Source organism: Parasediminibacterium paludis (assembly GCF_042651445.1).
Taxonomy (GTDB): Bacteria; Bacteroidota; Bacteroidia; order Chitinophagales; family Chitinophagaceae; genus Parasediminibacterium; species Parasediminibacterium paludis.
The window spans coordinates 1-57,671 of record NZ_JBHSDC010000031.1 but is presented as its reverse complement, the minus strand read 5'-3'; the positions used below and the strand labels follow the sequence as shown (position 1 = coordinate 57,671).

The 57,671-nt window shown below is 36.4% G+C and carries 51 protein-coding genes (1 of these 51 running past the window's edge); 12 read left to right on the top strand and 39 right to left on the bottom strand.

All coding sequences use genetic code 11. The annotated features are described in order from the left end of the window. Together ACFOW1_RS16730 and ACFOW1_RS16725 are read right to left on the bottom strand one after the other, a co-directional pair. Nucleotides 1-50 carry the 5' portion of a hypothetical protein gene (locus ACFOW1_RS16730; protein ID WP_379015884.1) on the bottom strand. It extends 598 nt beyond the left edge of the window, so 50 of the gene's 648 nt are visible here — the first part of the coding sequence; its start codon is at nucleotides 48-50; its stop codon lies off the left edge, out of view. Between the two features lie 80 nt (nucleotides 51-130). Beyond that, on the bottom strand, nucleotides 131-622 hold the full coding sequence (locus ACFOW1_RS16725) for a hypothetical protein (RefSeq protein ID WP_379015882.1): 492 nt from the start codon (nucleotides 620-622) through the stop codon (nucleotides 131-133). Nucleotides 623-1,164: 542 nt separating this feature from the next. Here ACFOW1_RS16725 and ACFOW1_RS16720 point away from each other — a divergent pair. Further along, the gene (locus ACFOW1_RS16720) at nucleotides 1,165-3,216 is read left to right on the top strand and encodes a ComEC/Rec2 family competence protein (protein ID WP_379015880.1); all 2,052 of its coding nucleotides are present in this window, start codon (nucleotides 1,165-1,167) and stop codon (nucleotides 3,214-3,216) included. Nucleotides 3,217-3,260: 44 nt separating this feature from the next. Here the strand turns inward: ACFOW1_RS16720 and ACFOW1_RS16715 are convergent, their stop codons facing one another. The 4 genes from ACFOW1_RS16715 to ACFOW1_RS16700 form a co-directional block, all read right to left on the bottom strand. Further along, a complete protein-coding gene (locus tag ACFOW1_RS16715) occupies nucleotides 3,261-3,821 on the bottom strand; it encodes a hypothetical protein (RefSeq protein ID WP_379015878.1) in 561 nt (186 codons plus the stop codon). A gap of 257 nt (nucleotides 3,822-4,078) precedes the next feature. Beyond that, nucleotides 4,079-6,310 carry a PspC domain-containing protein gene (locus tag ACFOW1_RS16710; RefSeq protein WP_379015876.1) on the bottom strand — a complete coding sequence of 744 codons (2,232 nt, stop codon included), beginning with the start codon at nucleotides 6,308-6,310 and terminating at the stop codon, nucleotides 4,079-4,081. Between the two features lie 122 nt (nucleotides 6,311-6,432). Continuing rightward, nucleotides 6,433-6,786: a PadR family transcriptional regulator gene (locus tag ACFOW1_RS16705; protein WP_379015875.1), complete on the bottom strand. Its 354-nt coding sequence runs from the start codon at nucleotides 6,784-6,786 to the stop codon at nucleotides 6,433-6,435. Between the two features lie 171 nt (nucleotides 6,787-6,957). Next, the gene (locus ACFOW1_RS16700; RefSeq protein WP_379015874.1) at nucleotides 6,958-7,155 is read right to left on the bottom strand and encodes a hypothetical protein; all 198 of its coding nucleotides are present in this window, start codon (nucleotides 7,153-7,155) and stop codon (nucleotides 6,958-6,960) included. A gap of 416 nt (nucleotides 7,156-7,571) precedes the next feature. Here ACFOW1_RS16700 and ACFOW1_RS16695 point away from each other — a divergent pair, with 416 nt between their 5' ends. The 3 genes from ACFOW1_RS16695 (at nucleotide 7,572) to ACFOW1_RS16685 (ending at nucleotide 11,027) form a co-directional block, all read left to right on the top strand. Further along, on the top strand, nucleotides 7,572-9,227 hold the full coding sequence (locus tag ACFOW1_RS16695; protein WP_379015873.1) for a M20/M25/M40 family metallo-hydrolase: 1,656 nt from the start codon (nucleotides 7,572-7,574) through the stop codon (nucleotides 9,225-9,227). Nucleotides 9,228-9,588: 361 nt separating this feature from the next. Further along, on the top strand, nucleotides 9,589-10,134 hold the full coding sequence (locus ACFOW1_RS16690) for a hypothetical protein (protein WP_379015872.1): 546 nt from the start codon (nucleotides 9,589-9,591) through the stop codon (nucleotides 10,132-10,134). A gap of 62 nt (nucleotides 10,135-10,196) precedes the next feature. After that, complete coding sequence (locus tag ACFOW1_RS16685) at nucleotides 10,197-11,027, top strand: hypothetical protein (RefSeq protein WP_379015870.1); 831 nt, start codon at nucleotides 10,197-10,199, stop codon at nucleotides 11,025-11,027. A gap of 90 nt (nucleotides 11,028-11,117) precedes the next feature. Here ACFOW1_RS16685 and ACFOW1_RS16680 read toward each other — a convergent pair whose 3' ends face one another. Genes ACFOW1_RS16680 through ACFOW1_RS16660 form a run of 5 tightly spaced genes read right to left on the bottom strand, consistent with a single transcriptional unit; the run spans nucleotide 11,118 to nucleotide 14,974 of the window. Next, entirely contained in the window at nucleotides 11,118-11,834 is a 717-nt protein-coding gene (locus ACFOW1_RS16680; protein WP_379015869.1) for a DUF5131 family protein, read from the bottom strand. An 18-nt stretch (nucleotides 11,835-11,852) separates the two neighbouring features. After that, on the bottom strand, nucleotides 11,853-12,743 hold the full coding sequence (locus ACFOW1_RS16675) for a hypothetical protein (protein WP_379015867.1): 891 nt from the start codon (nucleotides 12,741-12,743) through the stop codon (nucleotides 11,853-11,855). Between the two features lie 49 nt (nucleotides 12,744-12,792). After that, nucleotides 12,793-13,953, bottom strand: a complete 1,161-nt coding sequence (locus ACFOW1_RS16670) for a PA0069 family radical SAM protein (protein WP_379015865.1) — start codon at nucleotides 13,951-13,953, stop codon at nucleotides 12,793-12,795. After that, a complete protein-coding gene (locus tag ACFOW1_RS16665; protein WP_379015864.1) occupies nucleotides 13,950-14,594 on the bottom strand; it encodes a 2'-5' RNA ligase family protein in 645 nt (214 codons plus the stop codon). The genes ACFOW1_RS16670 and ACFOW1_RS16665 overlap by 4 nt, the downstream gene beginning before the upstream one ends. 23 nt (nucleotides 14,595-14,617) lie before the next feature. Then, a complete protein-coding gene (locus ACFOW1_RS16660; protein WP_379015862.1) occupies nucleotides 14,618-14,974 on the bottom strand; it encodes a hypothetical protein in 357 nt (118 codons plus the stop codon). A 60-nt stretch (nucleotides 14,975-15,034) separates the two neighbouring features. Between ACFOW1_RS16660 and ACFOW1_RS16655 the strand changes: the two genes are divergently transcribed. Together ACFOW1_RS16655 and ACFOW1_RS16650 are read left to right on the top strand one after the other, a co-directional pair. Continuing rightward, nucleotides 15,035-15,517 carry a LexA family protein gene (locus ACFOW1_RS16655; RefSeq protein ID WP_379015861.1) on the top strand — a complete coding sequence of 161 codons (483 nt, stop codon included), beginning with the start codon at nucleotides 15,035-15,037 and terminating at the stop codon, nucleotides 15,515-15,517. A gap of 25 nt (nucleotides 15,518-15,542) precedes the next feature. Further along, on the top strand, nucleotides 15,543-16,823 hold the full coding sequence (locus ACFOW1_RS16650) for a Y-family DNA polymerase (protein WP_379015859.1): 1,281 nt from the start codon (nucleotides 15,543-15,545) through the stop codon (nucleotides 16,821-16,823). Nucleotides 16,824-16,853: 30 nt separating this feature from the next. On the opposite strand, the gene ACFOW1_RS16645 is transcribed toward ACFOW1_RS16650, so the two are convergent. Both ACFOW1_RS16645 and ACFOW1_RS16640 read right to left on the bottom strand, forming a co-directional pair. Beyond that, nucleotides 16,854-18,023, bottom strand: coding sequence for an ATP-binding protein (locus ACFOW1_RS16645; protein WP_379015857.1), 1,170 nt, complete (start codon nucleotides 18,021-18,023; stop codon nucleotides 16,854-16,856). A gap of 73 nt (nucleotides 18,024-18,096) precedes the next feature. Further along, entirely contained in the window at nucleotides 18,097-19,005 is a 909-nt protein-coding gene (locus tag ACFOW1_RS16640; RefSeq protein WP_379015856.1) for a DUF72 domain-containing protein, read from the bottom strand. Between the two features lie 506 nt (nucleotides 19,006-19,511). On the opposite strand from ACFOW1_RS16640, the gene ACFOW1_RS16635 reads away from it, so the two are divergent. Next, nucleotides 19,512-20,975, top strand: a complete 1,464-nt coding sequence (locus tag ACFOW1_RS16635) for a glycine--tRNA ligase (RefSeq protein WP_379015854.1) — start codon at nucleotides 19,512-19,514, stop codon at nucleotides 20,973-20,975. 212 nt (nucleotides 20,976-21,187) lie between these two features. Here ACFOW1_RS16635 and ACFOW1_RS16630 read toward each other — a convergent pair whose 3' ends face one another. From ACFOW1_RS16630 to ACFOW1_RS16565, 14 genes are all read right to left on the bottom strand, one after another. Then, nucleotides 21,188-21,538, bottom strand: coding sequence for a hypothetical protein (locus tag ACFOW1_RS16630; RefSeq protein ID WP_379015852.1), 351 nt, complete (start codon nucleotides 21,536-21,538; stop codon nucleotides 21,188-21,190). A 233-nt stretch (nucleotides 21,539-21,771) separates the two neighbouring features. Next, nucleotides 21,772-24,177: a type IX secretion system anionic LPS delivery protein PorZ gene (porZ, locus tag ACFOW1_RS16625; protein WP_379015850.1), complete on the bottom strand. Its 2,406-nt coding sequence runs from the start codon at nucleotides 24,175-24,177 to the stop codon at nucleotides 21,772-21,774. 214 nt (nucleotides 24,178-24,391) lie between these two features. Then, nucleotides 24,392-25,582: an alkaline phosphatase family protein gene (locus ACFOW1_RS16620; protein WP_379015848.1), complete on the bottom strand. Its 1,191-nt coding sequence runs from the start codon at nucleotides 25,580-25,582 to the stop codon at nucleotides 24,392-24,394. Nucleotides 25,583-25,935: 353 nt separating this feature from the next. Then, on the bottom strand, nucleotides 25,936-26,943 hold the full coding sequence (locus ACFOW1_RS16615; RefSeq protein WP_379015847.1) for a vWA domain-containing protein: 1,008 nt from the start codon (nucleotides 26,941-26,943) through the stop codon (nucleotides 25,936-25,938). Beyond that, nucleotides 26,933-27,892 carry a BatD family protein gene (locus tag ACFOW1_RS16610; RefSeq protein WP_379015845.1) on the bottom strand — a complete coding sequence of 320 codons (960 nt, stop codon included), beginning with the start codon at nucleotides 27,890-27,892 and terminating at the stop codon, nucleotides 26,933-26,935. Before ACFOW1_RS16610 ends, ACFOW1_RS16615 begins: the two co-directional genes overlap by 11 nt. Beyond that, nucleotides 27,889-28,824 (bottom strand): DUF58 domain-containing protein, encoded by a 936-nt coding sequence (locus ACFOW1_RS16605; RefSeq protein WP_379015844.1) that lies wholly within the window; start codon nucleotides 28,822-28,824, stop codon nucleotides 27,889-27,891. Before ACFOW1_RS16605 ends, ACFOW1_RS16610 begins: the two co-directional genes overlap by 4 nt. Nucleotides 28,825-28,899: 75 nt before the next feature. Beyond that, nucleotides 28,900-29,898, bottom strand: coding sequence for an AAA family ATPase (locus tag ACFOW1_RS16600; protein ID WP_379015842.1), 999 nt, complete (start codon nucleotides 29,896-29,898; stop codon nucleotides 28,900-28,902). Nucleotides 29,899-30,165: 267 nt separating this feature from the next. Next, the gene (locus ACFOW1_RS16595; RefSeq protein ID WP_379015841.1) at nucleotides 30,166-30,987 is read right to left on the bottom strand and encodes a segregation and condensation protein A; all 822 of its coding nucleotides are present in this window, start codon (nucleotides 30,985-30,987) and stop codon (nucleotides 30,166-30,168) included. A gap of 193 nt (nucleotides 30,988-31,180) precedes the next feature. Further along, nucleotides 31,181-31,561 carry a large conductance mechanosensitive channel protein MscL gene (gene mscL / locus ACFOW1_RS16590; RefSeq protein WP_379015840.1) on the bottom strand — a complete coding sequence of 127 codons (381 nt, stop codon included), beginning with the start codon at nucleotides 31,559-31,561 and terminating at the stop codon, nucleotides 31,181-31,183. A 70-nt stretch (nucleotides 31,562-31,631) separates the two neighbouring features. Then, entirely contained in the window at nucleotides 31,632-33,950 is a 2,319-nt protein-coding gene (locus tag ACFOW1_RS16585; RefSeq protein ID WP_379015839.1) for an efflux RND transporter permease subunit, read from the bottom strand. Nucleotides 33,951-34,104: 154 nt separating this feature from the next. Continuing rightward, nucleotides 34,105-34,761 (bottom strand): hypothetical protein, encoded by a 657-nt coding sequence (locus tag ACFOW1_RS16580; RefSeq protein WP_379015838.1) that lies wholly within the window; start codon nucleotides 34,759-34,761, stop codon nucleotides 34,105-34,107. Nucleotides 34,762-34,827: 66 nt separating this feature from the next. After that, nucleotides 34,828-36,318 carry an RNA polymerase factor sigma-54 gene (gene rpoN, locus ACFOW1_RS16575; protein WP_379015836.1) on the bottom strand — a complete coding sequence of 497 codons (1,491 nt, stop codon included), beginning with the start codon at nucleotides 36,316-36,318 and terminating at the stop codon, nucleotides 34,828-34,830. Between the two features lie 38 nt (nucleotides 36,319-36,356). Continuing rightward, nucleotides 36,357-37,220: a DMT family transporter gene (locus tag ACFOW1_RS16570; protein ID WP_379015834.1), complete on the bottom strand. Its 864-nt coding sequence runs from the start codon at nucleotides 37,218-37,220 to the stop codon at nucleotides 36,357-36,359. Between the two features lie 591 nt (nucleotides 37,221-37,811). Beyond that, nucleotides 37,812-38,258 carry a hypothetical protein gene (locus ACFOW1_RS16565; RefSeq protein WP_379015833.1) on the bottom strand — a complete coding sequence of 149 codons (447 nt, stop codon included), beginning with the start codon at nucleotides 38,256-38,258 and terminating at the stop codon, nucleotides 37,812-37,814. A gap of 336 nt (nucleotides 38,259-38,594) precedes the next feature. Between ACFOW1_RS16565 and ACFOW1_RS16560 the strand changes: the two genes are divergently transcribed. Further along, nucleotides 38,595-39,191, top strand: a complete 597-nt coding sequence (locus tag ACFOW1_RS16560) for an acyl carrier protein phosphodiesterase (protein ID WP_379015831.1) — start codon at nucleotides 38,595-38,597, stop codon at nucleotides 39,189-39,191. A 34-nt stretch (nucleotides 39,192-39,225) separates the two neighbouring features. Next, the gene (locus ACFOW1_RS16555) at nucleotides 39,226-39,783 is read left to right on the top strand and encodes a DUF2911 domain-containing protein (RefSeq protein ID WP_379015829.1); all 558 of its coding nucleotides are present in this window, start codon (nucleotides 39,226-39,228) and stop codon (nucleotides 39,781-39,783) included. A 78-nt stretch (nucleotides 39,784-39,861) separates the two neighbouring features. On the opposite strand, the gene ACFOW1_RS16550 is transcribed toward ACFOW1_RS16555, so the two are convergent. Both ACFOW1_RS16550 and ACFOW1_RS16545 read right to left on the bottom strand, forming a co-directional pair. Further along, on the bottom strand, nucleotides 39,862-40,875 hold the full coding sequence (locus ACFOW1_RS16550) for a hypothetical protein (protein ID WP_379015828.1): 1,014 nt from the start codon (nucleotides 40,873-40,875) through the stop codon (nucleotides 39,862-39,864). Between the two features lie 143 nt (nucleotides 40,876-41,018). Beyond that, nucleotides 41,019-41,921: a 2-hydroxyacid dehydrogenase gene (locus ACFOW1_RS16545; RefSeq protein WP_379015827.1), complete on the bottom strand. Its 903-nt coding sequence runs from the start codon at nucleotides 41,919-41,921 to the stop codon at nucleotides 41,019-41,021. A 233-nt stretch (nucleotides 41,922-42,154) separates the two neighbouring features. Between ACFOW1_RS16545 and ACFOW1_RS16540 the strand changes: the two genes are divergently transcribed. Continuing rightward, the gene (locus ACFOW1_RS16540) at nucleotides 42,155-42,649 is read left to right on the top strand and encodes a hypothetical protein (protein ID WP_379015825.1); all 495 of its coding nucleotides are present in this window, start codon (nucleotides 42,155-42,157) and stop codon (nucleotides 42,647-42,649) included. A 93-nt stretch (nucleotides 42,650-42,742) separates the two neighbouring features. Here ACFOW1_RS16540 and fumC read toward each other — a convergent pair whose 3' ends face one another. The 6 genes from fumC to gltX form a co-directional block, all read right to left on the bottom strand. Beyond that, on the bottom strand, nucleotides 42,743-44,146 hold the full coding sequence (fumC, locus tag ACFOW1_RS16535; RefSeq protein ID WP_379015823.1) for a class II fumarate hydratase: 1,404 nt from the start codon (nucleotides 44,144-44,146) through the stop codon (nucleotides 42,743-42,745). A gap of 149 nt (nucleotides 44,147-44,295) precedes the next feature. Continuing rightward, entirely contained in the window at nucleotides 44,296-45,072 is a 777-nt protein-coding gene (locus ACFOW1_RS16530; RefSeq protein ID WP_379015822.1) for an enoyl-CoA hydratase/isomerase family protein, read from the bottom strand. 5 nt (nucleotides 45,073-45,077) lie between these two features. Then, a complete protein-coding gene (locus ACFOW1_RS16525) occupies nucleotides 45,078-45,263 on the bottom strand; it encodes a hypothetical protein (protein WP_379015820.1) in 186 nt (61 codons plus the stop codon). 3 nt (nucleotides 45,264-45,266) lie between these two features. Continuing rightward, a complete protein-coding gene (locus ACFOW1_RS16520; RefSeq protein WP_379015818.1) occupies nucleotides 45,267-45,680 on the bottom strand; it encodes a cobalamin B12-binding domain-containing protein in 414 nt (137 codons plus the stop codon). 28 nt (nucleotides 45,681-45,708) lie between these two features. Beyond that, nucleotides 45,709-47,256 carry a glycosyltransferase family 39 protein gene (locus ACFOW1_RS16515; protein ID WP_379015816.1) on the bottom strand — a complete coding sequence of 516 codons (1,548 nt, stop codon included), beginning with the start codon at nucleotides 47,254-47,256 and terminating at the stop codon, nucleotides 45,709-45,711. Nucleotides 47,257-47,581: 325 nt separating this feature from the next. Then, nucleotides 47,582-49,105 carry a glutamate--tRNA ligase gene (gene gltX, locus ACFOW1_RS16510; RefSeq protein ID WP_379015814.1) on the bottom strand — a complete coding sequence of 508 codons (1,524 nt, stop codon included), beginning with the start codon at nucleotides 49,103-49,105 and terminating at the stop codon, nucleotides 47,582-47,584. Between the two features lie 73 nt (nucleotides 49,106-49,178). On the opposite strand from gltX, the gene ACFOW1_RS16505 reads away from it, so the two are divergent. Both ACFOW1_RS16505 and pelA read left to right on the top strand, forming a co-directional pair. Further along, nucleotides 49,179-49,961, top strand: a complete 783-nt coding sequence (locus ACFOW1_RS16505; RefSeq protein WP_379015813.1) for an NIPSNAP family protein — start codon at nucleotides 49,179-49,181, stop codon at nucleotides 49,959-49,961. Nucleotides 49,962-50,130: 169 nt separating this feature from the next. Then, nucleotides 50,131-51,306: a pectate lyase gene (gene pelA / locus ACFOW1_RS16500; protein ID WP_379015812.1), complete on the top strand. Its 1,176-nt coding sequence runs from the start codon at nucleotides 50,131-50,133 to the stop codon at nucleotides 51,304-51,306. Here pelA and ACFOW1_RS16495 read toward each other — a convergent pair. The 4 genes from ACFOW1_RS16495 to ACFOW1_RS16480 all read right to left on the bottom strand — a co-directional run. Then, the gene (locus tag ACFOW1_RS16495) at nucleotides 51,301-51,948 is read right to left on the bottom strand and encodes a Pr6Pr family membrane protein (RefSeq protein ID WP_379015811.1); all 648 of its coding nucleotides are present in this window, start codon (nucleotides 51,946-51,948) and stop codon (nucleotides 51,301-51,303) included. The genes pelA and ACFOW1_RS16495 overlap by 6 nt on opposite strands. Nucleotides 51,949-52,045: 97 nt before the next feature. Further along, nucleotides 52,046-55,249, bottom strand: a complete 3,204-nt coding sequence (locus ACFOW1_RS16490; protein WP_379015809.1) for a S41 family peptidase — start codon at nucleotides 55,247-55,249, stop codon at nucleotides 52,046-52,048. Between the two features lie 176 nt (nucleotides 55,250-55,425). After that, nucleotides 55,426-56,535, bottom strand: a complete 1,110-nt coding sequence (locus ACFOW1_RS16485; RefSeq protein ID WP_379015808.1) for an acyltransferase family protein — start codon at nucleotides 56,533-56,535, stop codon at nucleotides 55,426-55,428. A 153-nt stretch (nucleotides 56,536-56,688) separates the two neighbouring features. Beyond that, the coding region (locus ACFOW1_RS16480; protein WP_379015806.1) for a PKD domain-containing protein at nucleotides 56,689-57,671 on the bottom strand (983 nt) is incomplete at its 5' end.

The following is a 57,671-nucleotide window of genomic DNA, read 5'->3' as shown; positions in this document are numbered from 1 at the left end:
AAAAAACTTACTGATACAACTACTAAATATATGTATAACTGCAAACTCATTGGATACAAAGTAAAAGCATCCTATAAATAATATGCCCCCCTTAAATTAAGGGGGGCAGTTATCCAAGTCGTTCGTAAGACTAGATTATTACCATTCCAGCATCCCCCCTATCAATAATTGAAATACCAATTTCAGTAGCGTCAGTATCATCAAAAATAGTTTTTCCACACAATGGCGGGCATAATTGTGCCGCATTGTAACCAAGAATATTAGTTCCGTTTTCGCCATTTACATATACATCCTTATTTACAGTGGTACCATAAGCACCTTCTTTCTGCTTTGTAGCTACCATTGCTAAAGTTTGCAAACCAGCATATTCTGGCTTTTCTGCATAATCTTTTGCATAAGCACCAAAATAAAACTTCACGCCATCGGCACCATGCATTTTTGCAGTTTCTAAAAAGTTTTCCAACTCTTCAATGCTCCACCAAGCACTTAAACTGTCTTCTTTGCCTAAACGTTCACTATTTTGAATCCATCTTTCTTGTTTGTAATTTCTGATTACACTATCAACATGCTCGGTTGATACAAATTTGCCCACATTTAGCGATTTTTTTTCGATTGTTAACATAGTTTAGATATTTAGTTGGTGTATAGGTTTTTATTCTTCTGTAAACTTGCATTTAATTCTTTCATATTCATTTGCTTCGCAAATGAAAAGAACGTTGATAATCAATATGATTTATTTATAGAGCAGATGATTTTCAAAATAGTACCGTATTTTAACGGTAAAAAATACCGTAGAAATACGGTGAAAAAACCGTAGAAATACGGTATTAAAACTGCAGAAAACCCGCAGTCGAAAAGGTGTTTTTTTACGCAAAAAAAACCGTGAAAGAAAAAAACCGTTTTTTTTTGAAGTCTTGTACAGATAGAACATATTTGTACTCGTTCGTAAGCATCGTTTTTAGAATCCAATATCCCCGAGATCGCTTACTCTAATTGAAAAACCCCTTTAGGCTAATTACCAAGGGGGTTTTTGTTTATATATGATATTATGTAAATTGCATTTGTACAAGGCTTTAAAACGTTAATACAAAGCCATTATTGTTCCAACTTTACATTAAACCAAATATGACATTACATGGTATATCTCTATTAAAAAGAATACCGATGCTTAAGCTGCTATTACCTCTCGTATTTGGCATTCTTATTCAATATCGCTTTCATGTATCACCATCTACCTTAGCTACTGTGAGCGCTTTCGCGATTTTAGCTTTTGCAGTTTTTAGCGTATTTCCAATTTATTTAAAATTTGCATATGCTTGGATAAAAGTGGTAGCTATCCAAGTATTATTCATAGGTCTAGGTACATTCATTACCTACAACTATGATGGTATTGCCCAATCTAACAATGTTGTAAATAATTATGAGCAACAACCAATTATTGCTACCATACAAGCGCCTTTGGTACCTAAACCTAAATCTTACAAAGCTTTGGTAAGTATTGATGCCGTTTTTAAAAATGGGCATTGGCTACCCATAAATGGTAAAGCATTGTTATACTTTAAAAAAGATAGTAGTGCTTCTCATTTAACATACGGCAGTCAAATAGTAATTACCAAACCACTTTCGCTCATTACTAATCTTGGTAATCCTGGCGGCTTTAATTATCAAGAATACTGCAGTTTTCAGCATATTTATTACCAAGCATTTGTTAGTGGCAACCAATATCTATTACTTGCAAGTACCAATAGTCATCCATTTACTAAATGGCTATTTACTGTAAGAGATCAGGTACTAGCTACTCTAAGAACTTATATACATGCCGCGGATGAGCTTGCTGTAGCAGAAGCTTTGCTTATTGGCTATCGAGACGATTTAGACAGAGATTTAGTACAGCGCTACAGCAACACAGGCGTGGTACACATTATAGCAATCAGTGGCTTGCATTTAGGCATGATATACGGTATGCTTTCTGCGTTATTTGGCTTGTTTAAGCAATATCGTGCCACCAAGATTATAAAACCCATTGTTATTATTCTGGTGCTTTGGCTATTTACATTAATTGCTGGCGCAGCCCCTTCTATTTTGCGCAGCGCTATTATGTTTACCTTTATTGTATTGGGCGATGCTATGCGTAAGCGAAGCAATATTTACAACACTTTGGCACTATCGGCTTTTGTTATTTTAATTGTGAACCCTTATAGCCTTTGGGATGTTGGTTTTCAACTTAGCTACAGTGCTGTTTTAAGCATTATTTTATTTTACAAATACATATTGCAGTGGTTCTATTTTAAGAACAAGCTGCTAAAATGGTTTTGGGCATTAAATGCAGTGACACTATCTGCACAAATATTGACGTTACCAATTATCATTTATCATTTTCATCAATTACCTACCCTGTTTTTTATTACCAATTTGGTGGCTGTGCCTTTATCAGGGCTTATTCTATATGCAGAATTAGCTTTGCTGATTACCACTTGGTTTACGCCTTTGGCAAAAGCTATCGGCTGGCTTACTGAACATTTACTAGCCTTCATGAACGACTTTATAGCTCGCGTAGATGACTTACCTTTTTCGATTTTGAATGGCTTACAAATACATTTGGTACAAGTTGCTTTGTTGTATGCAATTATAACTGCCGCTACTATCTGGTTACTACAAAAGTCTTCAAAAGCCTTGCTTGCTTGTTTAAGTTTTGCTTGCTTCTTTTGCGCTTGGCGCTATTGGGATTTTATGGGTAAATACCGGCAGCATAAAATGATAGTATATAATGTACCAAACTATAAGGCCATAGACCTGATAGATGGCCGCTATTTTCAATTTGTTGGTGATAGTGTCTTACAGGAAGATGGCTTTTTAAGCAATTTTCATTTGCGACCGTCAAGAATATTGCACCGCATAGCCGAGAGCGAAACATTAAGTAATAGCAGTATCGATAGTAATATCATTACCGCTAATGGCAAAACCATTGTGGTTATTGACAAACCCTTACCTCAACATTTTGATTTGCCACAAAAAATAAACGCAGATGTGATAGTGCTATCGCACAATCCTAAAATTTACTTTTCTACACTAGCGCAAGCTTTTAACTGCAAACAATATGTGTTTGACGCAAGTAACCTTGCATGGAAAATAAAGTATTGGAAAAAAGATGCTGATAGCTTGGGCATAAGCTACCATGTAGTAGCAGAGAAAGGTGCTTTTGAGATGGATTTGTAATATTGAAAAGGCGAATAAAAGTTGTATTTCATTCGCCTTAATACCTAATTCACCTCTTTCGCATCTTGCGTTAGCTTCTTGGCTTCTTTTTCTTTTTTGGCAGCTCGCTTTTCTAAATTTTCTTTTTCTTTAGTTGCCTTGTCTGCTTTTTTGTTTAGTTCATCGATTGTACGCTGCTTGACAAAGTCTTTTACAATACCATCGAAGCTTTGTATATAAGCTGTTAGTAGCGCAAATATTTCTTGATGCGTTGAATCGCCTACAAACACGTCACTCGTTGGCTTTACCGCCATTACTACATCGCTTAGATTGTTTTTATCTCTGCCCAATTGATCCACTTTAATATATATATCTAGCTTGCTAGTGGATAATTGTGGTAGCGATACGTTTTTGGCTGTATACAAACCACTCGATTTTTTTAAATTACTGCCGAGTTTTGTAAAATAACTATCTAAGGCGTCTTTAATATCGTTTCTATTACCTTGAATTTGCGTAGCTACAGCTGGCTTTTCGGCCTTATCAACAATTAATCTTGCCTGTGCTGTAGTGGTGTTGGTGGATATTAATAAAAAAAGTGTGACTACACCAACTAAAATCTGTTTCATAAATGATTGTTTGTACCATTACTGTTAAAAATCATGCCAGTAAATGTTTACAATCATTTTATTATGTATACTAAGCCAACCATTTAGTAATCGACTAAAAGGGAAGGCCTCGGTTGTAAGACTACATCCAAGGCCATGAGGCTTCCCCACTTTAACCGTCTTTAACCAATGCGTATAATGATTTTCATACTTAAATGATAGCTTGTACCCTATTTTCAGCGTCATCATTTAAATCATTCAAACCATAATTTACTTTTCTATCCTGCAATTTTATAGCTACTCAAGATAGACGGACGCATGTTATCATCACCGATTATATCATCACTATTGTCTATGGCTTTTATATTTGGTTTAATTAATGATGCTGTTTTTTGGTAGCGATAACCTTTGGTACTGTCAATTGTTTTTTCCAGCTTGCGTTTATCTTCATCAATTTTTTTCAATTTATCCTGTACATCCTTATCCAATTGTTTTCTTTGTTCGTCTAGTTCATGTTGCTTTTCGTCTAATTCGCGCTTCAATTCTTCAGGGCTTTTATCGTCATCATTACTTTTATCATTATCGTAGTTATACTTGCTATTTGCAATATGCTTCAGGCCTTTATCAGTCATGATATATTCTTTACCCGTTTCCCAATCAAAATCTTCATCACTATAAAAATCTCTTGACCAATTATCATCATTATTAAAGCCTACATGTACATCATGCATCCAACCAATTTTATCATCAATTAGTATCCGCTTACCCACTGGTACTGCAATGGTGATGAGTATTTTTTGGTTGCGGAACTTGTCTGTATTGTTAATTGGTATACCCTTATATAATGATAATATACTATCTTTTTGTTCAATGCTATAGGTAATTTTTTCGGCCAATTCATTCGCCTGTGCTTTGGTACGCCCTTGGCTTAAACGCGTTACAGTTACTTGAAAACTATCAGTATTTGAACGGATTAACTTGATGCGTGTGTTAGGCACATAAGCCGTATCATCTAGCATTCCGTTAAATGGTTCAATTTCTAGCCAATGCTTGCGATTTTTATAATATTTATTATAGCCACTTAAACTTACTTCTAGCTTATTTACTTTGGCGTTAGATAGTTTTACAACTTCTTCATTAGCAGTGCTGGTATATTTAAAATCTCTACTTATAGATGCTAATAATGAGATAAAGCAGAACCAACCTACAATCCATAAAGCGATGAATGTACCACGTAATAAAGTGCTATTACGTTTTGCTTTCACAAGTTTTCTAATAATCCAAGTGATAATACCAATGACAGGTACCCAAATAAACAATAGCAAAGTGCCCCATGCAAATACATCTTGCCAGCCATCGTTAATGATAAAATCTTTCACTGGTAATAAACCAAAGCAAGCCACACCAATACCAAATAAGGTTGCAACAATGCTAAACAATACACAGCCCAAAATAAAATAGGCAAATATTTTAGCAATGAGCGCTATAAAACCACCCAAGCCACCACTACTTCTACGAGCAACATAAGCCGCTTCGTTGCTAAATTGTTTTGCTTTAGGGCTAAATTCTTTGCTTATTTCTTCCGCTCTTTCTTTAATTTCTTCACCAAACTTCTTAGCACGACCACCAAAGCCTTCCATGTCGGTTTGTATGGTTTGCTTAATACTGTTTAAATCTACTGGCTGCCCCTTCATTTCTAATTTATCGGCAGCCGTTACAGCTTCAGGTAATATTAACCATAGGATGATGTAAATAATCGTAGCGCCAGGGCTAAATGAAAAGCGTAAAAAGTCTGGGAAACCAAAGAAACCCCAATGACCCCATCTTGCAACGAAAGATAAAAATGGCAATAAAAATATCAGTCTCACAATCCAAGCTTTTACCCCAAAATAATGCCCCAAACCACTAGCTACACCTGCTAGTATTTTATCGTCCATATCTCTAAATAAGCGTTTACGCGTACTACCAATTACTTGTGTAGCACTACTTGGTACAGCTATCCAAAAAATGATGTACGGGATAAAAAATACACTTGATACAAATACCGCTATAATACGTATAATAACCCTATCAATACCAAAATAATTAGCTATACCGCTACACACACCGCCAAGTACTTTATGATTTTCATCTCTATACAATTTACGTGGTTCGCCGCTGTTAAAGCTTTGTTGGCTATTTGTTTGTTGATAGCTTTGTTCTTGCCTTTTTTGCTCGCTACCAAGCTGACTTTTTACATTTTCTTCTTCGCTTTCAAAATCTTCTGGGCGACCCATGCTAGCAATAATATTGTTAACATCAACATCTGTAATGCAAGTGCTACCTTTTTTAAGCGTTTCTGCAAATAATTCAGCAATTCTGCTTTCTATGTCGTTTATAATCTCTTCTTTACCTTCTTCATTGGCAAAAAAGCGTCTTAAAGCTTCTACGTATTGTTTTAAAATATCGTAAGCTGTTTCTTCAATAGGAACTACCCTACCTTGAAAATTTATATTAATTACCTTTTTCATGTGCTAGTTTTTAATTTTTTTAGCCACATGTTATTCGTAAAAAAAATTCGTCGGTGCTGTTTGAAATTACCTTGAAATTTCTTTTACTCATTTCATGATTGTGCGTGGTTAGTTGGTTAAAGTTATTGGTTGTTATTGTCAGAAGACGTAGCAGGCTGTGTTAATAAATGGACAGCATCTGCCAGTTCCTTCCAAGTTTTTTCTAGTTCAGCATAAAAGGCCAATCCTTTTTCTGTCATCACAAAATACTTCCGTGGCGGACCACTATTACTTTCTACCCAGCGGTAAGTTAAGTATTCCGCATTTTTAAGCCTTGTAAGCAAGGGGTAAAGTGTACCTTCGAAAATGTTCAAGTTGGCAGCTTTCATTTTATCTACAATGTCACTTGGGTAAACTTCACCCTGGCGAATCACTGATAAAATGCAAAACTCCAGAACGCCTTTTCGCATTTGACTTTGAGTGTTTTGGATATCCATTTTTTGGAGTTTTATTGGTGGTATAAGCCTGCCGTTAATGCCTTTTTTTAAGTGGTTAATGGCAGGCCGTTTTTAAATTAAATTTGTGATAGTTTTGATTTCAATGATGACTTGCCTACTCAATAATTTATCTAAATCTATCAAATCAACGTCATCTGTGTTGGTATCAAACTATCTTACAGAGATACCTGGGAACCTACCGCAAGTTCGTGATTTTTGAATACGTTGTAAGTTCCAAAAATCAATTGCCTTTAAAGAGCTTTTGTTGCTATCCATATTTGTAGCAAGCGTTTCTTTTACTTCGGTGGTTAATGTGTTTAATGCGTTCGCGTTTAAAGCATTAAAGAAGTTTGTTGTTTGCGTTTTCATAACGATTATGTTTTGTGTATCAGCGAGACTTATTTCACTGCTACTGTTTTTAAATTCTCAAATCAATTGTGTAACATGTTTTACATTGACAACACAAAGATGTAACTTATTTGGTACTATGCAAAACAAAGTACCAGTTATTTTTTAGTAATGACCTTTAACATAGAACTGTTTGTATTGATTATCAATATATTAGTACAAGAAAAAAATTAAAAAAAATTTTCTAAATTTCTTAGAAATCTTACGACCGAAGATGATAAAAAACTATTTTATAATTTGAAATGGTGCAAAACCATCTCCTTTTTATAAAAAATACTTATTGAAATATCGTTTTTTTGGAATTAGTACCAACATTTACCAAATAATTTAGACATACATCCTATTGCTATTATTACTTTGCACCATAATTAGACTGTATGAAGTACTTTGTTATGATTGCTTGCTTTTTGCCAATGCTAACTAGCGCTCAAAGCAAAAAGAAACAATTAAAAATGGCCGCCGCCGCCGAACAAAAAGCAAACGAAATGCTTATCAGCAATCTACAAACACATGTTCAATATTTGGCTGATGATAAACTAGAAGGTCGTAGAACTGGCACCGAAGGCGAAAAATTGGCCATGCAATATATCATTAACCAATATCAAGAAGCAGGCTTAGAACCTAAAGGCACCAATGGCTATATCCAAGCATTTACTATTAACGAAGGCAAACAAATAGATACAATTACTAAATTGGTGGTAAATAATAAGAGCCTTATCATACTAGACGATTTTTTTCCTTTAAGCTACAGCGCTACTACTAGCATTAAAGGTTCGGCTGCACTATCGCTTAACGAAACTGGTAATCCTTGGTTTAGAGATGTAAAGGAATGGCTAGAAGACAATGCCACTAATCCGCATTATGATATAGACGAAGCTATTAAAAAAGATGCTAATAAGGCCGCTGCAAAAGGCGCTACAGCCTTATTTATTTATAATAGTTCATCTGCCGTAGATAACATACAGTTTGATAAAAACGATAAATCTGCTGCTGCAAAAATTCCAGTTATTTATATTACTAAAGATGGTTTGGCGAAAGCTTTTGCCGACCATTCCGCAACGCAAAACATTACTGCCACTGTCAGTATGAGCGAGAAAGTACGCACAGCGCATAACATAGCTGCCTTTATCAATAATAGTGCTGCTACTACCGTTATTCTTGGTGCGCATTACGACCATCTTGGTTATAATGAAGATAAAAATGCACTCGATACAGGTCATATTATTCACAATGGCGCAGATGATAATGCGAGTGGTACGGCCGCTTTAATAGAGTTAGCAAAACAATTGCACGAATCATCACCTAAAAACAATAACTACTTAATTCTACATTTTAGTGGCGAAGAATTGGGCTTGTTTGGAAGTAAGTATTGGCTAGAACATCCTACCACCAACATCACTGCTAATTACATGATTAATATGGATATGGTAGGTCGTTACGATACAACTCGGAAACTTATAGTTGGTGGTTATGGTACATCCCCAGTTTGGAGCAATATTTTTGAAACCACCACTAACAATAATTTATTACTAAAATTTGATAGTACGGGTAGCGGTCCTAGCGACCATGCCAGTTTTTACCGCGCCAATATACCTGTGTTGTTCTTCTTCACAGGTAGCCATCCAGATTATCACAAAGCCACAGATGACTGGGATAAAATTAATTACGACGGTGAGCGACAAATAGTGCAATATATCTACCGCTTGATACAAACCACCGATTCTAAAGGCAAACTAACATTTACCAAGACCACCGAGCCACAAATGGGCCGAGCTACCTTTACCGTAAGCCTTGGTGTGCTGCCAGATTATGGCTACGGTGGCACTGGTGTGCGTATAGATGGTGTGAGCCCAGGCAAGTTAGCCGAGCGCATTGGCCTGCAAGCTGGGGATGTACTGCTACAACTTGGCGACTATAAATTTGTAGATATACAGAGTTATATGCAAACGCTTAGCAAGTTTAAAAAAGGCAATGCCACCAAGCTTACCATTAAACGTAAAGACGAAGAAAAAACCTTCGATATTGTATTTTAAATAGTTGGTGTGATAGGCGTTCGTTAACAATATGCAACGCCAATCATACATAATGATAGCTGTCGAAGCACTAGATGTATATGAAATATTCATTTATCTAAAAAAATCTTTAAAAATTTTTAAAGATTTTTTTTGCGTGTTTTCAAATAATACTTGTTAAAAATAAAGCTAAAATGATTGTTTTTATTAGCAAGCAAAATCCAAATGCTAGCTAGGTTCGTATATTGCCATTTTCTTTCTGTAACCCAGTGGTAGTAGGGGTTACATGGCATATGCACTAATTATACTTTTTTGTTTTGGCATGAAAGTTGAAAATCTACTAACGTTATCAAACTTCAAAATATCATTAAAAACAAAAATTATGAAAACATTCATTAGTAAAATTGCAGGTGTTATGGCTATCACATTTATTAGCGCTAACGTTCACGCACAATTAGGTATTTCTACTGCTGCAAGTGCAGCAACCAAAGCCACAGTGAATGCTACCAAAGTAAGTAATGTAGTAAGTAAAACCACCAATGCTGTTACAGCTTCAGTAAAGGCCACAACTAGTGCTTCAAAAGCCGCTACATCAAATGCTATTAACACTACAAAAAGTATATCAGAAAATACTAGTGTAAATGCAGATGCGAGTGCCAATGCAACTAGCAACACAGATGCTAAAAAGAAGGATAATACTGCATCTGCCAGCAATGAGTTACGGGCCAATTTAAACACATCAGCAAATGCTACATTGCCTACAAAGGAAATGAAAGATGAGGCCAAAGTGAAGTCATCAAAAATGAAAGCCGAAGCAAAAGTAAAAGCAGATAAAGTAAAAAAAGAAGCTAAATCTTTAAAAGATACTAAGGTATCTGCTACTACAGAAACATCGGTTAAAAGTAATATTTCTGCTATAAAAAACTAAGTATTTCAAGCTTTATACGGGGCACAATTGTGCCCCTTTTTAACTGTCTTAAAACAACTGTTATGAAAACAATATTACTTTACATATGGTTGCTATTGCCATTCATTTCATTGGCACAAAGCGATTCTACAAATACAAAAAGCAATCACTTTATTGCTTCTATTAATTATCAAACAAGGTTACATTATTTTGGCCGAACCGATAGCATACAAAGCAGTGGATTATTGCCATCTATGAGTTTAGAAAGTAAGTTAGGTATCTATGCAACTGGTAATTTTATTTTTGTTAATAACGCTACTACACCTACCAAATATGTAGGTACTACCGTTGAAATTGGCTATCAAATACCTGCTACTACACACTTTAATGGCAATGTGTTTTACACACAATTTATTTACAATGATAAGCGTTTATTAGTGCAATCTGCATTAAAATCTCAAGCAGGTATTAATACTGCTTTTACGAATAAGATTATAAATATCAATATTGGTGGAGATTTAAAATTTAGCGATAAAACAGATTATGGTGCCACTTTTGGTTTAGACCATTTGTTCCTTTATAAAAAAGGATTAAAAAATATGGCTTTCGCCTTCAACCCGTCGGTATATGTTTATGCTGGTACACAAAATTTCAGCAACACTTATCAAGAGCAAAAGCGAAACTTACTAGGGCTACCTTACACACAACAAACTACTGAAACAGTTACCAATTTCAATATTTTATCTTACGAAATTTCAATGCCAATAGTATTTGTATGTGGTAAGTTCAATGCATCTATTACACCTAGTTATGTGGCACCACAAAACCTAATACTTGTTGCTAATAATCCTTCGCAATCCGAGCGAGGTACTAATTTATTCTATGCTACCTTCGGTATTGGTTGTCGCTTATAACATTTTAGGTTCTTAGCATATAGCTTAACCATTGCTCTAGTTATTTTGCACGATGGGTTTTTTGAGTTCGGTTTAAAAGTACCATTGATATTAAATAAAATCTTTTGCAGGCATGGCATCGTAAGTTCTATCGCCTAATAACCTGCCAGCTTTTTTCTTATTTACACCGCCCCATTGTTTAAAAAAGAAAGCAACGCCTTGTTCATCACACTGTTGTTTAATATCCCAAACCCAAGATTCTTGCATAGATCTCGCTTTTCTACCACTCTCACCACCTACAATTACCCAATCAATATTGGTTAAGTTCAAGTTTGGTAACGCACCAATTAACGGTTCGCAGGATAAGAATTTCACCTTCGCATCGGTATCTCTCAAATAGTCAATTCTTTCAACTACTCTTGAATCTTCAACCGAAACGCCCATCCAAATATTGTTTGCCCAATTTAGCTTATGATGCAACTCGTATAAACGTTCAGCCCGCTTGGTTAACACTTGGTAAGTATGCTGCGGTGTATTATTCATTACGGTGAATACTTTCTCAATAAATTCAAAAGGTACATCTTTATGAAAAAGATCACTCATTGAGTTAACAAATACCACTTTAGGTTTCTTCCACTCGTAAGGCGTATTCAATGCATTTTCATGCGTTCTTACAGCAAAGCCGTCTTTATATTTTTCAATGCCCATTGCCTCTAATCTTCTCGTCATTACTTCTGCATAACAATACTTACAACCTGCTGAAATTTTATTGCAGCCAGTTGTAGGATTCCAGGTCATTTCTGTCCACTCTATTGATGATTGTGCCATGGTTATTCTAGTAAGGTTTTAATGCAATTGCTTAAAAATTAAGTTACCAAGTTTATCCGGATTTGCTTCTGCAAACGGTATAAACCAAATATCCTTAGGGTTATTGACATTTCTATTAATTTCATAAAGTACAACCAAATCGCACCATATATTTTTTTGGTCAATATAGTCTTTGGTCAATACAATATTCATTCCTTCCCCCATTGTATTCGCACTTGGATAAATTAATGCATCATAAAAGTTGTCAAAAGGTTTGAACTGTATCATTATTTTATTGTAATATGTAGCAGTGATTTTGTATGCCTTTTCTCTATTGGAATTTTTACAAAACAACTCACTCAAGTATTTTAATTTTTCAGTGAAATTCAGATAATCGTCATCTGATTGACACATTCCTTTTAAAGAATTATCAAAATGATTATACAAAAAATGGAAATTTTTATTGTTTGCAATTGAGTTTGAGTAATAAGGCAAAAACCAAAATATGGGTTGATTTATAATCTGCCATCTTGATACAGCAGCAACTCTTCCATTGAAAGAAGAGTCATCAAGTATCTTTTGCATAGTAGTCTCCATTAATGAAGGTTGAGCCCCATCACTAAAATTTGCCATCCCGCCAGCTATGCTTGCATAAAAAACTTGTTGCCCTTCAACATTGCATCGTTGCAAAGGAATCTTACTCTTTTTAGAATCAGGTACATATGAACAACGAGAAATATTTGTACATACCTCGTTTTTGTTAAGTAAAGAAGTTCTAATTAAAAAAGGGATTTGTACTGATTGAGCTCCTAAAGGAACTTGATGTATTAAGTCTTCAACCAAAGAATCAAATTCGAATTCTGAAATAGAATTATCATTAAGCAATTTTTCAAAAGTTTTTATATAAGTATCAGTAGAAATTAAAGACATACTTTTATTAATTGAGTAGGATTAAAATTACTTCAACAATAATAAATTTTCAAAACAACCTCCCCTGTTCACCAGGTCTTCTAAACTGTGTGGTATCAAGCCCCCAACGTTCTGCGTTTAGGTTATAGAGTTTGTTGTATTTAATAAATTGCTGTCGTACCAGTTCTGCTATTGGGCCTTCGCCTCTCATACGCTTGCCATAACGGCTATCATTTACTTGCCCACCGTGGCCGCTTTCTATCAAGTGCCATACCTTATCTGCCCTATCAGGAAAGTTCTTATACAGCCAATCATGAAACATCAATTTTATAGCACCATTGAGCCGTATAAATGTGTAGGCACTAAATGTTGCACCGTTTTCACTTGCTGCCTGCATGATGCGTTGCATTTCATGTTCATTCAAGCCAGGTATCATTGGCCCGAGCATAACACCCATGCGCACACCCATATCGCTCAGTTCTTTTATCAGTTTTAAGCGTTGTGTGGCTGTGGTAGTTCGTGGTTCCATCACACGGCGCAAATCTTCGTTAAAGCTTGTTATGCTTACCAATATGCTAATAAGATTTTTACTAGCCATCTTTTGCAGTAAATCTTTATCGCGCAACATGCCTGCGTTTTTGGTAATCATACCTACAGGCTGGTTAAACTCATTACACACTTCTAGCAATTGCCTTGTAATGCGAAACTTCTGCTCGGCAGGTTGGTAACAATCTGTATTGCCACTAAGGCTGATGGGCAAACATTCCCATTTTGGGTGCATCAAAAATTTGCGCAGCAATTCGGGTGCATTTTTCTTTACAATTATTTTACGTTCAAAATCTAGCCCAGCACTGTAGCCCCAGTATTCGTGTGCATTTCTAGCATAGCAATAAATACAGCCGTGCTCACAACCTTGGTATGGGTTCATGCTGTAAAACATACCCACATCGGGGCTATCTACTTTATTTACAATGCTCTTTGCATGGTCTTCGAAATACACCGTGGCTTCGTTGGATTCTGTCCAGTCATCGATAGCTTCTATATGTGCTTTTACAGTTTCATTTGCTAAAAAGCGGTTCTTCGTATTGATTTGCGCACCCCTGCCTTTTAGGTACGCGGCATTGCCTTCAACGGAAGGTTTTGGTTTAGCATTGGGATTATCATTGATATTACTCATATATTCATTTACAATCTCTTGTGAGGCTTTTTTCTTGTAATACCATTGGTTCATATAAATAGCGACGCCTGCATGACCTTCTCTTTTTCTTTGCCCAATAATGGAAAACTAGCCGCTACTGCATAGCTTTTATTGCCAAGTTTACGTTTTAGCAATATGGCATTGGTAGCCATAAAACTGGCTGTGAAAGGTGTGTTGCTGTATTCAAGCCAGCTTTTTTCATATTGCCAAGGCTGTAATCTTCTAGCAATGGTAATATGTGGCTCGGTTATAAAATGTGGCTTATGTTCTTGATCAAATTTTAGTAACGGTTGTATTGGTCGCAACTCTTTCACCAAGCGTACGATTGGCTTCTTCGTTTTAACATTAATAAAAATTGTGTGTGATGGAAAACCACCAAAGCCTTCTAAATCTATTTTACAAGGCGCATTGGTAGCCATTACTTGCTCAAACTTTTGAATAATTCTGGCTTCATGCATTTCAAACTGCATAAACTTCACCAGCGTAAGATGTGGCTTTAAAAAAGCCGCCATTGGGCAGTCGTAATTATCCGCAAATGCCCGTTTAAGATCCAATATTTTATTAAATAAATCTTCGTGTGGTTGCAGTATCAACAAGTATTCACTCACTGCAAGTTGTTTACTGCTAAATAGCGGCTGCTTAGTATAAGCATTACTTAAAAGTAGATGTGACATAGTAACAATATTGCTAATAGTTTTTATAGAAATATTCGGTTAATCAATTGTTCGCTTTCGCCGGCTTTGGTGCGATACAAACACAGGGCTTGTAGTTTATCATCACATACATCAAACGCTACATTACGTAGCATTTGTGCCGATGGAATGTTTAAAGCGGTTTGCCATTCGGCTAAGGTGCTACACAATAAGCCGTGCGTTTTGGTGAGGCTGCCATCGCTTAATAAACACATATTTCGCAGATACCTAAATAGTGTTGCTTCCGTTTGTTCGGCTGCGCAAAAACCCGCTAATGCAAGTTTGGCGCCATGGCTATCGCACTCAGCTACTATTTTATAGTCAATTTGTTGAGGCTTAGAAAATATTAGTGCTGGATTCATAAAAACTAAATTTTGTGGTATAAAAATACTAACTATTTTAGCATTTCAAAATTAATTTTTATGGACCATGAAATATTTAGCAAGGCAGCCTATACAGGCACTAAGCAATTTACCCAACAAGATGTACAAACAGCCAATGCTACAGGCTTTGGTGCTGCAGCCGATGATTATGCCGAACGTGGTATTGACTTAAACGAGCAGTTGATTATGAACAAACCTGCTACGTTCTTTTTTAGAATGAATAGCGATGCGATGGTAGGCGCTGGTATTAATGCAGGCGATATTTTAATTGTAGATAGAAGTATTAAAGCCATGAATAATAAAATTATTGTGGCTGCTGTAGATGGCGACTTGATGGTAAGGCGCTACCTACAATCGTTTAACAAAGCCACATTAAGCCCAGAAAACAAAAAGTATAAAGAGGTAGAAATCAATGAATTTACCGCTTTTCAAAGTTGGGGTGTTGTTACTTGCGTGATACATATTCTTGATGCTAACTTAATGGCATTTAATAAAAATGCCACACAACAAAAGCGTAAATAATGATTGAACGAAAGTATTAAGATTTATGAAAGCCATTATTGATTGTAACAGTTTTTATTGTTCTTGTGAAAAATTGTTTCGGCCCGATTTAGAGCACAAACCTGTTGTTGTGTTAAGCAATAACGATGGGTGTATTATTTCGCGTAGCGATGAAGCTAAAGCTTTTGGTGTAGAAATGGCAGGCCCTTATTTTAAAGCAAAGCCCTTAATAGAAGCACATGGTGTAGCGACGTTTTCATCTAATTACAATTTATATGGCAATCTTAGTTGGCGTGTGATGGAAACCTTACGTATGTTGATTGGTACAGACAATGTAGAAGTGTACAGTGTAGATGAAGCTTTCTTAAACTTAGATAAAGTACCCAAACAACAACTACACGAAACAGTGCGCAATATTAAGGACACTGTAGAAATGTGGACAGGTATCAAAGTATCTATTGGTGTAGCACCTACCAAGGTGTTAAGTAAGGTAGCTAATAGATTGGCCAAGAAGAATAAAGTAATAACCAACTGTATTTTAATACTCGATACACCACGAAAAATAGAACAAGCATTACAACGCACTGAGGTGGAAGATATTTGGGGTGTTGGCCGTCAGTATGCACAAAAGCTAAGGCATATGCAAATAGAAACTGCTTGGCAATTGAGCCTTAAAAATATAGAATGGGCGCATAAGCATTTAGGTGGTGTGGTAGGCGTAAGATTATTACGTGAACTTAAGGGCGTTGAAAGTATTGTGATGGAAGAAGAATTGGTAAATAAAAAAATGATTGCCACTACTAGAATGTTTGGTAAGCCTGTAAAAGATATTGCGAGTATAAAAGAAGCGGTAGCTACCTACACCTCTAGAGCTGCTGAAAAATTACGTAGACAATATAGTGCAGCCAATATTATTAGCGTGTTTGTAGTGCCTAAAGAACCATCTACTACAGGACGCTTTAGGCATGGACCCAGCATTAGCGCCTACACTACTTTAGACAATGCCACTTCTATTACCAACCAACTAATAAAGCCAGCGGTAAAACTGGTAGATAGTTTATTTGAAGAAGGTAGATTGTACAAAAAGGCTGGCGTAACCCTTAGCGGTATTGTACCAGACAGTTCTATTCAGGGCAACTTATTTGTGCCAGAAGCTACCAATAAAAGCCGCATGCTAATGAACATGATGGATAACATGAACTTTGCAATGCGTGATGATATTATCAAATTTGCCGCTAGTGGTACTACACGCAATTGGAAAATGCAGAAAAACTTTCATAGCCCAAGATATACCACAAGATGGGATGAATTATATGAAATAGGCTAATCCTGAAAATCTAGAATTAGATTTTCAGGATTATTTAATTAGAGGCAAATGCTCTTTCAGAAACTTGTAGAGGCTTGTTACAACAACGTTATCCTTACTAACGTACTCTTCGCTGCTAGGTGTAATTACAATCTTATTATTTACTTTTAAGTCTACTGCACTAGTGTAAAATCCTTTAGAAATCGATGGTGCGTTTGTAAGTTTAATTTCAATACACGCTAATGGCTGAACACCTCTTACTAACACCACGTCACACTCAGCACCATCATGGGTGCGATAAAAATACATATCAATACTGCGATCTTTAAATTGATAAATCTGCTCAACGACATAGCCTTCCCACGATGCGCCAGCCGCTGGATGACTAAGAATATCATCAATAGATGAGAGACGTAAGAGACTATGCAAAATACCACTATCGCGAATGTATACTTTTGGTGATTTTACCAAGCGCTTACTAGCATTTATATACCAAGGCTGTAAGCGCCTAATTAAGTAGGCGCCTTCTAAATAATCTACATACCGCAATACGGTAGGCGCTGTAACACCCAAAGATCTAGCAAATACTTCGGCATTCCAGATACCACCATTCACATGTGCCAGCATATTCCATAGTTTTTGTATAATAGATGATGATAGATTTACACCAAATAAAAATTCTAAATCACGCTCTATGTAGCTGCGTATAAAACTATCTGTCCAGGCCCATGTTTGCGTATCCTGTTTAGCCAATAATGCATCAGGAAATCCACCATATAGCCAATGCTTTTGCCTAGCTATATTTCTAGGAATTTCTAATAAACCAAAGGGCGTAAGTTCTGTGTAAGAAATTCTACCAGCCAATGTTTCCGACACGCCTTTTACCAAACTAGGTGATGCTGAACCCAGTAAAATAAAGCGACCAGGATTTTTATATTCATCTATTAAAGGGCGTAATTCAGAAAATAAGTTAGGTAATAGTTGTACTTCATCTAAAATAACACATCGGTCTTTATAGGTTTCTAAGTAACTGTGTGCATCCTTTAATTTATTTCGATCGGCTGTTTTTCCCATATCTAAATACAAAGCCACATTCTTTTTAGTACTAGCTATTTGTTTTGCTAAGGTGGTTTTGCCTACTTGCCTTGGGCCAAGAATTGCAACCGCTGGAAAAAATTCTAAAGCATCGGTTATATTGCTTTCTAGTATGCGCTTTATCATGGCACAAAGCTAACGTACTAACCCCGAAAATCCAAAATTGAATTTTGGATTTTCGGGGTTGATAATCATTCATTTAAAACAATGAGCCATTACTACTTCTAAACTTGGGTTTGGGTAATTGCAAGCCACAAGCTTTGTTCAGTTTATCTACGAGATATACTGTGAGTTCTGGTGAAGTTGCTTCATCGTGCATGTGCATGAAAAAGTATACTTCTTGTATGTTGCAAGAAAGCCAATATTTCATACGTTCAATCCATGCATCAATACGTGTATAATCTGTTGCGTGTAAACTATTACCCACATAGCGAATAAATACTTTAGGTACTGTAATATGCATGTGGCAACACTCTCTTCTACCAGCAGTATCGGTAATTACTGCACCTATGTTTAAGGCTTTCAATGTGGCAAACAATTCTTCACGTACGGCAGCTTTGTTAAACCAATCTGGATGACGCACTTCGAGAAAAAAATGCATATCGGTTGGTAGCGATTTTAGAAACGTAAACAACTCTTCTTTTCTATTAGGCGTAAATGTATCGCTCACCTGTACAAAAGTTGGCCCAAGATGCTTACCAAAAGCGAGAATACCTTTTAAGAACTCAGTGGTTACAAAATCTTTATTGGTTAAGCTGCCTCGATGTGTAACACCTTGGTACATTTTGGGACAAAAAAGAAAGTCCTTACCAGCGGCTTTTTCAGCCCATTTTGCAATGCCTTCAGTACCGTAAATTTTGTAATGCGTTGCATTTAATTCTATACTATTATAATGCTGCACATAATGTTGTAAAAAATCTTTTTCCTTGGTTTTTTCTGGATAAATTTTACCTACCCATTCTGTACGCCCCCATTTGGCGCAGCCAATGTACACTTTAGGTGTAGTGGCAGGCAAGCCTTTAAGAATTGCCTGATTGAACATTGGCTCATCAGGCAACGTAAAATTAATATTATCTAATTCTCTTTCGGGTACACGACCAAATTCCATAAACTAACATATTTACAACGTGAAGGTAACTTTAAGCAAAATATGACCTTTAACTTGTTGCTTATTTCTGCAACGGTAATTCTCACTGATGTTTGACAAAATAATTTATTCCATCTTCTTTACAAGCATATTTACAGGATTACCGCTTTTAGCTTTATACTTTATTATTAGGCAAGTAGGCAAGTTTGAACATACTTTTTATCTAAAACTATGCTTTTGGACAATTTATGTTATCTGTGTTGGCGTTTTCGCTTATGCTATTTCAAGTATTACTTGTTAATGCTTCGCTTCGTTACAAGCTGAAGCAGGTTATAAGCGTACATACCGATAGCTATCGGTAGTGCGACCTTTAGATTTGTTTTAAGTTCTTTGATAAAATAGTTACTATTATTAGTAGGTTATTCGCAACAGCAGCTACACAGGTAATCAACAGCCGGTAACATAAAAAAACGCAGTTTTTTGGTAGACTTCTAAATGCGCTGTGAGACAATTATATTTGCATCCTTATGAGCACACAATCTGATAATATTTTTCAAGCGATTATTTCTCATGCCAAAGAATATGGCTTTGTATTTCCATCTAGCGAAATTTATGATGGCCTTAGTGCTGTATATGATTATGGCCCAAATGGTAGCGAACTAAAAAAGAATATTCGTGACTATTGGTGGAAAAGTATGACCCAAATGCACGATAATATTGTGGGTATAGATGCAGCTATTTTTATGCATCCAACTACTTGGAAAGCGAGTGGCCACGTTGATAATTTTAGCGACCCGATGATTGATAACAAGGATAGCAAAAAGCGCTACCGTGTAGATCATTTGATAGAAGCGTATGCTGATACCTTGCCTGAAGCCGACAAGAACGCCTTGATAGATGACATGCAACAGCTAGAAGCGGCAACAGACTACGCTGGCTTAAAGAAATTGATAGACGACCACAAAATTAAATGCTCGGTAAGTGGCACTACTAACTGGACAGAGATTCGCCAGTTTAACCTCATGTTTAAAACAGAGTTTGGTGCCGTAGCATCAGACAACCCTGATGACAATATTGTGTACCTAAGACCAGAAACGGCGCAAGGTATTTTTGTAAACTTTTTAAACGTGCAAAAAACAGCACGTTTGAAAGTACCATTTGGTATTGCACAAACTGGTAAGGCTTTTAGAAACGAGATTGTGGCTAGGCAATTTATTTTCCGTATGCGTGAGTTTGAGCAAATGGAAATGCAGTTTTTTGTACGCCCTGGCACAGAAGGCGAATGGTATAAATATTGGAAAGAAGCCCGCTTGCAATGGCATTTAAGCTTGGGTATCAACCCAGCAAAATATCGCTACCACGACCATATTAAACTAGCGCATTATGCTAAAGAAGCCTGCGATATTGAGTTTGAATTTCCAATAGGTTTTAAAGAGGTTGAAGGTATTCACAGCCGTAGCGACTTCGATTTAACGCAGCACCAACTGTATAGTAAAAAGAAGCAGAATTATTTTGACAACGATATAGACCCTGCTACTGGTAAGCCTTACGGTAATTATATACCCTATGTAATAGAAACCTCTATTGGTTTAGATAGAATGTTTTTGTTGATACTTTCTAACTCGTACGAAGAAGAAATAATACCAAAAGAAGATGGCACCAACGATAGCCGTGTGGTATTGCGTATACCAGCTAAGCTTGCGCCTAACAAATTGGCCATTTTGCCATTAACCAAAAAAGATGGTTTGCCAGAAATAGCTACCAAATTAATGGACGAATGCAAGCCTTACTTTAAATGCTTCTACGAAGAAAAAGATGCCATTGGCAAGCGTTACCGCCGTCAAGATGCTATTGGTACACCATTCTGTGTAACAATCGATAACCAAACGCCAATAGACCAAACTGTAACCATTCGCTATAGAGATACCATGCAGCAAGAACGTATACCAATTAGTGAAGTAAAAAATTTAGTATTGGGCAAAGTGATGTAAGCGTTGAGATAGGAACGCAAATGACGCTGATTGAATGGATTTTCACAGATTTTTTCTTTTGGTAACCAGCTTCGGTTTTTCATCCGATAGCTATCGGATTTAGCATCGTTACGTCGCACACTGCGGCGGTTTGATACGCTATTAAGCAGGGGTACCATAAACAAACTGAGCCACTCTTGAAGAGTGGCTCAGTTTGTTTATGGTACAATTTTTTATTTACCATTAATCTTTAAAACTTCCTGATACACCGCCAATTTCTTTTCTAAATCTGCCAATTGCTGTTGTAATTGCGCTTCTTTATTAGACAAGGTTTCTATGGGAAAAGCCGTTGATAAATCGGCTAAAAAATTGTGGTTGATTGCCAAGCCAATTTTCCAAAGCAAGGCTGCATGTAATGTGTGCTGCTTTATATAGTGCGTAATGCCTATAGGATGAATATCTAGCCGCCTTGCCAGTTCAGCCTTTGAAACACCTTTTTCTTCTAATACTTTTTCTAACAACTTACCTGCGTGAGGCATCTTCTGCTCACTATTTACGTGGCTCATTTTGGTTAAAGTACCCATAATCTCGAATTTTAATAGCTAAATTATAGCAATTAATGCTATTTTACTAGCAATCTATGCTAATTTTATAGGTAATCATCCTAATTTATTAGGTTACAGTTCTATTTTGTTAGGTGATATATCTAATTTTATAGTTTGTTATGCTATTTGCTTAGGCAAACAACTTAATCTTATAGCATTTTACGCTAAACAAGTAGCTTGTTAAACTAGCGGCATTTGTGTTGTAGCTTCCTCTATTTTACCAATACAATTTTGGTTACAATTTTTTCTAGGCCAGTATCGTCTCTTACTATTACCAAATACACACCACTTGCTATTTGCTCGCCTTTATAATTTTTACCATTCCAAATGGCTTGCCCGCCCAAAGCCCTAGTTTGGTATACTAATCTGCCATCTAGTTCGGCAATTTTTACCAAAGCATTATCTACCAAACCTTTTATGGCAATAGTACCATTATAATTTGGCGGTACAGGATTTGGAAACACCAACACATTGCTATTGGTTTCGCCGCCTTCTGTGGCGGTACTTCTAAAACTACAAATACCTGCCGCAGTAGCAATATATACTTCACCAGATTGAGGATCAATGGCGATGCGCTTGATGTCGTTGTTTAGCAAAGGGCTATTATCAGCCGTAAAGCGGTAAATAATATTATCGCCTTCGGGCGAAATGAGCCATACCCCATTTTTAGTACCTACCCATTTTCTATTAGCCCCATCAACGGCAATGGTATGTACTTCTTCATCTTGAAATAAATAGCCTGCAAAGCTATCTTGCTGTACCACAGGCAAAATGGCTTCGCAGTTTTGGGTAAATACTTCGGTAGGGCATTGTACTACAGCAATACCCTTGGCAGTACCAATCCATATAAAACCATTTTTATCTTTTGCGGTACAATACACTGTATTAATTGGCAGGTTACCACTACCTACACCAGTTTTAAAAAACTTCCATTGGTCATCATTTACTGCATCGATACTGCTACCATAATTATAAACAAATAAGCCATTACCAAGTGGACTTACAATCCATAGTTGATTGGCATCGTCAATAGTTATTTGTGCCACCGCATTACCTGTATGAATAAACGGTATTGCAAAAGATTTATAGCTACCATCGGCTTTGCGCACGCTGATATTTTGCGCAGCACCATAATTACTAATCCAAAGATTATTGGTATTGTCAAATGCTAGCCCACTTACCCGTATATCTTTATTAGTACCAATAGTGGGCTGTAATGATGAATTATTGGCTTTATAAATTTTAGTAGTTGCCCCATCTATATTTACCAAACCACCGCCATAGCTGCCGGCCCAAATAGATTGATTGGCTGGGTCTATAGCCAGTGTTACAATATCAAGCACCGAATCGAAAATAGGTTTGCTATAATAGCCAATGGTATTCCATGCATCGCCATTAAAAGTGTATAAGCCATTGCGGTTTTGTAGTGCTTGCCAATTCGCATCAACACTACCAGCAGCAGCGTACAGCGTGTTATTTGCCACAAGCATGTCGCCATCGGCTGTACCCAAAGGCCCATCGGGTATATAGCTGCTAAAACTAGTGTTGTATTTAGATAAGCCTTCACTGCTATCAGCAATCCATAAGCTGTTATTATCTACCATTGCCTGCCTAGGCAGTACAATATAGGTGCTATTTGTAAGCGTAGTTTCTATGGCGCCATTTGCATGTATTTGTAGCACCCTACCAATACCAGTTTGCTTATTTTGCTGACACAGCAACAACTTACCATTGCTACTATTCAAGTTGGTTATTTGCCAATTACTATCAGTATACAAAATAGCAAAGCCGCTACTATTTTGTACTAGCAGCGTATCATTTTTTTGCACGAGTAATTTACCACTAGCAAGCACTGCATTTTGGGTAACGCCATCGCTTAAACCATTGCTACCACTCAGGTTTTGCCAGTTATTATAGTTAGCCAAATTAGCTGCATTTACACTCGCTTGCTTTAAACCTTCGTTGGTTGCAGCATACCAAAAGTTACCATCGGTAGTAATAGCATTCACTACCACTTCGCCACCACCATTACCTATGTACCAAGCATCATTAACCTCGTATTTAGTCAAGTTCAACACTATTACTCCTAGGCCACTACACAGGTACGCAAAGCCACCATTGCAATAAATACTATTAATGGTTTTATTACCTACAACAGCACTACGTTGAATATCGCCAATATTATTTACCACATCACCTTTTACTACATCTATATTGCAGTTGGTATAAGTTATTACTAGTTGTTGGGTGGTTTCATCCCAGCCAATAGCGCTCACACCTATATCGTTCAGACCATTTATTTTGCTATAGCGTTGTTCATTATTATTGGCATCTACACTAAATACATTATTGGCGGTAGCGCAGTAAATTTTATCACCTTTTACCACTGCCTGTGCCGAGTTGTAATTTAAATGCTCGCGCCAGTAGCCAATAGGTACTTGGGCGTTTTGGGCTTTTAGTGAGATGTGAAAAAGGAAAAATGAAATAAGGAGAAGTAATATTTGGTAGCCAGCTTTGGTAGTACTGTTTAACATTTGTTGCCTCGCACTACCGATAGCTATCGGTATGTACGCTTTGTACTTTATTGAGCTTTGTTTATGTAGTAAAAACTGCTGCATGATAGTACAATAATACTAAGTTTATGGATGGTTTAAGAGCAAACCATCGCAAGAATACAAACAAATATTATGGCTAAAGTCTTCGCTTTACAATCGCTCTTATTTCTACACAAGAACGCCATCAACTCACCTTTTTAAATAATAAAGTAAAGCCTGTTGCAAATTATTAGTAGTAACCAATGGTTAAAGTGACATTTTAAATAGCTTGTGAATACTACCGAAACAACCAACTTGCTAATTGGTAATTATATTTAAAATAGTCTGCCGTAGGCGCCCCTTTAGCATTGTACACAAATAAAGGAACTCTAGCATCGTATAAAGAACCATGACTTCTATACGTGTTTGGTAGCATTTCCGATTCTGTATCTAAATCGCCAAATACCGTTTCTTTACTACCAAGTACTACCAAATCGCCAATTCTATTGCCCATCAAATGAAACCTTTTTACAGCTTCTTCCTTCGTAAGTACTTCATCTACACCTTGTAATGCTGCAATAGCTGCTTTAGCCTTGTCTCTTTCTTTTGTATTAGTCACGTACACATAGGCCGTACCACCAAAGCCTCTATGATGCTTAAAATATTTGTCACGCTCTGGCGAAATAGCAATTGTAATTGGAATATTTTTTTTCGCACAAACTTTATTCAAATCCCAACAAAGTGATTTATGTGTAACAGTATGGTCGGCAGTTATTAAAATAGCAGCATCTGGTGCAGCTTCTTTTATTTGTTGAATATAGCTATCCATTTTAGCAAGATATTCTTTCGATTCATTGCTTTCTGGAGCCCAAGTATGCATCGGATAATCTGTAGGATGGATGTACACAATACCCATCGTACTATCATGTTGCAGGGTATATAAGGCCGACTGCATTAACCAATAGTTTACTTCTCTACTATAGATTGAAGGTGGTGTACCTATTCTTTTTACCCATATAGGCGAAGCAGTTTCAGGCGAAATAGTATCGGAAGTGCCTTTATATAATAGACTAATGGTTTTCTTTTTGCTGGCAAATAAAATAGATTTTATGCCTTTGGTGCTGGCTCTTTCAAATAAGGTAGGCGACAGTAAAAGCGCAGCATCTTCCATAAAGTCTTCTGTATGTGTTTTTTCATTCCAAAATGAGTTGCCTGTAATGCCATTGACTGCTGGCCATTCACCTGTACAAATAGCGGCATTATTTAAGTTGGTTACCGACGGCATAAGCGACGGAACTACTTTATATAGCCCCTTTCTCTCCATCTCATTTAAGGTGGGCATGTTACTATTACGATAATATTCTTCTCCAAAACCATCAAACATGATAATTACAATGCGTTGTGGATGGTTAGTAATTTGCGCAAATACAGACGAATGACAACTTAAAAAAGAGACAAGAGTTAACAACGAACCAATAATCGATTTCATACAATGGGTTGGTTAAAAAACTTATAATAGGTATTGTTCTATAAAACAGGAACTAAAATTTAAAATGCTGAAATTACAAGCTAAAGTAAAACCTACTTACCAAATGCAACACGGTTATGTGTTGTAGTTGTGTTATCAAATCAACGCTGTTTTGGTAAATTAATCTTAAAACTTTAGTAATAGCGATGCTTTTAATAGACATCTGAGTTTACATTAAAACGCTCTTTTACTACCACAACAATAGCTAATATGGTAAACCTATAATATCACAAGCACCTTTATTAGAGCTTAGAAATGCTATCAACTAGCTTACGACTTGCGCAACCAAAAGCATCTACCTGCATAGAAGCCCTTTAAGGAAACTTCCTAAGTATTGTAAGCCTTATTACTAGCTCAAGTATTACCACAGCTAGTCCTGAAAGTAGTAAAGGCAAGTATTCATCGGTATATCGGTCGTAGGTAGTAATCTCAATTTTACTCTTCTCCAACTGATTGATACTTGCATAAATATTTTTTAATGCTGCTTTATTAGATGCTTGAAAATATTGCCCACCAGTTTCTGCACTAATTTGTTTGAGTAAGTTTTCATCAAAACTCATTTTACGTTTTTCCATAACAGTACCAAGCGCTGAATTAACCGGTACGTCCATTTCAACCTCGCTACCAATACCAATACAATACACTTTAATGCCATAAGTAATGGCTAGCTTTTTAGCTATATCGGGCGGTATTAAACCACCATGGTCTACACCATCTGTTAGTAGAATAATAACCTTGCTTTTAGCCGTGCTATTGCGCAGTCTATCTACACTAGTGGCAAGCCCGGAGCCGATAGCCGTGCCATCTTCAGGGAGATAACCATTGACAATATTATTAATCTGCGCAAGTACCGTTTTGTGGTCGGGCGTTATTGGGCAAAGTGTAAAGCTTTGGCTACTAAAAATCACGACGCCTATTCTATCGCCTGGTCTATTTTGAACAAAATTGGCGGCTACATCTTTGGCGGCTTCTAGTCTATTTGGCGTAAAATCTTGCTCCGTCATACTGCCACTTATATCAAAGCATAATACAATATCTATCCCCTCGCCACTGGTTTGATTTTCAGTAAAATGTTGTTGTGGCCTTGCCAATGCAATAATTAGCAGCACTAATGCAATACAACGCAAAGCAATGGGTAAATGCCTTAGTCTTGTTTTCCAGTTTTGCGTATACTGTAAAAAGAAAGTAGTGGTAATAGTAAGCGAAGCAGTCTGCTTGCGATGGCTTCTTACATACCAAAATATAATGCATGGTACTACCAATAGTAAAGGCAGCACCCAAGGGTAAGCAAAGCTGATATGTTGGTACCAATTATACAGCATTTGCCTTAGGTTGATAATTGAATGAATGAATGGTGGTTACAAATGTTTTAGCAGCTTGTATGGCTTGCTCGCATTCAGTGGTAGCGGGTTGATACTTTGCAAACTTTACTGCATCAGCTAAGCGCAACAATTGATAATACTGAACTTGCGTAGGTGCATTACCTACTTTGCCTTTCAACAATACCATATATTCATCGGTAGTTTTAGAAAGACTAGTAATTCCTAGTTGCACATCAGAAAAGTTGCGTGTTATAGTAATTAAACTCGTAAAGAAAAGCTTGTATTGCTGGCTTGTTATTAGCGGTTGAAGTGCTTCTATCTGTTGCAATACATCATTTACAGAGATGGCTATTTTCTTGATGGGCTTACTAGGTCTTTTGCCTAAGTAATATTTTACAACAAATATTACTACAACTATCAGTAGTAGAATTCCAAATCCAATTTTACCCCACAGCCACCAATCTGTTTCAGGCGCTACTTCTATAATTTCTTTGATGTCGTTATAATCTTGCATGTTGCTAATATTAACAGGCAACACTTTTATTGGTAAAGGCAAGGATGTTAGCATTTTATTGCCTATCAACTTTACAGCAAACTCAGGCAACTTAAACGTGCCTGTATCGTAGCTAGTAATTAATATTTTCTGGGCAAATGATTGAGCGCCGCCTACTTCAATCGTATCTATTGGTAAGCGTTGTAGTACTTCAAAATGGTTAAAACTATCTGGTAAATTAAACCAAGTATCTAGCAATACGGTGCTATTTGCAGCGGGTTCAATAGTGAGTTTTAGTTCAAATTGTTCGCCAATGCGAATGGTAGATTTATTAGTAGTGGTAGTAACTTTTTGAGCGACAGTTTGCAAAGAAAATAAGCTACAAACAACAAGGCACATGTATTCTACGTACACCTTGTGTCTTGAAACTTGAAACCTGAAACTTAATTTTCTCATGCTCTTTTTATAAAAAAATGTTGTAAGGCTTTTACATAGTCTTGCCCAGTTTCTATTTGTAATAAATCTGCCCCAGCTTTACGAAATATCGTTGCCGCATCATCCATTATTTGATGGTATTGTCTATTGTAAGCCACTTGTACAGCCGCATCATTTGTATCTAACCAAAGTGTTTCGCCTGTTTCAGGATCGGCAACTTGTAGCAAGCCTATTTTGGGTAAATATTTATCTGCCTTATCAAATACTTGCACACCAATAACATCGTGCTTTCTCGCTGCTACACGTAGTGCTTCGTGATAACCAGCATCAGCAAAATCACTTAAAATAAACACAATGCTTTTGTGCTTAGCGATATTATTGAGGTATTGCAAGCCTTTCACCAAATCTGTTTTAGTAGCTGCGGGCTTAAACGCTACCAACTCACGTACCAAATACAATACATGTTCTCTACCTTTAGAAGAAGGAATGTATTTTTCTACTTTATCTGTACAAAATAATAGGCCTGTTTTATCATTATTATTAAGTGCACTAAATGCTAAAACTGCACATATCTCAGCAATTAGTTCTTGTTTATTCTGTTGATTTGTGCCAAACAAATTACTAGCACTTGCATCTACTAATAAGTATACACTCAACTCTCTTTCTTCCTCAAAAACTTTGCTATAAGTGCTACCCATTCTAGCACTCACGTTCCAATCTATAAATCGTATATCATCGCCAGCAGCATATTCTTTTACTTCTTTAAAAGCCATACCTCTACCTTTAAACGCTGTGTGATATTCACCTGTAAATAAATGATTGGTGAGCTTTTTACTTTTTATTTCAAGGTCACGAACCTTACGCAGCAAATCAGCAGCATCACCCCCAACACTTAAAGGAGAGTTTGAAAGAGGCTCAGTATTTTGTGTTTTATTTTTATTAAACAACCACATGCTGCTTTGCTTTTTTATCTAATTGATTACTTTAGGGCTGGGTATAATTATAACTATCTATGGGTTGAAGCTACTCTATGGCACCAAAATGGTTCTCAAAATATCGTCTACAATCATTTCACTGGTTATATTTTCAGCTTCTGCTTCGTATGTAAGACCTATCCTATGACGCAATACATCTTTAGCAATGGCTTTCACATCATCAGGAATAATGTAGGCTCGTTTACGTAAAAAAGCCTGTGCTTTAGCCGCTAAAGCCAAGTTAATACTTGCCCTTGGCGAGCCGCCATAACTTATCATCGCCTTTAACTTACCTAAGCCATATTGTTCTGGAAAACGTGTTGCAAATACGATATCAATAATATAGTGCTCTATTTTTTCATCCATGTAAATCTGCTTCACTAAATGTCTTGCATGTAGTATCTCACTAATGCTTGCTACGGGCTGAATACTTGGCAGTTCAAGGCTTTGCACTTGTTGTCTAATAATTAGTTGCTCCTCTTTTTTATCAGGGTAGCCTACAACTACTTTTAGCATAAACCGATCTACTTGCGCTTCTGGTAATGGATAAGTACCTTCTTGCTCAAGAGGGTTTTGCGTTGCCAATACCAAAAATGGCTCTTGCAGTTTGTAGGATTGATCACCAATGGTTACTTGTTTTTCTTGCATGGCTTCAAGCAAGGCACTTTGCACTTTGGCTGGTGCGCGGTTTATTTCGTCGGCTAAAATGAAATTACTAAAAATTGGACCTTTGCGCACCACAAATTCACCACGTTGTTGGTTGTAAATCATGGTACCAATAACGTCAGCAGGCAATAAGTCGGGCGTAAACTGTATACGACTAAATGGTGCTTGTATGGCTTGTGCTAATGACTTAATCGTAAGCGTTTTTGCCAAACCTGGCACACCCTCGAGCAATACGTGACCATTACTAAGTAAGCCAATCAATAAGCGCTCTACCATGTAATACTGGCCTACAATTACTTTTTTTAATTCGGTTTGTAGCCTTTCTATCACTGTATGTTGCTGTGCTATTTGCAAGCCTAGTTGCTGAATATCTTCTGGTGTTTGCATAACAATTAACCGCTGATTTATTTGATTGAAATGATAACCATGACATATTCATTTTTCGCATGGTTGTATGAGATAACGTTGTTTGTACCATTGATGTAAGCGCTTCTCATTTGCACGAATTAAAGCCAATAACGTGAATAAAACGCATTGACTTATAATTATTAACAAGTTTTATGCTCAAAAGAAATTGGTCTACGAAAATCGAATAGCCATATTCGTTTATAATCACTAAAGCTAATCATTCAAATCATTTAATCAGTAGCATGATTATTCTTCTACAATGGGCGATTCTTCCTCAAAAGTCATCTCATTTATTTCGGGGTGGATAGCCAGTTCTTCGTTACGTTTATCGTTCCATTCAACAATAAAATTGTTACGCCCTTCACCTACTAACAATGTCATATAGCGTTGTTGCGATAGTTCTAAAAGGGATAAGAATAAGAACAAGGCATGAATTCTATCTTGACATAGTTCAAATACTTTTTCAAAAGGCACGTTTTTTTCTGTTTGCACAAAATTCAGCATATGTTCACGGCTGCCTTCCATCGTGTAATTGTAGCGTACTACCGTGTGTACAGGCTTATTTTGGCGGTCGTGTACACGTTGCATTACCTTTTCAAAGGCTTTCATTAGCTTAAACATGGTAATGGTTTGTATTTCGGTGCCTTCCCCACTTTCTTCGCCAATTGAAGCCAATTCTTTCTGCAAGTTGCCCCGTTTTACCATCATCATACGAATGGCTTCCATATCAGCCATTTGTACCGACGCTTCTTTGAAGCGCTTGTATTCAAGTATTTTATCTATCAGTTCTTGTCTAGGGTCTATCTCATTGCCCTGTGCGTCTATTTCTTTGCGAGGCAATAATAGCTTGGCTTTTATGCGCATGAGGGTAGATACAAACAAGATAAACTCGCTACTCAACTCAATGTTTAACTTCTCTTGTTGGCGTATAAAATCTAAAAAATCTTTGATAATTTTAGTAATAGGAATATTATAAATATCCAACTCGTCTCGTTCTATGAAAAACAATAATAAATCGAACGGTCCTTCAAAATGCTCCAGCTTAATTTGATAATTGGTGGTATTCACGCTACAGAGGTTTAGTTACAAATGTAATCATGCTAAAAAGAAAATAGAAACAGATAAACGAATAAACACGTTTTACTATATTTTTCGTATCCATGATAACATATTTAAATCACGACAACCTACTAACTACCAAATAAAAACCCGCCTACACCAAAAAGCATAGACGGGAAAAAAGAAAATGAAGATAAGGAATTTATTTTTTCAAAGCATCTCTTATCTCCATTAATAATTTATCTGTACTGGAAGGTTCTGCGGGAGGTGCTGGCGCAACTACTTCCTTTCTCTTAGATGCGTTTATTGCTTTAATAATCAAGAATAACACAATTGCCACAATTAAAAAATTGATAACTGCAGCTAAAAAATTACCATATTTTACAGTTCCCCAAATGGTTAAATCGGCTAATTTAGAAAGATGCGCTGCATCTAAAGCGGGTTTTAGCAGCAAAGGCGTGATCACATCTTCAATAAATGAACTAACAATTTTGCCAAAAGCCGCACCAATGATAACACCTACTGCTAGGTCTACTACATTGCCTTTCATGGCAAAGTCTTTGAATTCTTTAATCATACCCATAATCGTGACGTTTTGTTTTTTTATTAAGGTTTGTAAAGCAATTTAAACAATTGTTGAACTGAATTGAAAATTATTTTGCTCGTGTCATACTACGAATAAGAACTGGTAATAAAATTAAATTGGTTAGTGTTCCCACCACCAATGTTAATGATGTAAGCCAACCAAGCGCAATGGTGCCACCAAAACTGCTAAAACAAAAGATAATAAAACCAGCAATTAATACTAACGAAGTGTAAATAATACTAATACCTGTATGGTGTATTGTTAAAATTAAAGTAGGCGCAACTTGGTTATGATTGTCAGGTAGTTCTTGCTTGTAATTGATTAAAAATCGGATGGTTACATCTATGGCTATACCAAGTGCAATACTAAATACCAATACTGTTGATGGTTTTAATGGTACGCCTACCCAACCCATAATACCAGCGGTAATCAGCAATGGAATGATATTTGGAATAAGTGAACACACCAAAATTCTAAACGACCTAAACAGGTATAACATACACAGTGTGATTAATAAAAACGCCCAGAAAATACTATCACGCAAGCCTTTAATAATAAAGCTTGAGCCTTCTAAAAAGGTGACGCTGCTACCTGTAAATGTTACTTTATAGGCTGCTGTATCAAAAATCTCATTGCTCTTCTTTTCAAAATCTGCTAATAATAACGGCAGTTTTTGGCTACCAATATCTTTCATGTTTACGGTAATGCGTGCCACTTGCTTATTGCTATCTAAAAACTTATTGAGCAGCTTAATAGCGCCACCATTTTGTGAATTATTAGCAGATTTTGGTGTTAAGTACGTACCAATAAAGGCAAGATCGCCCATACTAGGCACCGCATAGCTATTGGTATCACCATCAAAATAGGCTTGCTTGGCGAATTTTAAGCCTTCCACAAAAGATAGAGGCCTGCCTGTTTCTGGCTTTGCGTTAATGTAAGCAGATAATTCGTCAATTTTTTCAAGTGGCTTTGTACTCCTGAATAAGCCTTTTTTCTTTTTAGTATCAACCATTATCTCTAATGGCATTACACCTTCAAAATTGCTTTCAAACCATTTAAGGTCGGTATAAATTTTATCTTTCTTTGGCAAATCATCTACTATAAATCCTTCGCTGCGCAGTTTAAACAAGCCAATAATTGCAAATGCAGTAATAGCAATAGTTACAGCGTACACTAGTTTGGCTTTTTTAAAGGCTAAATGTTCAATTTTAGTCAATAAAGATTCTAAGAAACGATTGTCTAAATACTTAATTTCTTTGGGTTTTGGTGCAGGCAAATAACTTAATACGGCAGGTATAAATATGAGCGAAATAAAAAACAACAACATAATATTGATGCCGCTTACCATACCAAATTCTTTTAGCAAAGCACTACGCGTTAAGGCAAATACCGCAAAGCCAATTGCAGCAGCGATATTGCAAAATAGTGTCACAATGCCCATACGACCCACCATCGTACGTAAGGCTTCCTCTTTGTTACCCGTATCTTTAAATGCAGTGTGGTATTTATTTAAAAAGTAAATACAGTTAGGTACACCAATTACCACAATGAGTGGTGGAATAATGGCAGTTAGCAAAGTAATATTGTAGCCAAAAAGTTGCATAGTAGCAAGACTCCATACGACACCCATACCAACTACTAATAAACTCATAATGGTAGTACTAATACTGCGGAAAAATAGGTAAAGCGTTAAAGCTGATAGCAAGAAAGAAGCAATTAAAAAGTAGTTCATTTCGTGCTTAATTCTATCGCCTATTACGGTACGTAAATAAGGCAAGCCACTAATTTGTACCGTAATACCTGACTCTTTTTCAAATTGCTTTATAGGCTCTAATACAGTAGCAATCAACCTTGTACGGCTTTTACTGTTTAAGGTATCTTTATTAACACCTACTGCTACTAAATAGGCTTTGGTATCCGCATTGTATAGTAAGCCTCTGTAAAAGGGCAAACTTTCAAAAACCATTCTATCACTATCTAGCTGGGCTTGCGATGTATAATTACTTTGAAATAAACGCTTTGATTGAAAGCTTTTACTGGCAGTATCGTTAATTAAATTCAACGCTTCTGGTACACTTAATACATCTGTTACATCGGGTACCTTTTTTAAACTTTGATGCAGCTTACTTACCGCATTAAATACTTTGGGAGTAAAGAATTCTTTACTTTGAATACCTACTACCAATGTGCCTGCATCGTCACCAAACTTGGCTTTAAATGCTTGCATATCTAAGTACTTAGGATTATCCGTAGGGATGGCTCTTGAAAAATCGTAGCCAATTTTTACTTTTAGTGCCAATGTAACAGCAACAACGTTAATAGCTAATAAAGCTAATAATAACGGTAATCTGTACTTTAAAATCAACTTACCTAAACTGTACCACATAGTGAATAGTGAATGGTGAAAAATATATTAAACCAAAGCTGCCATAGTGCGTGGTAAAAGATTGGCTTTGTAATGAACGATTCTTCCGATAGCTATTGGAAGTGCGACGCAACTACAGCTTAGCTTTGTACTACAGCTTGCTCAATAAAAAAAACTATACAAACCAATAGCCAAATAGCTGACAACAGATACCTACAAGCAAGCCGCTATACACTTCAACAGCAGTGTGGTTACTTACTAAAAAACGACTGGTACATACCAAGCCTGTTAAAAATGCTGTAATGCTAATAGCAATGCCCAAAGGTGTTTGGTAAAAAAATGAGGTGAGTATAACTGCTGCTAGCAAGCCACCCATACCTATACCATGTAAACTGATTTTGATAAAATTATTGAATACCACACCCACGGCTGTAGCGATGAAAATACCGAAATAAAAGAACTTTAAAGGGGCTGGCTGGTCAGTGAAATTGCGGCTTAGATAATACATCCACCAGTAAAAAAACATAGAAATAAAATAAGGTACAATGCGTTCTTTTTGGGTGCGGAGAAAAATGCTTTCGCTAAATTTTACTTTCCATAACAAGAACACTGCAAATGTGGGAAAGAAAGCTGTCATCCAAAAAACACTGAAGATTCTGAGCTTTAATTGCCAATCGGTTATGCCTGAAAACTCTAATCGAAATTGATAAACCAAAAACAAGAAAAAGTACGTAGGTACAAATACAGGATGCAGTATATACGAGATGATTTTGGCGGGTACTTTTAGCCAATTGCTTGGTTGATATGGTATAGAAAGTTCTGGTTGTTGCATGTTTTTAGTTCTGTGTTTTATTGTTTTAGAGCAGATTGCTTCGTGCCTCGCAGTAACAATATAGCACTACAATTCTTTACGCAATCTTGCTACTGGAATATTGAGTTGTTCACGATATTTAGCCACCGTTCTACGGGCAATATTGTAGCCTTTTTCGTTCAACATATCGGTTAAAAATTCGTCACTCAAAGGTTTTTGTTTGTCTTCGGCATCTATTAAATTATTCAATATTTCTTTTACTTCACGGGTGCTCACTTCTTCCCCACTATCGGTACTTAAACTTTCGCTAAAGAAATATTTAAGGCGATACGTACCAAATTCTGTTTGTACAAATTTGCTATTTGCCACACGACTCACAGTGCTTATATCTAAGCCTGTCTTTTCAGCAATGTCTTTTAATATCATGGGGCGCATATTGGTAACATCACCAGTTAAAAAAAACTCTTCTTGGTGACGCATTATAGCACCCATGGTAGAAATTAGGGTTTGTTGGCGCTGCTGAATCATTTCTATAAACCACTTAGCGCTATCAATTTTTTGCTTGATAAAAAGTACTGCTTCTTTTTGGCGCTTATCCTTTTTGCTACCCTTGTCGTACTCTTTCATCATGTCTTTATAACCTTCACTTATTTTAAGGTCAGGCGCATTACGAGAGTTTAAAGTAAGCTCAAGAATACCATTATTATTAATGATATAAAAGTCTGGTACAATATAGCTTTCGGCTTTATTGATTTCGCCTACATTACCACCAGGCTTAGGATTTAATTTAATAATTTGATGGATAACCTCTTTTAAATCGTCGTCAGATAAGTTAAGACCACGTTGAATTTTATCGTAATGTTTTTTGATAAACTCATCGTAATATTTGCTCATTACTTGTATGGCCAATTGCACACCAATACCTTCTGAGCTTTTGCGTTTTAATTGCAGTAGTAAACATTCTTGCAAGTCTCGTGCCCCTACTCCTGCAGGATCAAACTGTTGAATTTGTTTGATGATGTCTTCAATCTCCTTATCGTCTGCAATAATGTTTTGCCGAAAGGCCAAATCATCCGCAATAGAACTTAATTCTCTGCGCAAATAGCCATCATCGTCCAAGCTGCCCACTATTTGCTCAGCTATTTTAAACCTGCGCTCATCTAAATCTAACATGCCAAGCTGGTCTAGTACTAGATCAAAAAAACTTTGCTCAAGCTTGATTGGGATGGTTTGCTTATCATCCATTTCTGGATAATTATCATCCTTCATTTTATAATCCGCAATTTCGCCATCATCATCTACCACATATTCACTGATATCTACATCTTCATAATCTTCTTCGCTACCATCCTTCTCAAAATCTTCATCAGGCGATGTTTCAAATTCGTCTACCATCTCTTCATTGGCATCTGCACCTTCTTCCCCCTCACCAAGTTCTAATGCTGGGTTTTCTTCCAATTCTTCTTTTATGCGTTCCTCTAAATTAGCAGTAGGTACTTGCAACAACTTCATTAATTGAATTTGCTGAGGCGATAATTTCTGTAATAATTTCTGCTGTAACGATTGTCCTAATGCCATGTTTTTATTGCCTAATTTGACATTTAAATTTCAAAACCTTATTTGTTAGATATATACACACCACACAAAATTACTCCTAAACAACCTACCTGAAAAATACTGATGGATTCGCCATAGTAATAACCCCAAGCCACTGCAATAAATGGGATACCATAAGTCACCATCGCCGCAAATAAAGCGCCTGCTCTTTTTACCAATCTATAAAATAATATAGAGGCAAATGCTGTACCCACCATGCCTAGCACACAAGCCGCCGCTGTAGAACCAATGACTTTTGTACTAGTAAATGGTTGTGCAAAATAACCTGTAACGGCCAATATAATAACACAAGGAATGATTAAAAATACAAATGCTATGGCAGCAATATTAATAGAAGCAATGCCATGCATATGCCTACTTACGATATTAACATTAACGGCATAAAAAACAGTTGCCAATAGCACTAATAATACATAGTAAATATTCCCTAAATCAAGTCTACCATTAGGTGCAACCAAAAAGTATAAACCAACCAAGCCCACCACTATGCCAATTATTTTTTGTCGTTGTGGTATTTGTTGGAAAAAAAATACACCTATTAGCACAGCACAAAGAGGCGTTAATGAGTTAAGCATACCAGTTAGTGCGCTGCTTAATTGTGTTTCGGCAATGCAAAACAAAAACGCTGGGAAAAAACTACCTAGCAACCCAGATAGGATTACCACACCTAATTTTGCCTTTGGTATTTGTGCAAATGCTTTGGCTGCGAATGGTGTCAACACGATACCTGCACTTAATATGCGTAATGCCGGTACTTGATAGGCACTTAATGCTTGCAAACCAATTTTCATTAACAAAAACGAGCTGCCCCAAATAAGCGACAATACAATGAATAATATCCAATTAACAACTTTCTCTCTCAAGTAACTATGTATTTTGCTACAAAGGTTATAGATTTATACAACCAAATGTTTTTTTACTGAATATTGTTGTGATGTCTAAAATTTCGCTTGCCAAAATTGATACTAAAGCATCTCAAAGCTTAGATAGAGAACAAATCAATGTTAAAACTGCTTAACTTTTTATAATCAATAGTTAGTCCTAAAAACTCACTGAACACATAACGAAACGAAGAATTTTAATATTCTAAACATAGTGTATGTATGACAGACATGATACAACCATTTAATCCTCGTCTTCAGTAAGTTGTTTATTTACGCTTGCTGAATATGCAATTGAAAATAAAATCGAATAGCCGTTAAAATAATAAGGGCTCATATATTCTTAAATCTTGTTCATAAGATTTAAGAGTGCTTGCAAGACTCAATTAAAGTGCAGAAACACTATGAAAAGGATTTAAAGAAAGCAGACCTTGTGATAATTAAATGAAAATATATACTAATTGGATTGTACCAACTTATTAAGTGTGTAAAAGGTAATTTCTGGCATAAAAAAATGATGTGACATTTATTAAACATCACATCATCATCATCATTAAAAGCAAAGGGGTACTACTATATTTTAGAAGTACTAAATACACTAGTATTTCCAAGTTCATCTATTTCTAAAATGGTTCTAGATGTTTTAGTATCTAGACTTACATAGTACATAGTATTATTATCTACGTTTAAAAACGCAATACAGCTTTTAACAGTATACTTTGGCGCTAGATAATATTTACTAATTGTTTTAATCGCTTTTATCGGTAATTTATCGTAGGCTATATTTTTGCTTGCGCCAATAAAATCGCCCTCGCTATTGTAAAACATTTCTTGTTTTTCATCTGCTTCTGAAATAGTTGCTTTGATAAAATCTGCTTTACTAGTTATTGTAACATTTTTAAAATTTTCCACTACACAGTTTAAATCTTTGCAATCGTTGGTGTTGATAAAAATGTTACCAGCAAAAGCACTTGTAGTTACGCTTACAGCAATGATAGCTGCGAAAAATAATTGTTTCATTTGTTTAATTTTTTTGGTTAATCCGATATATCCGGTGTTATTTTTTTGATTTGACAGGTCAAAAGTATCTATGCAAAAAAGTGGTAAGCAATACATTTTGATTAGTTACTGCGATATCGGTAAAAAGCAATAAAAACATGGTAAAATAGATATACTGATAATGAGAATATTCGCTACAACTCAATAATATCAATAATTTCAAGCCATTTCTTAATAAAATCACAAAGCTTGTTTTTGTTTCGTTAAAAGGGAAAAGTGGTTTGCTTGTCGGTGAAAATGGCAATGCTTTTTGTAAAAAATAAACCCTATGAGCTACCATAAGCGTATATTTAAAATATGAACTACTTAGCCCACGCATATTTATCTTTCAATATTCCAGAAATACTGGCTGGCAATATGATAAGCGATTTTGTGAAGGGCAAAAAGCAGTACGATTATCCTTTAGCCATTCAAGTAGGTATTAGATTACATAGAGCGATTGATACATTTACCGATAGCCACCCCTTCACCAAGCAAGCCAAAACTTTTTTTCAGCCAGCAGTAGGCGCCTACTCGGGTGCGTTTGTGGATGTTGCATATGATCATTTTTTGGCCAAAGACGCAAAAGAATTTATAGATGATACAAGTTTGCAGGCTTTTGCTACCAGTACTTATGTATCACTGAATGGTCTAGCGCCTATATTACCTGAAAGGTTTGTAGCATTATTACCATCCATGCAGCAACATAATTGGTTATATAATTACCAGTTTATGGATGGTATAGAAAGTAGCTTTAAAAATGTAGCTCGCAAGGCAACATATTTAGATAATTTTGATGCTTGTTTTCAATTATTTCAAGCACACTATATTTCTTTAGAATGGTGTTACGCTAATTTTTTTAAAGACGTTAAAAAAATGGCAATTAGCTTTTTAAGGGTAGAAGGGTATTTCTAAGCGCATATATATATTTGCTGACAAACTAGTCAAGATGAAACCATTATTTTTAGCCATTTGTATTAGTATTACTACATTATCCCAAGCACAGCAAAAGCCTACGGAACTTGATAAAAGTCCGTTAGATATGAGTTATTGGCCTGCCAATTACCCTATTTTAAAAATGACTGGCAAGGCAAATGATTTACCCATTGCAAGAGTTTTATATAGCAGACCTCAAAAAAACAACAGATCTATTTTTGGTGGTATTATTAAGTATAATGAAATATGGCGTCTTGGCGCTAATGAGGCAACAGAAATTGAATTTTTTAAACCCGTGCAGATAGACGGCAAAAAAGTACCAAAAGGACGATATACTTTATATTGTATTCCTAGCGAGAGCAAATGGATTATGATTATTAATAAAGACAATTATTGTTGGGGAAATTTTATGTATGATGTAAAGAAAGATTTGCTTCGTACCACGATTTCTACAGACAAAACCAGCGAAGCTGTAGAAGCAATGACAATATACTTTGAAGAAACAAAAACTGGTGCAAATCTAATCATCATGTGGGACGATATAAAAGGTATATTACCTATTAACTTATAAATTTTTACTAAGTTATTAATAACAAAAACGCACTCAAAATTGGGTGCGTTTTTGTTATTAATTTTATTTCAAAGAAGATTAATAAATCATCCAACGCTTAATTTTTAAGGCTTGTGCAGGTGTATAATTTGGAGAATCTAACCAAACCAACCCTATTTTTTTAGCATAATATGAATAAGTGGTACCTGATGGTATAATAGTGAACAAACCAGGCGATTGCTGCAATAATACCTCTTGTCTCACTTTGATAACACTATCTAAAACATTACCGTTAATGGTATATTGCGTATTTTTAGCATCTATCGTAAACCGTATTTTATAGGTTGCAGGCACGCCAAAAGAACTTGTAGACAGAGTATCTGTTTCCCAAAAACTATTTAAGGCTACCTTATCATCTAAAAACTTGTATTCAATTAAGCGAGAATCACTTGCAAATGTGCCATAAGCATAATAATTACCTTGTAAACTGTCTTTTCGGTAGACAGAGGTATCGCCGTGGTCAGATATAAATACTTTATAAGTTTTACTACCCACTGTGGCTATATAATTGCTACAAAGAACTTTCAACGAATCACCTGTTAAATCGGTATACATCCAATTACTTCCAGTAGTAGTTGGAAAATAATCACCAGATGGCGAGGTAGCAGTTGTACCACCACCGCTTGACGGCGTGCCAGTTGCTGTTACGTTTATTAGACAATAAGAAGTATTAAAATAAATAGTAAACACAGAAGTTAACGGTAATATTGGCTTGCCATAGCCTTTTAGTTTAAAGGTTTGCGTACCCGTAGTCAAGATGTATGAACTATCCTTAAACCAGTAACCATTAGCCGTATCTGAATAAATTTTATAAATCCCACCATTAGTAATAGTGGCCGTTACCACTAAATAATTACTATCTGTAAGTGTAGAATCTACCACATAACTACCCATCACGCTAATACCTTGGCAGTTACCAGCACTATCTTTCAACGTACCAGCAGCAGCTCCTAGCCCTGCGCCAGACTCAAAACTAGTCTCTTTAGAACAGGCAATTATTAGCATCGCACCGCAAAAAAGAAGAAAAATAGATTTATTAAGATTCTTGCTCATAAATGTTTACTTACACGAATATATGATAAAGACTACACTAACATTGCTGCCTTGTGCGTTAATATTTTCTCAGCATTTAGTTCAAAGATATTTGTTAAGGTAATTTCGGCAATTTGGGTAAGGGCTTCTTGGGTGAAAAAAGCTTAGTGAGCGGTTACTAGTACATTTGGAAAACTCATCAACCTTTGTATGGTATCATCGGCAATTATCTGCGCACTCAAATCTCGAAAAAACAATTTTTCTTCTTGCTCGTACACGTCTATGCCTAGATAACCAATTTTGGCACTTTTCAAGGCATCTATTACATCATTTGTATCTATCAATGCACCACGACTCGTATTTATCAGCATCATCCCTTGTTTAAAAAATGGTAATACCTCTGCATTAATCAAATGTCGCGTTTGCTCGGTTAAAGGACAATGCAACGAAATGATATCTGCCACTTTGTAAATGTCTATCAAAGGATGGTATGTAACACCTTCAGCTTCTAAGTCTTTATTGGCGATAATATCAAATGCCATCACTTTACAGCCAAAGCCAAGCATGATTTTACAAAATGCTTTGCCAATATTGCCAGTACCTATTACGCCAATTGTTTTGCCGTGTAAGTCAAAACCAAGTAGTCCATTGAGCGAAAAGTTTTGCTCTCTTACCCGATTGTAAGCCTTGTGCGTTTTGCGATTCAGGGTCAAAATCATAGCCAAAGCGTGTTCGGCCACAGCTTCGGGCGAGTAAGCGGGTACCCGACACACGTTAATTTGATGTTGCCTACAAGCTTCAATATCTATGTTGTTAAACCCCGCGCAACGCAAGGCAATAATGCGTACTTTTTTAACAGCAAGTTGCTTTACAACTGCAGCATCTACTTTGTCATTTACAAAAACACAAACTACCGACCCTTCTTTAACTAAACTTGCCGTACTTGCATTAAGTTGTGTTTCAAAATAGGTAAGTTGGTAGCCAAATTGCTCGTTGCATTTGGTAAAAAACTGTTTGTCGTATGGTTGTGTAGAAAAGAAAGTAATATTGGTATTTAGAGATTGCATTATAGTATTTATTTAGTTGTGAAGTCAATTACATAAAAGGCCAATTGAAAATAATTGATTATAATTTAATGTATGTCCTATCTGCTAAACTAATCTTTCTCGTTGCTTTTATATGACTCAAGCACATTTAATTGTACACAACACGTAGAAAAAATTAAATAGCCCATAAATAAATGCGGCTGACATTTGATTGCAAAAATTAACCCAAACTATCGCTTAGCTACTTCGTATTTATGAAAGAATTAGTATTATCTACACACCAAATCTTAAAAAACAAAGTCTTTAATTGCGACTTTGACGAAAGCTGGGTAGATTGGGCAATTGATATGATAGAAGCTGGCTTTAACTCTGAAAATCTTTATACGCTAGCGGCAACATCTAAACCCTATAACCAACAAGCTTTACAAGTACTTACTGATAAAGTACTGCAAGATTTTAACCTATCATACACCAATAAGGCTCTAGTCATCAAAAAGTATGTGTACTTTATTGTTACCAATGCTATTTACAAAACCAATAGCTATTTTAAGGCACTACGTGAACTAAAAGACATCTGTATCAGTATGCAATATGATGAATTGTATATGCCTTTTTATTTATTATATTTTGCAAAAGTTGACTTGGCCGAATGCGATCATCAGTTGTATTGGGATGGTGCAGACAAAACCAATATTGACCAAATTATTACCACACAATTTGCCGATTGGATTGCTAAATACGAAAAGTGATTATTTGCTACTAACACCAACCAAATTTTTCAAAAATTGCAATAAAAAACCGTTCTTTTCGGAACGGCTTTTAGTATTGATAACTTTTAAAGATTAGTCTTTTAACTCACCCACCATTTCTACTGGAACTACCCAAGCATCAAATTCTTCGGGGGTTAAGTAGCCTAGCGCCACTGCTGTTTCTTTTAATGTACTATGGTTTTTATGAGCCGTTTGTGCTATTTCAGCAGCTTTGTAATACCCAATTTTGGTATTTAAAGCAGTTACTAGCATCAAACTATTGTCTACGTGTTTTTTAATGTTCGCCTCTAACGGTTCTATACCTACTGCACATTTATCGTTGAATGATACACAACCTTCACCAATTAATCTCGCACTGTGCAAGAAATTGTAAATCATCATTGGCTTAAATACGTTTAATTCAAAATGCCCCATACTGCCACCAATATTTATAGCCACATCGTTACCCATTACTTGCGCTGCAATCATGGTTAAGGCTTCGCACTGTGTAGGGTTTACTTTACCCGGCATAATAGAACTTCCTGGCTCGTTATCTGGAATAAACAATTCGCCGATTCCACTACGAGGACCGCTAGACAGCATACGAATATCATTGGCAATTTTCATTAAGCTAGCTGCAACCGTTTTTAAAGCACCATGTGCTTCTACAATGGCATCGTGGGCTGCAAGGGCTTCAAATTTATTTTCGGCAGTAACAAATGGCAAGCCTGTAAGATTAGCAATATGCTTAGCTACGTTCTCGCTGTAACCTTTTGGCGTATTAATACCTGTACCCACAGCAGTACCGCCAAGCGCTAATTCGCTTAAATGTGCAAGGGTATTTTTAATGGCTTTTAAACCATGGTTCAGTTGGCTTACATAACCACTTAATTCTTGCCCCACAGTTAATGGTGTTGCATCCATAAAGTGCGTACGCCCAATTTTTACCACATGCATGTATTGCTTGCTTTTAGCTTGTAAAGTATCACGCAATTTTTCAATGCCTGGAATGGTTACTTCGGTTAATATTTTGTAGGCAGCAATGTGCATTGCTGTAGGAAATGTATCGTTGCTTGATTGAGATTTATTAACGTCGTCGTTTGGATGAATAAATTTCTCTTTATCCGTTAAAGCGCCGCCTTTGATTAGGTGTGCACGATAAGCAACCACTTCATTGACGTTCATATTGCTTTGTGTACCGCTACCTGTTTGCCAAACTACCAATGGAAAATATGCATCTAGTTTGCCTTCTAAAATTTCATCACATACTTGACCTATCAAATCAGATTTTTCTTGAGATAAAACGCCTGCATCTAAATTGGTTAATGCAGCTGCTTTTTTCAAATAAGCAAATGCCTTAATAATCTCTTTAGGCATTTTATTGATGTCTTGTGCAATTTTAAAATTTTCAATACTGCGTTGGGTTTGTGCACCCCACAACACGTCGGCTGGTACTTTTACCTCACCCATGGTGTCTTTCTCAATACGGTAGTCCATTTTTAATAATTTGATGCCTCAAACCCCAAAAATGGGCTTTTGAAGGCGAATGATTAATGCGTGCAAAATTGAAGCAATTGCACGAATTACAAGAAATAATTTGTAGCCTATTCTATTATTCAGATTCCCCTTGTGGAGGCTGGAGCTACTTATTTTCCGCTAAAAACCGCTTTTCTTTTCTCTAAAAATGCCGATGTGCCTTCTTTCATATCATCTGTAGCAAAGCAACTACCAAATGCTTCAATTTCTAATGCAAACCCATCACGCTGTTCATCTAAGGCAGCATTGGCTGCTGTAATGCAAGCTGCAACGGCAATAGGGGCTTTGGTATTGATGACTTGCAAGATATTGGTGGCTTTTGCCAATAATTCTTCTTGTGGCACTACATAGTTTACTAAGCCATAACTTAATGCAGTATTCGCATCAATCAATGCGCCACTAATCAGTAATTCTATAGCCCTACCTTTACCTATTAAATGCGTTAATCGTTGTGTGCCACCATAACCTGGCAGCAAACCAAGGTTTACTTCTGGCTGACCAAACTTAGCAGTATCGCTCGCAATACGAAAATGGCAACTCATGGCTAGCTCACAACCACCACCAAGGGCAAAACCATTAACGCAAGCCACAATAGGCTTAGGGCAATTTTCTATTCTAAAAAAAGTATCTTGACCTGCTTGTGCCAAAGCAACACCTTGCTCTACCGATAAGCCTACAAATTCAGCAATATCAGCGCCAGCAACAAAAGCCTTGCTACCGCTGCCTGTGATAATCACACTTTTAATAGCTGAATTAAAATAGACATCATCAAGCACCGCATTTAATTCTGTAAAAACCGCTTTATTTAAAGCATTTAGTTTATCGGGTCTATTGATGGTAATGGTTAAAATATTGTTTTCAAGCGAGGTAAGAATAGTTGTGTACATAAAATTTATTTTTGTTTAAACCGTCGTTTAAGTAATACATATATAAAAATTAGCCAGCCAAAAACATTAGCTATCCTCACCCATTTTGGCGGATTATCTGTTGCAAACAGATAATAGATATTAATGCCAAATGCAATGATTACCACTAGGTTTAACGCCTTGTCTAAAGGAAATTTTTTGGGTCTATTCATATTTTAAAATGCTCTATTATCTTTAACCCATTGCTTTATATAATTGGCTATTTCGGTTGTGGTAGTGCCAGGTGCAAATAATTTACCTACACCCATTGCATTTAAAGCCATCATATCATCTTCTGGTATAATGCCACCACCAGTAAGTAATACATCATTCATCTCTTTTTCCTTCATCAAGGCGATAATTTTAGGAAAAACAGTATTATGGGCACCACTTAAAATACTTACCCCAATCGCATCTACATCTTCTTGTAATGCGGCATTTACCACCATTTCGGGTGTTTGGCGTAGGCCTGTATATATCACCTCCATACCTGCATCACGCAGGGCGGTAGCGATTATTTTAGCACCTCTATCATGGCCATCTAAGCCTACTTTAGCAACTAAAACACGAATGGGACGATTGTTTTCCATGGCTTCCATCTTTCAACAAAACTAAGTGCTATTGCATATTGTATGTTGATTTTAATTGTTGAATGTTTTTATTGGCAATACTTATGGCTATACTATCTGGCAAGCTATACAGTATAATTTTTGCACCATATTCTCTAGCATACTTTTCAGTTACTGAGTCTTTAATCTCTACGGTTTTAAAATGTTTGAAAAAAATATCGTCTTTCTCTGGTAAATAATGGGTGGCAAACAAAAAATATTGCGACTTAAATGTACTAGGCAGCCAAAAAGCAAAGCTAGCATCATCAGAATAAATTTCTGGTAGTTGGTACTTCTTTTTATAAAAAGCGAGTGCTCCTGCTTCGCCATAATTGTCGCCATATACCATTGTTTTTTGCTGAATACTATCTGGTAATTGATGGTACACCCGAGCCGTTTTCTGCGCCATTTCTTCCCAGCCAAGCATATCGGCAAAGTCTTGTGGCAATGGATGATTTTTTCCATCTTCCCATTTTAAGGCACCCGTTTTTTGAACAGGGATTTTTGTATATTTTAATGCTAAATCATTAGGTGATAAATAGGGCATTACTACTGGAAAAATACGAGCGACTAGAAATAGTATAACAAACGGTACCAGATATTGAACAATTTTAATTATATGGTTCTGAATGCTATTAGATAACTGATATGCACCAATAGCTAACATTATAGGGTACAGGCCAGCAGCGTAATAACCTTTGCCTTTAAAGTATACTAGTAGTAAAATAACTGTGAGGTAAATAATACCAACAGCGATATATTGTCTACCTTTTTTATTAAAAAACAAATACCACAAGCCCATTATCCAAATGAAAAAACTGGGTAGTGTTATCAATAATTGATCTACTAAAAAGTCTGTAGCGCTTACGTTATCTAGCAAGCGTTCTTTTAACAATTGCATGTGGTGTACAACAGGAAAGTGATGATGGTATTGCCATAAAAAATTGGGTAAAACAATTAATAAGCCCAATAGCATGGCAAAATAAAAATGCTTATTTAACAACCATTTTCGTAACGGCGTAAGTAACAGGCTTATACCAAAAGCAATGATAAAAAAAGCGATCGTATATTTACTTAACATGCCTAGCCCAAAGCTGATACCAATAAAATACAGATATTTTTTGTGGTTGGTTTGTATTAAACAAATAATACTGTAAGCACTCAATGTCCAAAAAAATACATCCAAAAAATTGGGTTGAAATAGCGCATGTAACCGTAAAAAACCGGAACATAAGAACCCCAAACAAGCAATAAACACCGCGTATAAATCCCCTTTTAACTGTAATACAGTTTTGCCTATTAGCACCATGGTAGCAGCACCAAACAAACTTCCCCATAGATAAACAGCATATAAGGATCCACCTAATAATTTACTGATAAAGCCTAAAAACGCTAACAGGGGTGGCATCTCAATATAGCCCCAATCTAAGTGATCCGCATCCGCTAAATATAAGTACTCATCGCGGTGCAACTGAAAACTAGGATGTATGAACAGAAATGGAACTAGAAATTTTAGTACTGCAAATGCACTAATTATTAACCAAGATTTCTTTTGCATGTATTTTTTTAGAGGTAAAATACAATTTAAAAGGTTGAGATGATTTGTGCTTTACAAATAAATTTTAAATGCAGATATTTATTTAAAAAAAATATAACGTGTTTAGAAAGTTGGTTTAAGCCAAATCAAAATTTTATGTAACCCGATATAGACCCTGTATAAAAAGTAATTTTTAGTAGCTAATGGTTGAATAATAATAGGGGTATTGTTGCGCTGACAAATAGTAATGAATAGAGCTAAAGCTACAAATAGTAAGCATACAAAACATCCTGTCTTCATCTTAAAGAATTTATAGCGAAGACAGGATGTGGCTTAATCAGTTTAACTAAAGGGATTGTAAATCGGTTAATACCTTTTTAATTCGGCTAATGGTGTCAGCTTTACCAATGATATTAGCAATATCAAATACATGTGGACCAAACTTGCCGCCTACTAACATAATTCTAAATGGCAACATTAACTCGCCTGGTTTTAATTGATTAGCAGCTGCCATTTCTTTAAACTCAAGTTCTAAATCTGAGGCTTCAAACGAGCTGCTTAGCTCTATTGCTTTTATTAGCTCAATGAAAAACAAATGCTTTTTATCATCCCATTTAGGTTTAATGGCAGCAATATCAATCGTTTCAGGAGCTTTGAAAAAGAAACTAGCTTGTTGTACAAAGTCATTTAAAAATGTGCATCTATCTTTTACTAGCTCTAAAACTTTGAGCATTTTAGCATTATCGGAAACATCTATCCCGGCGTTGGCAAACAAACCTGCAACCTGCAATTGGTAACTCGTAACTGGCATTTTCTTAATCCATTCACTATTGTACCATTTTGCTTTTTCATAGTCAAATTTAGCACCGCCTTTATGCACACGTTCCATACTAAACTTGGCAATCAATTCTTCCATGGTAAATATTTCTTGACCGCTACCGTCGTTCCAACCAAGTGCTGCTAGCATATTTACAAACGCTTCTGGTAAAAAGCCTCTTTCTCTAAAACCTATGGCTACTTCTTTGGTTTTAGGATCTGTCCAATCCATTGCAAATGTTGGAAAGCCCAATCTATCACCATCGCGTTTACTTAGTTTACCATTACCATCAGGCTTAAGTATAAGGGGCAAATGTGCCCATTGAGGCATATTTTCTAATCCGAATAAATATTGCCATAGCAGCACATGCACAGGAGCACTTGGCAACCATTCTTCACCACGAAACGCATGGCTTATTTGCATTAAATAATCATCTACTACCACAGCTAAGTGATAGGTAGGCATACCATCGGCTTTTAATAATACTTTATCATCTACTTGGTTGGTATTAAAGCTTACCTCGCCACGAATCATATCGGTAAACTTCACCTCTTCATTATCAGGCAAATTAATACGCACCACATACGGCACGCCATCTGTAATTAATTGCTTAGCAGCAGCTTCCCCTAGTGTTAATGAGTTTTTTAGGCTCATTCTTGTAGCGTAGTTATATTGGAAATTCGGAATTTCTTTACGTTTTGCATCAAGCTCTTCAGCCGTATCAAATGCATAATAGGCTTGGCCCGCGGCGATTAATTTATCTGCATATTCTTTATACAGTGGCTTGCGTTCACTTTGTCTGTAAGGCGCAAAAGGCCCGCCGTGTATGGCACTTTCATCGGGCTGTAAACCACACCATTGTAAGGTTTCAAAAATATATGCTTCTGCCCCTTCTACAAATCTTGTTTGGTCGGTATCTTCTATGCGTACAATAAAATCACCACCATGTTGCTTTGCAAATAAATAATTAAATAACACCGTTCTTACGCCACCTAAATGTAAACCACCAGTTGGTGAAGGGGCAAAACGTACACGTACTTTCTTCGTATTCATTGTGCAAATATAAATATGTTGCCTAGTTGGGTAATGATTTTGCAAGGCAATAAAAAAGTAGTAATCTTATACCATGAAAAAATATCTAACGACCATTGCTTGCATCGTTTTTGCAACAGCTTTAAGTTCTTTTACACAAGCTAAAGTTAAAGCTACACCCGAAGGTGAATATTATCAATTAAACGTGTATCATTTCAAAACCAATAACCAAATAGAAATTACAGAAACCTATTTGCAAAACAGCTATCTACCAACATTACACGGGATTGGCATTAAAAATATTGGTGTCTTTACAAGTATCGATAACGATACCGCAGCGGATAAAAAACTTTATGTACTAGTACCTATAAAAGGTTTAAATCAACTAGCAGATATCCCCCAAATTTTAACTACTAAAAACGACACAAGCAGTTATACCTCTGCAGCTTACAACCAACCCTCCTTTGAGCGTATTGAAACGATTGTGCTTAAATCTTTCGAGCTAATGCCACGCTTGCAAACACCACAGCTTACAGCAGCATTCCAAGAAAGAGTCTATGAATTACGCAGTTATGAAGCGCCTACACCATTATTGTACCGCCAAAAAGTAAAGATGTTTAATGCGGGTGGCGAAATAGCTTTATTTAGAAGATTAGGCTTCAATGCCGTTTTTTATGCAGAAGTATTAGCGGGCAGCAAAATGCCTAACCTAATGTACATGACTACTTTTAACAACAGAGCGGATAGAGAAGCGCATTGGAAAACATTTAGTAGTGATACAGAGTGGAAAACGTTATCTGCCTTGCCTGAATACTTACATACGGTATCAAAGGCAGACATTTATTTTTTGAGACCAACAAGCTACTCGGATTATTAAAAAATTTAGGCTGAATTGGCAGGCAATCATATCTATTGTCATTTTATTAAATAAAAATGAGTGGTAAATAATATGTTTTGGACCAATTAAAGAAAACATATAAAGGAGCTAAACTTTCCGTTAGTAACATATTTTATCCTGTGTTACTAACACTGTTTACCTTCATACTATGCCAAAAAAATACTTAACGATTGCAGCAATTTTGTTTGTTGTAATTTCTTTTGCCCAAACCAAAAAAATAGCAACACCTGCTATAGATACTAACGAATTTGCTGATGCGGCGCACCATTGGTATGATATCTCTGACAAGGGTAATATTATCAATCCTTTGCCAAATAAGCCTCGCTATTTAGCTACCAACATGGTGGCTATTGCTGATAATATTATTTTATTTCAAAAGAATAATGGTGGTTGGCCTAAGAACTACGATATGCAAGCCATACTTACGCAATCTCAAAAAGATAGTGTATTGGCTGCTAAAAGCGCCACCAATACAACCTTTGACAATGGTACCACACATGCACAAATAGTAGCACTTTGCGAAGTGTATACCATCACCAAAGTTGAAAAATACAAAGAAGCTGCATTAAAAGGATTACAATTTATAAAAGCTGCGCAATACGCCAATGGTGGCTGGCCACAATACTTTCCGTTAGAGGCAAATTATAGTCGTTGTATTACGTACAATGATGATGTGTTTAGTGGCATTATGTGGTTATTAAAAGATATAGTAGAAGGCAAACCGAATTATAGATTTTTATCGGTACAGCAACGCAAAGAAGTATTTGAGATGTATAATAAAGGACTCGATTGCATTTTAAAAACACAGATCAATGATGCTGGCTTGCCAACAGCTTGGTGTCAACAATACAACGAAAAAACGTTACAACCGGCATGGGCACGCAAATTTGAGCCACCAAGTATTTGCAATGGTGAGAGTGCTGAAATTGTACGTTTATTAATGAGTATTAATAAGCCAAGCAAAGCAATTATAGATGCTATACAAAGCGCTGTTACTTGGTTCAAATCATCCGCCATACAATATACTAGGGTAAAAACTATACCAGCACCGCTTTTAGAAACACCATATAGAACTTCTACAACAGATAAAATTGTAATAACAGATTCTTCTGCACCAATTATTTGGACACGCTATTATGAACTAGTAACACACCGACCTATGTTTTGCAACAGAGATAGCAAGGTAGTGTACAGTCTTGCAGAGGTTCAAAGAGAACGGCGTGACGGTTACGGTTGGTACACTTATGCACCACAAAAAATATTAAATGCTTATCCTAAATGGCAACAACAGTGGGCAAAAGACAACAATGTATTAGCGTTATAAAGTAGTTTTTTTATACAACCGTTTAGCCAGTACAACTAATAAGAAAGATAAACCTAAAAAAACTAATACTAACACTGCTATGTTTATAAACACTTGACTGTAAGTGTATTTTGAAGCATCTACAAAAAAATAAGGATACCTATTTGTAATAGCACCTCTTATTAAAATATAAAAGCAATATACAAGTGGATATATTAACCAAGCCCAAACATTTTTATTTTGGAGGAAAGCTTTTGGTACAAACAAAGCCCAGTACACCAAAAACCAAATTGGTGTAACTACGTGTAATAAATTATCCACCACAAGTTGTAGTCCTTTTGGCGACCATTGCCAACGTAATACCGTATTGTATACCAAGCCTACAACAAATATATAAACAGTAATTGCTGAAGCGACTTGTGGCCGTAGAAAGTATTTACCCAATTTGCCATTAGGCTTCAGAGCCACACAAGTAAAGCAAACTGCAACAAGTATGTTGGTTTGTATTGTAAAATAACTAGCAAACTTAATAATTGTTTGCGGCAGGGAGAGCACACGATTTTGAATGTTTAAATACAACTGCGCTATCACTGCCAACCACGTAATGGCAGCACCTGCTACAATGCAAATTTGATAGGCCTTCGATGAACGTGATAATGACATTATGATCAGTAATTACTATTCAAATATATGGTTCTAATAACAATAAATCCCTGTGGGCTAAATACCTACAGGGATTTTACAGTTTCATAAACAGTGTTTATTTTAAATCTTTCAGCAGCGCATTAACAGCTGCTTCTAGCTGTTGGTCCTCACCTTTTACCACAATTTCATAATCATTTCGCACTTTAATATCAGGCTCTGTTTGGTGATTTTCTAAATATTGACCATTCATCATTTTAACTCCTAGTGGCGGAACACCCCAACGAATACTATTGTCTTGCAAGCTTTCCCAACCTGCAAACGTACAAGTGCCTGGTACAGGCATTCCTACTAACTTACCTATTTGTAACGCTTGATAGGTATAAGCGTAGCAATGGCCATCGCTGTAGTTCGCTTCATTAGCGATTGAAATGCTTGGTTTTGTCCAGCGGAAATTTGGTTCGTAGCCATTACTTCTTGTATCAGTACTATAATCCAAAAATTTCTTGCCACTTAAGAACATTGCTAAATCAGCCACCAAATCGCCACCACCATTAAATCTTGTATCAATTACGATACCTTTCTTACCAGCATATTTACCCATCACATCTTCATAGGTATCTCTGTAAGCGCCATCATTCATCCCTGGTATGTGTACATAACCAAGCTGACCACCACTCATTTTGTCTACTTCATCCGCATTACGTTTTACCCAACGTTTATACAACAATCCATTTTCTTCACCGATACTAATTGGCTTTATGGTAATATCTTTTTTCACACCATTATCTATAATAGACAGCAATGTATTTTTACCTGCTTTCCGATTAAGTAACTGTGCAAAGTCTTTATCGTTAGTAATAGTAATGCCATCGATGGCTTCGATAATAATGCCTGCTTTTAAGTTTAACGTAGCCTTATCTAAAGGTCCATCTTTTATAATTTCCTCTACTTTTAAACCATTACCTGTATAGTTCCAATCATAGAAAGCACCAAGGCTTGCAGTAGCATCAGCATTGGCAATAAAGCTGTTATAGCTACTACCGCTGTGGCTTACATTTAGTTCGCCAAGTAGCTCGCTTAGCATTTCGCTAAACTCATAATTGTTACCAATATGCGGCAAATACTTTTCGTAATCTGCTTTGTAGCTATCCCAATTTACACCATGAAAGCTAGCCGTGTAAAATGTTTTCTTTGTTCTGCGCCATACATGTTCAAACATATAAGCACGTTCAGCAGCTAGATCTATTGTCATTTCACCATTAATATGCACCATGTCTTGCTTACCAGTTTCGGGATTTATTTTTGTAATACTACCATCACTAGATAGATATATAAACTTCTGCTCTTTATCCCATACCATACTACCACTTTGGCTATTAAGTGGTAATAGCATTTTGGTTTCTTTGGTTCTTAAGTTGGTTGTCCAAAGATTGTAGCCTTTTTCAAATTTAGCAAGGTAATACAAGGTTTCCCCATCTTTACTTATCAATGCGTCTGCTAGGGATGATGAATGTATGGTAAGCTTCACCTTTCTTTCCTGCAAACCATCCCAATCAAATACCACACTGTCTCTCTTGGCTTTTTTAGTAGTGTCTGTCTTGGCTTTGCTGTCTTCAATTTCCTTTAATAAAGATGCATCGTCTTTGGTTAATTTATACTTATCATAAGCGTCTTGCGTAAAGAACATCGCATACACATCAGATTGTGCACCGCCACTTTGTGCTACCGACTTCAAGCCATCTCGATTGCTTTCCCAAAGCATTGCTTTGCCCCCAAGAATCCATTTGGCACCAACATCGCTAAAGCCACTTTGCGTTAGATTTACCACTTTGTCTTTGCCATCCGCTGCCACCAATCCTACCTCACTACTAGCAATACCTGGTACACTATAATCAAACAAAAACCACTTACCATCAGGGCTCCACTGAAAGTATTGGTCGTTGTCACGCATACTAAACAACTCTTTATCTGTTAAAATAGTACGTGTTTGTTTTGTGGCTTTATTAAATACCTTGAGTGTCATTCTGTTTTCTATAAATGCAACCTCTTTACCATCGGGTGAATAAGATGGCTGGTAGTTTTCATTAGCATTACTAATAATGGGTGTTTCTTTTAAAATAGTTGACGCATAGAAATAAGGTTCATCTTCTTTTACCTTTTTCGTTTCTAGTATTTCCCATGCATTGTCTTTTTCGCTAGCGTACAAGAGTGTTTTACCGTCTGGAGAAAAACTAACATTACGCTCTTGTTGTGGTGTATTGGTAATCCGTTTGGTAATGCCACTTTCTATACTGGTTACAAATACTTCGCCTCTAAATATAAAGGCTGCTTCTTTGCCATTAGGCGATATAGCCATATCTCGTGCACCTCCAGTAACAGCAAGTACTTTATCATTATTACTTTTGGTATCTACCGCTATGTCTATCGCTAGTTTTTGTGGCGTAATATTCGGCTTTAAGGTATAAATATCACCATCATAGCCAAAACAAAGCGTACCATCTATACTACTGCTTAAAAAGCGTACAGGATGTTTTTTAAACGAAGTAATTTGCTGCGATTTTGCTGTAATATCAAGTGCTTGCTTGTGTACATTAAAACTTCCACTCTCTTCACTTAGATAATACATTGCTTTATCATTATCAGTAAAAATGGGCGTTCTATCTTCACCATTAAAACTGGTTATTTTCTTGTGTGTATTACTACCAATATCCCATACCCAAATATCTCTGGCAATGGCAGATGTAAGGTGCTTACGCCAAGGATTCTCGCCACCCTTTTTATCATGGTACAATAACTTAGTACCATCTTTACTAAACTTTACATCTTCAGCCGGCATACTTAATAGTTGCGATACTTTACCACCTGTTGCAGACACTTGGTACAACTCAGGTTGTGAACCTGTTGGAAAGGTTCTGTTACTGGCAACATCCATTCTTACACTACCAAAAACAATTTGCTTATCGTCGTTAGTAAAGGTGTACGGATATTCGTTAGCTGAATAGTAGGTTATGCGCTTGGCCTCGCCCCCTTCTAATGGTATAGTGAATATGTCGAAGTTGCCAAAACGGTCGCTAGCAAATGCAATGGTTTTACCATCGTGACTAAACACAGGCATAAAATCGTGCGCTTCATGAAAGGTAAGTGGCATGGCGTTACCACCATTTGCAGGAACTTTATAGAGGTCACCTTTGTAAGTAAATACAATGGTTTTACCATCTGGAGAAATAGTTGAATAACGCAGCCACGAAGGCGTTGCTTGTGCGTTGGCAAATAAAACTGAAATTACTAATAGTAAACAGATAGTTACTACTTTGTTCATATGCAGATGTTTTAGATAAGAAAATATTATTACTAAATGACTAACATTGAAGGTAAGGTATTGGACAAAATAAATATTGTTTTGTGATAGATGGCTTTTGGTAATAATGAAAGGCTTTTAAATATAAAATGTTACTAAAATTGTATACAATTATAATTTTGCTTATAAAATTATCGCTATTTATGCGGCGTTGACATCTGCAATCGCTTTCTACAAAAATTATATAGTGGTGTTTCAATAAATTTATACAAAAAGATGGCTATTAGCCAAAGTAATACAAAATTTCTATCAGGTAATAATACCCATGTTTTCAAACAAAGATTAATATAACTAATGTGTATTAAATAAAAAGCAAATGAGGCATTACCTAATAATACTAACAATTTGCTACTAAGTACACGCTGCAATAATGTTGATTCGAATATTAGTCCTGCTAAAAGCAGCGCAATACTTAATGGCAGCAAAGTTTTAGAAAGTACCATTCCCATTGGCTGATCATAGCCGTGATGATAGGTGTCTATCTGCATTAAGCCAATACTATATAAAGTTAGCAGTAAACCAATAACACCAATAAAAGTTTTATAAGGTATTTTTACTACCCAATTTGATTGCTCCCTTATCAATTTTGCTAAAAACATACCTGCCAAAAAATCAGTTGCTCTTCCAGGAAAAGTACCCATAAGTAAGAACTGAGTAGGCTTAAAATAACGCTGTGGGTTGTGATTGATACTAAACCAAATACTGCCAATGGTCCAATATACCCCATATAAACCCGCCAAAGCAAGTATCACCCATACAAGATGCTTTTGTTGTAAAAAAAATAAAAAAGGTGCTAATAGATAAAAATTAAGTTCTACTGTAAGTGACCATGCTTGGTTAATACCATCTAAATTATGCAGATCACTAAAGCCATGCGCTAACGTATAGGTAAGTGCAGAGAAATGAAAATTCCCGTAGCGCTTGTCTAAATAATAAGCAGTTAAAATTAACCAATATAAAGGTAAAATTCTTGCACACCTTATCAAACAATAGCGCCAATAGCTACTGGCAGATCGCATTGGCTTATCTTGATATGTATACGCAATTAAAAAGCCACTCAACACAAAAAACAATGTTACCCCTATATGACATTCATTAGCAACACGCATTATCTCTGGATGCAACCAACCGTACCAATATTTTCTATTGTGATAAATAAACACCATGCATACAGCCACGCATCTTATGCCTGTAAGTGCTTGAAAACGGTACTTTTGATTATTTACTAATGGCGCTGAAGAGGTCATAAATAATAAGAAAACGTGGTTTTAAAAGCAATAAATATAAATAGTATTGGAACAAGTAAATTTTTGTAACGTTAGCAAGTTATACAAAGCAAAGCGGCTAATAACTTTCGTTACTAGCCGCTTACTTTTATCTATTCTTACTTCAATTTAGTTTTATTGCTTCAAAATAGCTTTCGTAGCTAAGAAGCCATTTTGTTCATCGGATATGTAAAGTACATAACTACCGCTTTGCAAGCCTCTGGTGTTCATCGTAGCTAGTACATTCACCCCTCTGCTGCTTGGTGTTACTGTTTGTATCTGTAAGACTCTACCTGCTAAATCCATCAACTTAAACGTAGTTGGTGTGGATGACGCTGATACGAAGCTTACTTGTATCACATCCATCACTGGATTTGGATACACTTTCACACTCGCGATTGCTTGCTCGGTGATGCTTTGTATTGACGAGTCTTTACAACTACCAATGCCACTTACCACTAGTTTCACGATGTATGTACCTGGTGTATAGGTAGTGGTAGGGTTAACTAACGTTGAAGTTTGTCCATTACCCAAATCCCACATATAACTCATATTGCCTGCTGCAATAGTGCTTGAGCTGATAAATGTGGTACTCTGACCATTACCTGTATTGGTTAATATGCTAAAGCCTGCTTTCGGTGCTGCACCCACATGTATCTGTGTCGTAGTAGCATGACTGCTACAGCCATTGGCATCAGTTACCATCATCGTTACATCTCTATCGCCATAGCTAGCATAAGTTTTGGTGACGTTGGCGGTATTAGCTGTAGTACCATCATTTAAATCCCATAGGTAAGTAAATGGTGCCGTACCACCTGTTGAGGTGTTGCTAAATACATACTGATTGCCTGTTACGCATTGGCTCAGATTGTTGACACTAAAGCTGGCTTGCAGGTTACATGGTGTTACCACTGGTGGTGTTACTGGCGGTGTTATTGCCGCTGTTACCGTAATACCTAAGCTAGTAGCTGTTGCACCACAACTATTACTTACCGTGTAACTAATGGTAGTTGTACCTGCTGTTATCGCTGTTACAATACCTGTATTGGCGTCTATCGTTGCTACTGCTGTGTTACTGCTACTCCATACACCGCCTGTTGTGGCACTGCTGTAGTTGC

Coding starts and splice junctions, on each gene's coding strand:
- ACFOW1_RS16725 (WP_379015882.1), bottom strand. CDS start 622: ATGTTAACAATCGAAAAAAAATCGCTAAATGTGGGCAAATTTGTATCA.
- ACFOW1_RS16720 (WP_379015880.1), top strand. CDS start 1,165: ATGCTTAAGCTGCTATTACCTCTCGTATTTGGCATTCTTATTCAATAT.
- ACFOW1_RS16715 (WP_379015878.1), bottom strand. CDS start 3,821: ATGAAACAGATTTTAGTTGGTGTAGTCACACTTTTTTTATTAATATCC.
- ACFOW1_RS16710 (WP_379015876.1), bottom strand. CDS start 6,310: ATGAAAAAGGTAATTAATATAAATTTTCAAGGTAGGGTAGTTCCTATT.
- ACFOW1_RS16705 (WP_379015875.1), bottom strand. CDS start 6,786: ATGGATATCCAAAACACTCAAAGTCAAATGCGAAAAGGCGTTCTGGAG.
- ACFOW1_RS16700 (WP_379015874.1), bottom strand. CDS start 7,155: ATGAAAACGCAAACAACAAACTTCTTTAATGCTTTAAACGCGAACGCA.
- ACFOW1_RS16695 (WP_379015873.1), top strand. CDS start 7,572: ATGAAGTACTTTGTTATGATTGCTTGCTTTTTGCCAATGCTAACTAGC.
- ACFOW1_RS16690 (WP_379015872.1), top strand. CDS start 9,589: ATGAAAACATTCATTAGTAAAATTGCAGGTGTTATGGCTATCACATTT.
- ACFOW1_RS16685 (WP_379015870.1), top strand. CDS start 10,197: ATGAAAACAATATTACTTTACATATGGTTGCTATTGCCATTCATTTCA.
- ACFOW1_RS16680 (WP_379015869.1), bottom strand. CDS start 11,834: ATGGCACAATCATCAATAGAGTGGACAGAAATGACCTGGAATCCTACA.
- ACFOW1_RS16675 (WP_379015867.1), bottom strand. CDS start 12,743: ATGTCTTTAATTTCTACTGATACTTATATAAAAACTTTTGAAAAATTG.
- ACFOW1_RS16670 (WP_379015865.1), bottom strand. CDS start 13,953: ATGAACCAATGGTATTACAAGAAAAAAGCCTCACAAGAGATTGTAAAT.
- ACFOW1_RS16665 (WP_379015864.1), bottom strand. CDS start 14,594: ATGTCACATCTACTTTTAAGTAATGCTTATACTAAGCAGCCGCTATTT.
- ACFOW1_RS16660 (WP_379015862.1), bottom strand. CDS start 14,974: ATGAATCCAGCACTAATATTTTCTAAGCCTCAACAAATTGACTATAAA.
- ACFOW1_RS16655 (WP_379015861.1), top strand. CDS start 15,035: ATGGACCATGAAATATTTAGCAAGGCAGCCTATACAGGCACTAAGCAA.
- ACFOW1_RS16650 (WP_379015859.1), top strand. CDS start 15,543: ATGAAAGCCATTATTGATTGTAACAGTTTTTATTGTTCTTGTGAAAAA.
- ACFOW1_RS16645 (WP_379015857.1), bottom strand. CDS start 18,023: ATGATAAAGCGCATACTAGAAAGCAATATAACCGATGCTTTAGAATTT.
- ACFOW1_RS16640 (WP_379015856.1), bottom strand. CDS start 19,005: ATGGAATTTGGTCGTGTACCCGAAAGAGAATTAGATAATATTAATTTT.
- ACFOW1_RS16635 (WP_379015854.1), top strand. CDS start 19,512: ATGAGCACACAATCTGATAATATTTTTCAAGCGATTATTTCTCATGCC.
- ACFOW1_RS16630 (WP_379015852.1), bottom strand. CDS start 21,538: ATGGGTACTTTAACCAAAATGAGCCACGTAAATAGTGAGCAGAAGATG.
- porZ (WP_379015850.1), bottom strand. CDS start 24,177: ATGCAGCAGTTTTTACTACATAAACAAAGCTCAATAAAGTACAAAGCG.
- ACFOW1_RS16620 (WP_379015848.1), bottom strand. CDS start 25,582: ATGAAATCGATTATTGGTTCGTTGTTAACTCTTGTCTCTTTTTTAAGT.
- ACFOW1_RS16615 (WP_379015847.1), bottom strand. CDS start 26,943: ATGCTGTATAATTGGTACCAACATATCAGCTTTGCTTACCCTTGGGTG.
- ACFOW1_RS16610 (WP_379015845.1), bottom strand. CDS start 27,892: ATGAGAAAATTAAGTTTCAGGTTTCAAGTTTCAAGACACAAGGTGTAC.
- ACFOW1_RS16605 (WP_379015844.1), bottom strand. CDS start 28,824: ATGTGGTTGTTTAATAAAAATAAAACACAAAATACTGAGCCTCTTTCA.
- ACFOW1_RS16600 (WP_379015842.1), bottom strand. CDS start 29,898: ATGCAAACACCAGAAGATATTCAGCAACTAGGCTTGCAAATAGCACAG.
- mscL (WP_379015840.1), bottom strand. CDS start 31,561: ATGGGTATGATTAAAGAATTCAAAGACTTTGCCATGAAAGGCAATGTA.
- ACFOW1_RS16585 (WP_379015839.1), bottom strand. CDS start 33,950: ATGTGGTACAGTTTAGGTAAGTTGATTTTAAAGTACAGATTACCGTTA.
- ACFOW1_RS16580 (WP_379015838.1), bottom strand. CDS start 34,761: ATGCAACAACCAGAACTTTCTATACCATATCAACCAAGCAATTGGCTA.
- rpoN (WP_379015836.1), bottom strand. CDS start 36,318: ATGGCATTAGGACAATCGTTACAGCAGAAATTATTACAGAAATTATCG.
- ACFOW1_RS16565 (WP_379015833.1), bottom strand. CDS start 38,258: ATGAAACAATTATTTTTCGCAGCTATCATTGCTGTAAGCGTAACTACA.
- ACFOW1_RS16560 (WP_379015831.1), top strand. CDS start 38,595: ATGAACTACTTAGCCCACGCATATTTATCTTTCAATATTCCAGAAATA.
- ACFOW1_RS16555 (WP_379015829.1), top strand. CDS start 39,226: ATGAAACCATTATTTTTAGCCATTTGTATTAGTATTACTACATTATCC.
- ACFOW1_RS16550 (WP_379015828.1), bottom strand. CDS start 40,875: ATGAGCAAGAATCTTAATAAATCTATTTTTCTTCTTTTTTGCGGTGCG.
- ACFOW1_RS16545 (WP_379015827.1), bottom strand. CDS start 41,921: ATGCAATCTCTAAATACCAATATTACTTTCTTTTCTACACAACCATAC.
- ACFOW1_RS16540 (WP_379015825.1), top strand. CDS start 42,155: ATGAAAGAATTAGTATTATCTACACACCAAATCTTAAAAAACAAAGTC.
- fumC (WP_379015823.1), bottom strand. CDS start 44,146: ATGGACTACCGTATTGAGAAAGACACCATGGGTGAGGTAAAAGTACCA.
- ACFOW1_RS16530 (WP_379015822.1), bottom strand. CDS start 45,072: ATGTACACAACTATTCTTACCTCGCTTGAAAACAATATTTTAACCATT.
- ACFOW1_RS16525 (WP_379015820.1), bottom strand. CDS start 45,263: ATGAATAGACCCAAAAAATTTCCTTTAGACAAGGCGTTAAACCTAGTG.
- ACFOW1_RS16520 (WP_379015818.1), bottom strand. CDS start 45,680: ATGGAAAACAATCGTCCCATTCGTGTTTTAGTTGCTAAAGTAGGCTTA.
- ACFOW1_RS16515 (WP_379015816.1), bottom strand. CDS start 47,256: ATGCAAAAGAAATCTTGGTTAATAATTAGTGCATTTGCAGTACTAAAA.
- gltX (WP_379015814.1), bottom strand. CDS start 49,105: ATGAATACGAAGAAAGTACGTGTACGTTTTGCCCCTTCACCAACTGGT.
- ACFOW1_RS16505 (WP_379015813.1), top strand. CDS start 49,179: ATGAAAAAATATCTAACGACCATTGCTTGCATCGTTTTTGCAACAGCT.
- pelA (WP_379015812.1), top strand. CDS start 50,131: ATGCCAAAAAAATACTTAACGATTGCAGCAATTTTGTTTGTTGTAATT.
- ACFOW1_RS16495 (WP_379015811.1), bottom strand. CDS start 51,948: ATGTCATTATCACGTTCATCGAAGGCCTATCAAATTTGCATTGTAGCA.
- ACFOW1_RS16490 (WP_379015809.1), bottom strand. CDS start 55,249: ATGAACAAAGTAGTAACTATCTGTTTACTATTAGTAATTTCAGTTTTA.
- ACFOW1_RS16485 (WP_379015808.1), bottom strand. CDS start 56,535: ATGACCTCTTCAGCGCCATTAGTAAATAATCAAAAGTACCGTTTTCAA.